This window comes from Micromonospora sp. NPDC049679 (assembly GCF_040659735.1).
Classification (GTDB): Bacteria; Actinomycetota; Actinomycetes; order Mycobacteriales; family Micromonosporaceae; genus Micromonospora_I.
In genome coordinates, this window is sequence record NZ_JBFANZ010000034.1 from 1 (window position 1) to 57,671 (window position 57,671).

Annotated in this window: 45 protein-coding genes (1 of these 45 running past the window's edge); 22 read left to right on the forward strand and 23 right to left on the reverse strand. The window is 70.2% G+C overall.

Features of this window, described 5'->3' with window-relative positions; genetic code table 11:
- Both AB0J06_RS20345 and AB0J06_RS20350 read left to right on the forward strand, forming a co-directional pair.
- A partial coding sequence (locus tag AB0J06_RS20345; protein ID WP_357430505.1) for a serine hydrolase domain-containing protein occupies positions 1-1,734 on the forward strand: 1,734 nt, incomplete at its 5' end.
- Positions 1,735-2,024: 290 nt separating this feature from the next.
- Positions 2,025-3,761 (forward strand): serine hydrolase domain-containing protein, encoded by a 1,737-nt coding sequence (locus tag AB0J06_RS20350; RefSeq protein ID WP_357430506.1) that lies wholly within the window; start codon positions 2,025-2,027, stop codon positions 3,759-3,761.
- 36 nt (positions 3,762-3,797) lie between these two features.
- On the opposite strand, the gene AB0J06_RS20355 is transcribed toward AB0J06_RS20350, so the two are convergent.
- The gene (locus AB0J06_RS20355) at positions 3,798-4,481 is read right to left on the reverse strand and encodes a Tat pathway signal sequence domain protein (protein ID WP_357430507.1); all 684 of its coding nucleotides are present in this window, start codon (positions 4,479-4,481) and stop codon (positions 3,798-3,800) included.
- Positions 4,482-5,021: 540 nt separating this feature from the next.
- Here AB0J06_RS20355 and AB0J06_RS20360 point away from each other — a divergent pair.
- The 7 genes from AB0J06_RS20360 (at position 5,022) to AB0J06_RS20390 (ending at position 9,670) form a co-directional block, all read left to right on the forward strand.
- Positions 5,022-5,765 carry a TetR/AcrR family transcriptional regulator gene (locus AB0J06_RS20360; protein WP_357430508.1) on the forward strand — a complete coding sequence of 248 codons (744 nt, stop codon included), beginning with the start codon at positions 5,022-5,024 and terminating at the stop codon, positions 5,763-5,765.
- Between the two features lie 186 nt (positions 5,766-5,951).
- Positions 5,952-6,590: a DUF6230 family protein gene (locus tag AB0J06_RS20365; RefSeq protein ID WP_357430509.1), complete on the forward strand. Its 639-nt coding sequence runs from the start codon at positions 5,952-5,954 to the stop codon at positions 6,588-6,590.
- 2 nt (positions 6,591-6,592) lie between these two features.
- Entirely contained in the window at positions 6,593-7,087 is a 495-nt protein-coding gene (locus AB0J06_RS20370; RefSeq protein ID WP_357430510.1) for a DUF6114 domain-containing protein, read from the forward strand.
- A gap of 79 nt (positions 7,088-7,166) precedes the next feature.
- Positions 7,167-7,736: a hypothetical protein gene (locus AB0J06_RS20375; RefSeq protein WP_357430511.1), complete on the forward strand. Its 570-nt coding sequence runs from the start codon at positions 7,167-7,169 to the stop codon at positions 7,734-7,736.
- A 38-nt stretch (positions 7,737-7,774) separates the two neighbouring features.
- Positions 7,775-8,119 carry a DJ-1/PfpI family protein gene (locus AB0J06_RS20380; protein WP_357430512.1) on the forward strand — a complete coding sequence of 115 codons (345 nt, stop codon included), beginning with the start codon at positions 7,775-7,777 and terminating at the stop codon, positions 8,117-8,119.
- 206 nt (positions 8,120-8,325) lie between these two features.
- A complete protein-coding gene (locus tag AB0J06_RS20385) occupies positions 8,326-8,928 on the forward strand; it encodes a helix-turn-helix domain-containing protein (protein ID WP_357430513.1) in 603 nt (200 codons plus the stop codon).
- Between the two features lies 1 nt (position 8,929).
- A complete protein-coding gene (locus AB0J06_RS20390) occupies positions 8,930-9,670 on the forward strand; it encodes an SRPBCC domain-containing protein (RefSeq protein ID WP_357430514.1) in 741 nt (246 codons plus the stop codon).
- A 69-nt stretch (positions 9,671-9,739) separates the two neighbouring features.
- Here the strand turns inward: AB0J06_RS20390 and AB0J06_RS20395 are convergent, their stop codons facing one another.
- Positions 9,740-10,264: a hypothetical protein gene (locus AB0J06_RS20395; RefSeq protein WP_357430515.1), complete on the reverse strand. Its 525-nt coding sequence runs from the start codon at positions 10,262-10,264 to the stop codon at positions 9,740-9,742.
- 286 nt (positions 10,265-10,550) lie between these two features.
- Here AB0J06_RS20395 and AB0J06_RS20400 point away from each other — a divergent pair, with 286 nt between their 5' ends.
- Complete coding sequence (locus AB0J06_RS20400) at positions 10,551-11,876, forward strand: solute carrier family 23 protein (RefSeq protein ID WP_357430516.1); 1,326 nt, start codon at positions 10,551-10,553, stop codon at positions 11,874-11,876.
- An 84-nt stretch (positions 11,877-11,960) separates the two neighbouring features.
- On the opposite strand, the gene AB0J06_RS20405 is transcribed toward AB0J06_RS20400, so the two are convergent.
- The 5 genes from AB0J06_RS20405 to AB0J06_RS20425 all read right to left on the reverse strand — a co-directional run bounded on the left by AB0J06_RS20405 (position 11,961) and on the right by AB0J06_RS20425 (position 17,661).
- Complete coding sequence (locus tag AB0J06_RS20405) at positions 11,961-13,010, reverse strand: zinc-dependent alcohol dehydrogenase family protein (RefSeq protein WP_357430517.1); 1,050 nt, start codon at positions 13,008-13,010, stop codon at positions 11,961-11,963.
- Between the two features lie 116 nt (positions 13,011-13,126).
- Positions 13,127-14,401, reverse strand: coding sequence for a D-alanyl-D-alanine carboxypeptidase (locus tag AB0J06_RS20410; protein WP_357430518.1), 1,275 nt, complete (start codon positions 14,399-14,401; stop codon positions 13,127-13,129).
- Positions 14,402-14,580: 179 nt separating this feature from the next.
- The gene (locus tag AB0J06_RS20415; protein ID WP_357430519.1) at positions 14,581-16,110 is read right to left on the reverse strand and encodes a catalase; all 1,530 of its coding nucleotides are present in this window, start codon (positions 16,108-16,110) and stop codon (positions 14,581-14,583) included.
- On the reverse strand, positions 16,103-16,573 hold the full coding sequence (locus AB0J06_RS20420; RefSeq protein ID WP_357430547.1) for a Fur family transcriptional regulator: 471 nt from the start codon (positions 16,571-16,573) through the stop codon (positions 16,103-16,105). The genes AB0J06_RS20415 and AB0J06_RS20420 overlap by 8 nt, the downstream gene beginning before the upstream one ends.
- A gap of 155 nt (positions 16,574-16,728) precedes the next feature.
- On the reverse strand, positions 16,729-17,661 hold the full coding sequence (locus AB0J06_RS20425; RefSeq protein ID WP_357430520.1) for a glycoside hydrolase family 19 protein: 933 nt from the start codon (positions 17,659-17,661) through the stop codon (positions 16,729-16,731).
- A 472-nt stretch (positions 17,662-18,133) separates the two neighbouring features.
- Here AB0J06_RS20425 and AB0J06_RS20430 point away from each other — a divergent pair, with 472 nt between their 5' ends.
- Positions 18,134-19,207, forward strand: a complete 1,074-nt coding sequence (locus AB0J06_RS20430; protein WP_357430521.1) for an amidase domain-containing protein — start codon at positions 18,134-18,136, stop codon at positions 19,205-19,207.
- 60 nt (positions 19,208-19,267) lie between these two features.
- On the opposite strand, the gene AB0J06_RS20435 is transcribed toward AB0J06_RS20430, so the two are convergent.
- The 5 genes from AB0J06_RS20435 to AB0J06_RS20455 all read right to left on the reverse strand — a co-directional run bounded on the left by AB0J06_RS20435 (position 19,268) and on the right by AB0J06_RS20455 (position 27,289).
- Positions 19,268-19,864, reverse strand: coding sequence for a hypothetical protein (locus tag AB0J06_RS20435; protein ID WP_357430522.1), 597 nt, complete (start codon positions 19,862-19,864; stop codon positions 19,268-19,270).
- 85 nt (positions 19,865-19,949) lie between these two features.
- Positions 19,950-21,209, reverse strand: coding sequence for a DUF1501 domain-containing protein (locus AB0J06_RS20440; protein ID WP_357430523.1), 1,260 nt, complete (start codon positions 21,207-21,209; stop codon positions 19,950-19,952).
- 38 nt (positions 21,210-21,247) lie between these two features.
- The gene (locus AB0J06_RS20445; protein ID WP_357430524.1) at positions 21,248-22,570 is read right to left on the reverse strand and encodes a DUF1800 domain-containing protein; all 1,323 of its coding nucleotides are present in this window, start codon (positions 22,568-22,570) and stop codon (positions 21,248-21,250) included.
- Positions 22,571-22,685: 115 nt separating this feature from the next.
- The gene (locus AB0J06_RS20450; protein ID WP_357430525.1) at positions 22,686-25,175 is read right to left on the reverse strand and encodes a DNA topoisomerase IV subunit A; all 2,490 of its coding nucleotides are present in this window, start codon (positions 25,173-25,175) and stop codon (positions 22,686-22,688) included.
- Positions 25,176-25,231: 56 nt separating this feature from the next.
- Positions 25,232-27,289: a DNA topoisomerase IV subunit B gene (locus tag AB0J06_RS20455; RefSeq protein WP_357430526.1), complete on the reverse strand. Its 2,058-nt coding sequence runs from the start codon at positions 27,287-27,289 to the stop codon at positions 25,232-25,234.
- A 562-nt stretch (positions 27,290-27,851) separates the two neighbouring features.
- Between AB0J06_RS20455 and fdhA the strand changes: the two genes are divergently transcribed.
- Entirely contained in the window at positions 27,852-29,075 is a 1,224-nt protein-coding gene (gene fdhA / locus AB0J06_RS20460) for a formaldehyde dehydrogenase, glutathione-independent (RefSeq protein WP_357430527.1), read from the forward strand.
- 139 nt (positions 29,076-29,214) lie between these two features.
- Here the strand turns inward: fdhA and AB0J06_RS20465 are convergent, their stop codons facing one another.
- The 3 genes from AB0J06_RS20465 to AB0J06_RS20475 all read right to left on the reverse strand — a co-directional run bounded on the left by AB0J06_RS20465 (position 29,215) and on the right by AB0J06_RS20475 (position 31,265).
- Positions 29,215-29,427, reverse strand: coding sequence for a LuxR C-terminal-related transcriptional regulator (locus AB0J06_RS20465; RefSeq protein ID WP_357430528.1), 213 nt, complete (start codon positions 29,425-29,427; stop codon positions 29,215-29,217).
- 648 nt (positions 29,428-30,075) lie between these two features.
- Positions 30,076-30,384, reverse strand: coding sequence for a GNAT family N-acetyltransferase (locus AB0J06_RS20470; protein ID WP_357430529.1), 309 nt, complete (start codon positions 30,382-30,384; stop codon positions 30,076-30,078).
- 71 nt (positions 30,385-30,455) lie between these two features.
- Entirely contained in the window at positions 30,456-31,265 is an 810-nt protein-coding gene (locus tag AB0J06_RS20475) for an SDR family oxidoreductase (protein ID WP_357430530.1), read from the reverse strand.
- A gap of 171 nt (positions 31,266-31,436) precedes the next feature.
- Here AB0J06_RS20475 and AB0J06_RS20480 point away from each other — a divergent pair, with 171 nt between their 5' ends.
- Positions 31,437-32,702, forward strand: coding sequence for an LLM class flavin-dependent oxidoreductase (locus tag AB0J06_RS20480; RefSeq protein WP_357430531.1), 1,266 nt, complete (start codon positions 31,437-31,439; stop codon positions 32,700-32,702).
- Positions 32,703-32,786: 84 nt separating this feature from the next.
- Here the strand turns inward: AB0J06_RS20480 and AB0J06_RS20485 are convergent, their stop codons facing one another.
- Together AB0J06_RS20485 and AB0J06_RS20490 are read right to left on the reverse strand one after the other, a co-directional pair.
- The gene (locus AB0J06_RS20485) at positions 32,787-37,253 is read right to left on the reverse strand and encodes a HAMP domain-containing protein (RefSeq protein ID WP_357430548.1); all 4,467 of its coding nucleotides are present in this window, start codon (positions 37,251-37,253) and stop codon (positions 32,787-32,789) included.
- 242 nt (positions 37,254-37,495) lie between these two features.
- The gene (locus tag AB0J06_RS20490; RefSeq protein ID WP_357430532.1) at positions 37,496-38,545 is read right to left on the reverse strand and encodes a lysylphosphatidylglycerol synthase transmembrane domain-containing protein; all 1,050 of its coding nucleotides are present in this window, start codon (positions 38,543-38,545) and stop codon (positions 37,496-37,498) included.
- Positions 38,546-39,088: 543 nt separating this feature from the next.
- Between AB0J06_RS20490 and AB0J06_RS20495 the strand changes: the two genes are divergently transcribed.
- The 4 genes from AB0J06_RS20495 to AB0J06_RS20510 all read left to right on the forward strand — a co-directional run bounded on the left by AB0J06_RS20495 (position 39,089) and on the right by AB0J06_RS20510 (position 42,904).
- Positions 39,089-39,373 carry a lipopolysaccharide assembly protein LapA domain-containing protein gene (locus tag AB0J06_RS20495; protein WP_357430533.1) on the forward strand — a complete coding sequence of 95 codons (285 nt, stop codon included), beginning with the start codon at positions 39,089-39,091 and terminating at the stop codon, positions 39,371-39,373.
- Between the two features lie 119 nt (positions 39,374-39,492).
- On the forward strand, positions 39,493-40,050 hold the full coding sequence (locus tag AB0J06_RS20500; RefSeq protein WP_357430534.1) for a DUF5994 family protein: 558 nt from the start codon (positions 39,493-39,495) through the stop codon (positions 40,048-40,050).
- An 11-nt stretch (positions 40,051-40,061) separates the two neighbouring features.
- Positions 40,062-40,901 (forward strand): SigB/SigF/SigG family RNA polymerase sigma factor, encoded by an 840-nt coding sequence (locus tag AB0J06_RS20505; RefSeq protein ID WP_357430535.1) that lies wholly within the window; start codon positions 40,062-40,064, stop codon positions 40,899-40,901.
- Between the two features lie 539 nt (positions 40,902-41,440).
- Complete coding sequence (locus tag AB0J06_RS20510; protein ID WP_357430536.1) at positions 41,441-42,904, forward strand: GGDEF domain-containing protein; 1,464 nt, start codon at positions 41,441-41,443, stop codon at positions 42,902-42,904.
- A gap of 205 nt (positions 42,905-43,109) precedes the next feature.
- Here the strand turns inward: AB0J06_RS20510 and AB0J06_RS20515 are convergent, their stop codons facing one another.
- Positions 43,110-44,720, reverse strand: coding sequence for a chitinase (locus tag AB0J06_RS20515; RefSeq protein WP_357430537.1), 1,611 nt, complete (start codon positions 44,718-44,720; stop codon positions 43,110-43,112).
- Positions 44,721-44,931: 211 nt separating this feature from the next.
- Between AB0J06_RS20515 and AB0J06_RS20520 the strand changes: the two genes are divergently transcribed.
- The gene (locus AB0J06_RS20520) at positions 44,932-47,979 is read left to right on the forward strand and encodes an EAL domain-containing protein (RefSeq protein ID WP_357430538.1); all 3,048 of its coding nucleotides are present in this window, start codon (positions 44,932-44,934) and stop codon (positions 47,977-47,979) included.
- Between the two features lie 74 nt (positions 47,980-48,053).
- Here AB0J06_RS20520 and AB0J06_RS20525 read toward each other — a convergent pair whose 3' ends face one another.
- On the reverse strand, positions 48,054-49,058 hold the full coding sequence (locus AB0J06_RS20525; RefSeq protein WP_357430549.1) for a zinc-binding dehydrogenase: 1,005 nt from the start codon (positions 49,056-49,058) through the stop codon (positions 48,054-48,056).
- 235 nt (positions 49,059-49,293) lie between these two features.
- On the opposite strand from AB0J06_RS20525, the gene AB0J06_RS20530 reads away from it, so the two are divergent.
- Positions 49,294-49,533 (forward strand): preprotein translocase YidC, encoded by a 240-nt coding sequence (locus AB0J06_RS20530; protein WP_357430539.1) that lies wholly within the window; start codon positions 49,294-49,296, stop codon positions 49,531-49,533.
- Between the two features lie 46 nt (positions 49,534-49,579).
- Here the strand turns inward: AB0J06_RS20530 and AB0J06_RS20535 are convergent, their stop codons facing one another.
- The 3 genes from AB0J06_RS20535 to AB0J06_RS20545 all read right to left on the reverse strand — a co-directional run bounded on the left by AB0J06_RS20535 (position 49,580) and on the right by AB0J06_RS20545 (position 53,865).
- Positions 49,580-50,431 carry an NAD(P)H-binding protein gene (locus AB0J06_RS20535; RefSeq protein ID WP_357430540.1) on the reverse strand — a complete coding sequence of 284 codons (852 nt, stop codon included), beginning with the start codon at positions 50,429-50,431 and terminating at the stop codon, positions 49,580-49,582.
- An 83-nt stretch (positions 50,432-50,514) separates the two neighbouring features.
- Positions 50,515-50,880, reverse strand: coding sequence for a hypothetical protein (locus AB0J06_RS20540; protein ID WP_357430541.1), 366 nt, complete (start codon positions 50,878-50,880; stop codon positions 50,515-50,517).
- A gap of 333 nt (positions 50,881-51,213) precedes the next feature.
- Positions 51,214-53,865 (reverse strand): penicillin acylase family protein, encoded by a 2,652-nt coding sequence (locus tag AB0J06_RS20545; protein WP_357430542.1) that lies wholly within the window; start codon positions 53,863-53,865, stop codon positions 51,214-51,216.
- 299 nt (positions 53,866-54,164) lie between these two features.
- Here AB0J06_RS20545 and AB0J06_RS20550 point away from each other — a divergent pair, with 299 nt between their 5' ends.
- A complete protein-coding gene (locus AB0J06_RS20550) occupies positions 54,165-54,746 on the forward strand; it encodes a GNAT family N-acetyltransferase (RefSeq protein ID WP_357430543.1) in 582 nt (193 codons plus the stop codon).
- 317 nt (positions 54,747-55,063) lie between these two features.
- Positions 55,064-55,537, forward strand: a complete 474-nt coding sequence (locus AB0J06_RS20555) for an ATP-binding protein (RefSeq protein ID WP_357430544.1) — start codon at positions 55,064-55,066, stop codon at positions 55,535-55,537.
- Between the two features lie 362 nt (positions 55,538-55,899).
- On the opposite strand, the gene AB0J06_RS20560 is transcribed toward AB0J06_RS20555, so the two are convergent.
- Positions 55,900-57,132, reverse strand: a complete 1,233-nt coding sequence (locus AB0J06_RS20560) for an MFS transporter (protein WP_357430545.1) — start codon at positions 57,130-57,132, stop codon at positions 55,900-55,902.
- Positions 57,133-57,198: 66 nt separating this feature from the next.
- On the opposite strand from AB0J06_RS20560, the gene AB0J06_RS20565 reads away from it, so the two are divergent.
- Positions 57,199-57,671 carry the 5' portion of a LysR family transcriptional regulator gene (locus AB0J06_RS20565; protein ID WP_357430546.1) on the forward strand. Its footprint extends 430 nt past the window's final position, so only the first 473 of its 903 coding nucleotides appear in the window; the start codon lies at positions 57,199-57,201; the stop codon falls past the right edge of the window.

A 57,671-nucleotide genomic window follows, 5' to 3' on the forward strand; every position in this document is an offset into this window, starting at 1 on the left:
GGCGCGGTAGTCGGCCCGCCAGGCGGGATCCTGTTGGCGGGTGCGGGCGGCGGTGAGTTGGGCTTCGTGCCGGCTGATGGTGATGCTGCGGCCCGCCAGGACACGCTGCGGCCCGGCAGCGCCCGCGAGGTGGGTCTGTTGCCGGAGCACCTGACCCGGATGCGCGCCGACGCGGCGGCGTACCTGGAACCCACGCCGGACCACCCGGGCTATCCGACGTATGCGGGGGCGGTGGTGCTGGCCGCGAAGGACGGCGTCATCGTCCAGCACGCCGCCGTCGGCACGGCGGTGCGGTACAGCGCGGTCGGGCCCGACGGCCAGGGGGTGGAGCTCCCCGCCGAGCAGCAGATCCCGGCCCGCCCGGACACCATCTACGACCTGGCCTCGGTGTCGAAGCTGTTCACCACCGTCGCGCTCCTGCAGCTCGTGGAGCGTGGCCGGGTCGAGCTGGACGCGCCCGTCGCGAGGTACGTGCCGGAGTTCGCGGCGGGCGGCAAGGAGAACGTGACCGCACGGATGCTGCTCACCCACACGTCCGGCCTGCCTGCGTTCACGCCGCTCTGGAGCCGCTATCCGACGCCGGAGGCGCGGTTCGCCGCCGCGCTCGCCACTCCCCTCACCGCCCCTCCCGGCACCCGGTACGTCTACTCCGATCTCGGGTTGATCGCGCTCGGCGTGCTCGTCGAGCGCATGACCGGGCAACCGCTCGACGAGGTGGTGCGCGACGAGGTCACCGGACCGCTGGGCATGCGCGAGACCGGCTACAACCCCGGACCGGAGAAGCGGCCACGCATCGCGGCCACGGAATACCAGCCGTACGCCGGTCGCGGCATGGTCTGGGGTGAGGTGCACGACGAGAACGCCTGGTCCCTCGGCGGCGTCGCCGGCCACGCCGGGGTCTTCTCCACCGCCGCCGACCTCGCCATCTTCTGCCAGATGCTGCTCAACGGCGGCAGCTACCGTGGCCAGCGCATCCTGCGCGAGGCGACGGTCCGCGCGATGCTGGTCAACTACAACGCGCACCTGGAAGCGACCTACCCGGAAAGCGACCGTGGGCTCGGGTTCGAGCTCCACAAGCACTGGTACATGATGGGCCTTTCCTCGCCCGTCGCTTTCGGACACACCGGCTTCACCGGCACGTCGGTCGTGATCGACCCGCTGGCGCGCACGTTCGTCATCCTGCTCACCAACCGGGTGCATCCCGACCGCGCGTGGGGCGGCAACAACCCAGCCCGGCGCGCGGTGGCGCGTGACCTCGCCGAGGCGATGCCGGTGCGTCCACTGTCGCGCCGCGCGTGGCGCGCGGAGCAGCGCGACTCGGCGACCGTGACGCTCACCGCGCCGCTGCGCCGCGCCGCTCAGGGCGGCCGACTGAACTTCGCCTTGTGGTACGACACCGAACCACGGGTCGACACCGTGCGCCTCGAAACCTCCCGCGACGGCGGGCTCACCTGGTCACCCTCGCGGATGACGCTGCGCGCCGCACGAGCGTCCTGGAGCGCGGACGGCACGGTCAGCGGATACGGCGGCCGGCAGTGGTGGCAGGTGTCGGCCGAACTCGCGGACGGCGCTACGCACGTCCGGTGGAGCAGCACCACCGACGGCTCCGGTCTGGGACGCGGGGTCTATGTGGACCGGGCGGTCGCGGTGGACCGGGCCGGAATCCTCTTCAGCGGCGCCGGCAGCGATGCCGGCCGGCTGGCCGCCGACGGATGGGCGCCGGCCCGTACCTGACCGGGGTGCGCCCGGCGCGCCGGGGCGGCGCGGTCCCGGTCGGGAGACGTACACGACGGGGTCGCCGCACGTGCCGAAAGCCCGCCAGCTCGACCGGAACGTGCCACACCCGGTGGAACGGAGCGGGCGGGCTGGCCGTACGGGCGCGCTTCGTCACCTGGGCTTCCCCCCTTTCGGGACAAGCGGACGGGACACGAGTCATTTTCGGCTGACTCGCCGTTTCGGTCGCCACCCCCACCGTGCCGCCCGGTTGAACCAGGTGTCGTGGGGGAAGGGGGCGAACACGTCAGATGGCGCCACCCGATCGCGAGCTCGGTCCGCCGACGGTCACCCCGGCCGATATCCGGTTCCGGCAGGACACGCTGCGGTCCGGCAGTGCGGCTGAGGTCGGCCTGCTGCCGGAGCAGGTCGCGCGGATACGCCCGGACGCGGAGGCGTACCTGCAACCCACCGCCGACCATCCGACGTATCCGACGTACCCCGGCGCGGTGGTGCTCGCCGCGAAGGACGGGGTGATCGTGGAGCACGCCGCCGTCGGCACGGCGGTGCGGTACAGCGCGGTCGGGCCCGACGGCCAGGGGGTGGAGCTCCCCGCCGAGCAGCAGATCCCGGCCCGCCCGGACACCATCTACGACCTGGCCTCGGTGTCGAAGCTGTTCACCACCGTCGCGCTCCTGCAGCAGGTGGAGCGCGGCCGGGTCGAGCTGGAGGCGCCCGTCGCGAGGTACGTGCCGGAGTTCGCGGCGGGCGGCAAGCAGGACGTCACCGTCCGGATGCTGCTCACCCACACGTCCGGACTGCCCGCCGACATCGCGCTGTGGCGCGACTACCCGACGCCGGAGGCGCGGTTCGCCGCCGCCCTGGCCGTTCCCCTCGACGCTCCGCCCCGCACCCGGTACCTCTACTCGGACCTGGGGTTGATCGCGCTCGGCGTGCTCGTCCGACGCGTCACCGGTCGACCGCTGGACGAGGTCGTCCGGGATGAGATCACCACACCGCTGGGCATGCGCGAGACCGGCTACAACCCCGGACCGGAGAAGCGGCCACGCATCGCGGCCACGGAATACCAGCCGTACGCCGGTCGCGGCATGGTCTGGGGCGAGGTGCACGACGAGAACGCCTGGTCCCTCGGCGGCGTCGCCGGCCACGCCGGGGTCTTCTCCACCGCCGCCGACCTCGCCATCTTCAGCCAGATGCTGCTCAACGGCGGCAGCTACGACGGCCACCGGGTCCTGCAGGAGAAGACGGTCCGCGCCGCGCTGGTCGACTACAACACGGATCTGGAGGCAGCCAACCCGGAGGCCACCCGCGGCCTCGGTTTCGAGCTCGACAAGCACTGGTACATGATGGGGCTAGCCACGCCGGTCACTTTTGGACACACCGGCTTCACCGGGACCTCGATCGTGATCGACCCGCTGGCGCGCACGTTCGTCATCCTGCTCACCAACCGGGTGCATCCCGACCGCGCGTGGGGCGGGAACAACCCGTCCCGCCAGGCCGTCGCGCGAGACCTCGCCGAGGCGACACCGGTGCATCCGTTGTCCGGCAGCGCATGGCGGGCGGAGCAGCGCGACATGGCCACGGTCACGCTGACCGCGCCGCTCCGCCATCCCGCGCAGGATGGGCGCCTCAGCTTCGGGCTCTGGTACGACATCGAACCCCTCGCGGATCTCGTGCGCGTCGAGATCTCCGCCGACGGCGGACAGACCTGGTCGCTGCTGCCCATCACGCTGCACGACAAGAGCGGTCGGTGGAGCGCGGACGGCGTCGTGCGCGGCTACGGGGGCCGCCACTGGTGGGAGGTGACGGCCCACCTTCCCGGCGGCACCACCGATGTGCGGTGGAGCAGCACCACCGGGGACCTGCGCGGGCCGGTCGACCTCGGTCATCTGGGCGGGGCCGTACACGGACGCGGGGTCTACGTGGACCGGATCCGCGCGAAGGACCAGAGCGGGACGCTCTTCGGGGAGAAGAACGGCGACGGTGACCGTCTGATCGCCGACGGGTGGGCGCCCGCCCGTACGTGACGGGGTGACGCCCACCCGCGGCGGCCCGGTCGTGGGTCAGTTGACGTACACGACCGGGTTGCCGCTCTGGCTGGTGTCGACCACCGGGGCGTACGTCGCGCTGAAGAATCCGTTGGCGAAGCAGGTGCCGGGCCCGGAGACCTTGTTGAACTGCTGGTCGGTGAAGGTGATGGAGTTGTCAGTGTTGCCGGTCGTCCCGGTGAGGGTGTTGCCGTCGGCCTGGTAGACGCAGGTCATCGTGCCGAGGATGCTGTTCAGCACGATCGTCGTGCGGATCGGCTTCTCCGCCGTGCCGCTGATCGTGACCGTGCCGGTCGCGCTGTCGACGGTCGTGGCGTACGACAGGTTGTTGACCGTCACGCTGCGCACTCCGGTCACGCCGAAGACGTTGGCGGTGCAACTGCCGAAGCTGTGGGCGGTGAGGGTCTCGCTCGCGACTCCGGGCGCGGCCGGGTTGGTGTCGACCGTCGCCGTGAAGCTCGATGCCGCGCACCGCACCCCGGTGGCACCCGTCGCGGTCGAGTAGAGGTTGGCGGTCGTGCCGGCCGGGAGGCCGGCGGTCAGGATGTCGCCGACGGCCACCCCGTCACCGCCGGGGCTGCCGTAGGTCAGCACTTCGCCGGTGGCGCCGGCCGGGGTCGCTGCGGCCGGGACCCCGGCCGGCGTGGCCGTCACGAGCGCTGCGATCGTCGCGACGGCGAGGTACGCGTACTTGCGCATGTTCGTCACTCTCCTTCGAGCACTGGCGGATCTGTCGGGAAGCTGGGGATCAACGAAGCTCGGGATCAACGGGGCGGGGCGATCGGCGGCTCCCTCCGGGTGGTCAGCCGGGGTCCTGAGGTGGCGGGGTCCCGACTTGTTGGGTCCTCACTACCGGGTCTCATCGAATTCGCATCGTCGGTGGACAGCGCGCATCGGCCGGCGGTGCGTGGCCGGCGAATAGCGCCTTTCCGGGTACGCGCCCCGGCGACCTCGCCGCGTTCGGGAGAATTCGCCCGGGTGTGGCGACGGTCAGATATTCGTCGCGATGCCCTTTTCGTGGCAGGAATGGAAACCGCGGCTGTGCCGCTGCACCCGCCGATCCGACTGCTTGGCGGCCCTGACGCCGTCGGCCATACTGGTGACCATCAGCCCTCCTCCACGGGCGATACCGCACGGGGCCGGGTTCGACGCGGTAACGACACGAAAACGAAACCTGTCGATGTTATAAACCTGCCGAGGTCGTGAAGTCAAGCGACGAAATCAAGGAGATCGATGCCCGTGGTCGCTCCTCACGCGTCCCACCTGGCCCTCAACCCACTGCCCGGCGCGCGGACAGGCCGCGATCCGGAGCGGGCGATCAAGCGCGGTCCGCGGCGCGTGCCGGCCGAGGTCGTCGCGGCCACCCAGCGGGACCGCCTGTTCGACGGCCTCGTGCACACGGTCGCCGACAAGGGGTACGCGAACGCTCGGGTCAGCGACATCTGTCAGGCCGCGGGGGTGACCCGCCCGGCTTTCTACACCCTGTTCGCCGGAAAGGACGACGCGTTCCTCGCGGCCTACCGGCATGGCACGGACGTGGTCCTGCGGATGATGGAGGAGGCCTACCGGGAGGCCGCGGCGTGGCCGGCCGGATGCCGGGCGGCCCTGCGGGTGCTGCTCGAGGTGCTCGCCAGCGTGCCCGCCTTCGCGACCATGGCGATCGTCGAGATCGACTCCGTCGGCGCGACGGCGCGGCACGAGCGCGATGAGCTGCTGCGCCGCTTCGATCAGTTCTTCCTCGACGCACCGCATGGGCCGGAGGTGGCCGCGCCGGATGATCTGATCGGATCGGTGGTCGGCGGGCTCTACACCACGATCCACCGTTACGTGGCGACCGGCCGGGTCGCGCAGCTTCCCACCCTGCTGCCCGGGCTGACGTACTTCATGGTGGCGCCGTTCCTCGGCCGGCAACAGGCAGCCAGCGAGTCCGAAGCGGCCGCCCGCGGCGACGACCCGGCGATCCAGGCGCCCTGCGCTTCGTAATCCCGACCAATATCGGATCAAAAATCGCCGAGGTTTTTGATCCTTTCGCATGCCCCTACATACATCGCGTCGAGCCCTTGACCCGACGTGTACCCAGCGGTAACTTCCCGTGCGTCAACACCCATCGCATTGATGGTTGACAAAGCGTTGCACGCATCCACTACCGCACGGATCAAGGGGGCAGCGATGTCTTTCCGCGACACCGCGAAGAACTCGACCACATCCCCGCCGGACGAGGGACGCGTACGCTGGCGCCGCTTCTCCGCGATGATCCTCGGCGCCGGGGCGATCAGCGCGGCGCTGGTGGCGCTCACCGCCGAGGGCGTCCTGGCCGCGCAGTTCTCCATCTCCGGCATGCCCTTCACGGTCACCGCCGACAAGCTCAGCGGCACCGGGTTCGAGCAGTTCGCCACCCTCGACCAGATGGCCGAGAACAGCCCCAACCAAGGTGACACCGGTGGACAACTGGTGCTGATCGTCTCTGCGATCGACAAGGCCGAACTGAGCAACCTCTGCCAGAGCATCGACCTCGGCGGCATGCACATGAAGATCACCGCAGGCAACGCGGGCAAGCCGGTGGCGGCGAAGACGTTGGTCGTCGACTCGGACGAGATCGCCGGTGACGCCTCCTTCAACAACATCAACATCGGGCAGGACGCCAGCACGATGGACGCCGTCCCCGGCGTACGCGGCAACCTCGGAGTCTTCGGCCAACAGGCCGACACCGTCACCATCACCAAGCTGCGGCAGACCAACTACGCCACCACGGCGGCCACGTTCAGCCTGCCGCACCTGCGGATGAGCTTCGCCTCCGACGGCTGCTAGTCGTGACCGTCGACAGTGGAAGCTCCGTCGGCTCCACTCCGGCGGAGCACTCCCGCCCCGAACGCGCCGAGGACACCCTCGCCGCCACCAGCGAGGGCGCGCGGTCCGGTCGGTGGCGCAGAGCGCGGCTGCGGTGGCGACGGTGGCGCCGCAGCCGCCCCTTCTGGGGAGCGCTGTTCGTGATCCTCGGCGCCGCCGAGATCCTCGGCTCCGTACGCGCGCCTCTCCCCGTCGTCCTGCACGTTGGCCCGCAGGGGATGGCCGGCTATCTCCTCCCCCTCGTGATGCTCCTCTGCGGTCTGCTGCTGTTGTTCCACCCCGAGCAGCGGATGTTCTACTCCATCGTGTCTATCGTGCTGGCGCTGGCGTCGTGGCTCACGTCGAACCTGGGCGGGTTCTTCATCGGCCTGCTCCTCGGCGTGCTCGGCGGATCGCTCGCGTTCGCCTGGACCAGGGCCGGCCCCGTCTCCTCCACCTCCGGACCGTCCGGTCGCTGATCCCGGCCGGCCCTCGGCGGCATATCCGCGCGCGGAACGGGTAGCCCGCAGGTCGTCACGGGAGCGGAAGGGGACGTCCATGGCCGGTCAGCACACGGCTCTACGGTCCATGCACGATGTCGGGCTGGCCGCATGGTTCGGCGGCTCGTTGATGGGTGCGGTGGGACTCAACGCGGCGGCGAGTCAGGCGAGGGATCCGGCGGAGCGCACCAGCGTCGCCTCCGCCGGCTGGGCGCATTGGACGCCGGTGAACGCCACCGCTATCGGCGCCCACCTGATCGGATCCACGGGCGAGCTCATCACCGAACGCGGGCGGGTCGTCACCCAGTCCGGGGTCGGCACAATGAGCGCGACGAAGGCAGCGCTCACGCTCGCCGCCCTGGCTGTGACCGGATACAGCCGGGCCCTCGGGAAGAGAATCGAGCAGGCCGCCGGCACGCCGGTACAGGGCACCACCGAGCCGAGCGGAGAAACACGGCACGACATCGCGGTCGCGCAGCGGCAACTCCGTGCGCTGCAGTGGGCGATCCCCGCGTTGACCGGCGCCCTCGTCGTCATCACCGCCCTCGCCGGCGAGCAGCAGAAACCGGGGCAGGTCGCCAAGGGCATGTGGGGTCGCGTCACCGGGCTGCTCGGCGCCTCGAAATAGCCCCGACGGCCCGCCCTCCATGGCGCTCGCGATGCCGCGTGCGCAGGTGCCGTGCGACCGCCGTTCCGCCCCCGCGGACCCGCCCCGGCGGTGACCCCACCGCCCTGCTGGACGACTCCGCTCTGGCCGACCTCATCCGTGCCTTCGATGCACGGGGCGTGCTGATCGCGGCGATCTGTGCCGGCCCGTCGCTGCCGGCTGCGGCCGGGGTGCTCGACGAGGCGCGGTACACCTGCTCGCTCACGCCGGAAGACGCGGGGACGCCGCTGTGGAGCCGCTCGTCGCCGACGGGCCTATCGTCACCGCCACCGGGTCGAACTATCTGGCGTTCGCCGAAGAAGTCCTGCGGCATCTCGACGGCGGGTCCGAACGGACGCCACTGACGTACTTTCGCGCGCCCTCTCTCGCCTGACGCAGGGTGCGTGAGCACCGCTGCGCCGCGGGTTCACAACGGTCCGGGGCTTCCTCTGCCATGACCGCTCCCTCACGGGCGCCCGACCACCCGCGGAACGGGACGCAAGCCCGGCGACGAGCACGGACAAGTTCACCGATTGTTGACAACAAATATTGTCGGTGTAAGGATTGCGGCATGTTCGACGTCGCCGTGATCGAGGACGCCGCTGCTGCCGCGGTGTCGCTGGACCCAGTGCGGGCCCGGCTACTGGCCGCGCTGGCGGAGCCGGGTTCGGCGACGGCACTGGCGGCCACGATCGGTCTGCCCCGGCAGAAGGTGAACTACCACCTGAAGACGCTTGAGCGGCACGGCCTTATCGAACTTGTCGAAGAACGCCGCAAGGGCAACTGCACGGAACGGGTGCTGCGCGCGACTGCCGCGTCCTACGTGATCTCACCGACGGCACTGGGCACCGCTCAGCCCGACCCGGGCCGGTCGCCGGACCAGTTGTCCGCCCGCTGGCTGCTCGCCCTCGCGGCCCGTCTGGTGGGGGACGTCGGACAGCTCCTCACCGGTGCGACCCGCGCCCGCAAGCAGGTGGCCACCTTCGCCATCGACGGCGAGGTGCGGTTCGCCTCCGCGGCCGACCGCGCGGCGTTCGCGCGCGAACTCGCCGACGCGGTCACCGGTCTCGTCGGCAGGTACCACGACGAGAGCGCGGAAGGCGGGCGCGCGCACCGCGTCGTTGTCGCCGTCCACCCCAGCGTCACGAAGAGCCAGACAGAAGAGGAGTCCTGACATGGGGCGAGAATTCGAGGTGCGCAAGGAAGTCGCGTTGGACGCGACCCCGGAGCAGGTGTGGGACGCGATCGCCACCGGTCCGGGGATCACCTCGTGGTTCATGACGCACGAGGTCGAGCCGCGCGAGGGCGGCACGGTCCGGTTATGCGTCGGTGACTTCACGGCGGAGTCGACGGTGACCGCCTGGGAACCGCCGCGCCGCTTCGCCGTCCGCGGCGAGGAGGCGCCCGACGGCACGGTGCACGCGTTCGAGTATCTGATCGAGGGGCGCGAGGGCGGCAGCACGGTGCTCCGGTTCGTGCACCACGGTTTCCTCAGCGACGACTGGGGTGCGGAGTACGAGGGGCAGACGAGCCAGGGTTGGGACATGTACCTGCACACGCTCGGGCAGTACGTCACCCACTTCACCGGCCGCGCCGCGACGTACGTCAACGCGGAGGGGCCGCAGGTCGCACCCGGGAAGAACGCATGGGACACGGCGACCCGCGGACTGGGGCTGCCCGGCGAGGTCGCGCAGGGGAAGCGGGTACGACTCACTCCGCAGGGACTCGCCCCGATCGAGGGCGTCGTGGACTACGTCGGCCCCACCTTCCTGGGCGTACGCACCAACGACGCGCTCTACCGCTTCCACGGCAGGCCGGACTCCGTCGGCGTCGGCCACCACCTGTTCGACGCCGGCGTGGAGCAGAAGGAGGCCGACCTGGCCTGGCAGTCCTGGCTCAACCGGGTGTTCGCTTGAGCCGATGGGCGACGGCGGCGGGTGTGGGGACGCCCGGATCCCGCCGCCGTCGACCGGCATTGCCGCGCCTTACTCGGGCAGCGTGAAGCCGTACCGCGCCGCGTGCTCGGGATCGGTCGGGTCGATCTGCCGCATCCCCTCAGCGGCGAGCCGCTTGTTGATCTCGTCGAGCTGCTCGCGGACGAGTTGGCACTCCTCCTCGGTGGCCTTGCCGCGGTGCGGCTTGCCGGCGTGCTCCAGCGTCGCGTAGTCGATCTTCTCCACGGCCGACTTCCGCGGCGGCTTCGCCGGCTTCACCCGCTCCGCCGTCCTCAGCAACTGGGCCATCGGCACGTCGGTGGCCAACTCGTCGAACTCGCTCGCGGTCAGCACCACCCGCCGCGGCTCGCCACCGGCATGGTTGTCGTAGATCTCCACGACCGCCACGTCGAGCGTCGCGTCGTCGATGCTCTCGATCTCCTCAGGCGTGGCTTCCAGCTGCACGGGCCCGGCCACCAGGTCGGGGTGCTCCAACACGACGACGCGGACGATCTCGTCACCAGGCTGCAGAACCCGGCCGCTGAAGTCGGAGACGTGAACAGTCTTCTTACCCATGCGTGGAACTTCTCCTGTGTCGGCGGTGCGATGGCCAGCAGACGAAGTTACCCGACATGTGTGCGAACAAGACGTAGGCCGCGTGTGTCGCGCCAGCCACGAACGTCACACCCCACGGACGCGGGACGGCGGCGGTGCGGCGCGACGCCGGACCCGCCCGGCCAGGGCGCCGACACGCCGGAGCAGGCCGGCCGGCCACGGCCGCCACGGACGCGTCTGTTAGAAACGACAAGGGTCACTGACGCCCCCGCTCCAGCAAGACGCGAAGGGTGCGTGTCCGCAACACATGAGTCTCTCCCCCAATCCGACCCCGGCCCGCCGGTCCCCCTGGGCCGTACACGGCGACGGCAAGACCATCCAGCCCGGCGAGGTCGTCCACCCGGACGAACGCCTGTCCTGGCCCCGCACCCTCGGCGTCGGCGTGCAGCACGTCGTCGCGATGTTCGGCGCCACCTTCACCGTTCCGTTGATCACCGGGTTCCCCCCGGCCACCACGCTCTTCTTCTCCGGCCTCGGCACGCTGCTGTTCCTGCTCATCACCCGCAACCGTGTGCCGTCGTACCTCGGGTCATCCTTCGCGTTCATCGCGCCGGTCATCGCCGCCAGGTCGGGCGGCGACATCGGCCCGGCGCTCGGCGGGATCGTCGTCGCCGGCGCGCTGCTCGCCCTGGTCGGGCTGATCGTGCAGTGGATCGGGGCGCGCTGGATCGACGTGCTGATGCCGCCCGTCGTGACCGGCGCGATCGTCGCGCTGATCGGACTCAACCTCGCCCCCGTGGCCTGGGACGGCGGCGGCAGCGGCGGTGGCGTGAAGGCGCAGCCGGTGATCGCGGTGGTGACGCTGGCCGCGATCCTGCTCGCCACGGTCGCGTTCCGTGGGTTCCTCGCCCGGCTGTCGATCCTGCTCGGCGTCGCGTGTGGCTGGCTCTTCGCAGCCGCCCTGGGCGACCTGGACCCGAAGGCCACCAAGGATCTGCGGGAGGCCGCCTGGATCGGCCTGCCGGACTTCCACGCCCCGACATTCACGTGGCACGCCATCCTCCTCGTCGCGCCGGTCATCCTGGTGCTCATCGCCGAGAACGCCGGGCACGTCAAGGCCGTCGCCGCGATGACCGAACGCAACCTCGACAAGGAGATGGGCCGCGCGTTCCTGGGCGACGGGTTGGCCACGATGCTCGCCGGATCCGGCGGCGGGTCGGGCACCACCACGTACGCGGAGAACATCGGCGTCATGGCGGCGACGCGCGTCTACTCCACCGCCGCCTACTGGGTGGCGGGCGTCGCGGCGGTGCTGCTCGGCCTGAGCCCGAAGTTCGGGGCGCTCATCCTCACTGTGCCCGCCGGCGTCCTCGGCGGCGCCACCACCGCGTTGTACGGGCTGATCGCGGTCCTCGGCGCCCGCATCTGGATCGAGAGCAGGGTCAACTTCCAGGACCCGACCAACCTGATGACCGCCGCCGTCGCGGTGATCATCGGTGCGGCCAACTACACCCTCACCTACGGCGACCTGTCGTTCAACGGCATCGCCCTCGGCACCGCCGCCGCCATCGTCATCTACCACCTGATGCGGCTGATCACCCGGGTGCGCGGCACCGCGAGCACCCCCACCTGATCGCACGACCCGCCATTCCGGCGACCCGCCATTCCGGCGAACCACGACGCGACGCCCACCCACGCGGTGGGCGTCGCGTCGTCGTCAGGGCCGCAGCAGCACCTTGATCGCACGTCGCTCGTCCATCGCCGCGTACGCCTCGGCGACCTGATCCAGCGGCAGCTCCAGGTCGAAGACGCGTCCCGGGTCGATCGCGCCGCTCCACACGTCGGTCAGCAGCTCGGGCAGGTAGGTGCGGACCGGAGCGACACCGCCGGCGACGTTGACGTTGGCGCCGAACATCTTGTCGATCGGCAGCTCGGGCCCGCCCGCGGGTACGCCGACATAGCCGACGTAGCCACCCGGCCGGGTCGAGTTGAGCGCCTGGTCCATCGACTCCTTGGTACCGACGCACTCCAGCACCGCGTCGGCGCCGAGCCCGCCCAGCAGCTCCTTGACCGCCGCCACGCCCTCCTCGCCTCGCTCGGCGACCACATCCGTCGCGCCGAACGTCCGCGCCAGCTTCTGCCGGTCGGCGTGCCGCGACATGGCGATGATGCGTTCGGCGCCGAGCCGGCGCGCGGCCAGCACGGCGCAGAGACCGACGGCACCGTCACCCACGACCGCGACCGTGCTGCCGGCCCGCACGCCCGCCGATACCGCGGCGTGGTGTCCGGTGCCCATCACGTCGGAGAGCGTCAGCAGGCTGGGCACCAGCGCCGGATCCGGCTGCTCCGGGGTGGCCACCAGCGTTCCGTCGGCGAGCGGAACGCGCACCCGCTCGCCCTGGCCGGCGTCCCCGGACGCCCCGGGCGCGTCCTCCGAGCCCCACCATCCCCCGTTCTGGCATGAGGTGGTGATGCCGTGCCGGCAGTGCGGGCAGGTTCCGTCGCTGATCGCGAACGGCGCGATGACGAAGTCGCCGGGCGCGACGGTCCGCACCGCGGCACCGACCTCCTCGACGATCCCCACGAACTCGTGCCCGATCCGGTGCGGCTCCGTGGTGGGGCGCACGCCGCGGTACGGCCACAGATCCGAGCCACACACGCAGGAGGCGACGACCCGCACGACCGCGTCGGTCGGGAACCGCACGGTCGGATCGGGGACCTCCTCGAGGCGGATGTCGCGGGTTCCGTGAATCAGAGTTGCGCGCATTCCGTACTGCTCCTGTCCGCTCCGGCGTGGCGTCGACGACCCCGTCCGCCATGATTCGTCGCGATGATCATCGCACCGGGCGATGGAGGACGCTCACCGCTGCCTGCAAGGTCGGGTCACTGCCGGCTGCCGGCCCGCCACCACGTCGTGGCCAGCAGTCCCAGCATCAGCACGGCGGCGACGGAGACGGCGATGCCGATCTGCACCACGTCCGCCTGTCCGCCCGCGCCGCGCGCGGCCGGTGCGCGCACGGAGGCGCTCGCGCTCGGGGTCGGCGCCGCCGGCATGACGTCCTCCGGCGTGACGAGGCGACCGACCGCCGCGTCATGCGGGAGCCGGAATCCCCAGTCGAGCAGGGCCGCCCCCTGCTGCCAGCCGCGCACCGGCAGCGCCTCGGCGCCCAGCACCGTCACCACGAGCCGCCGCCCACCGCGCTCGGCCGCCCCGACGAAGGTGTGCCGCGCCAGGTCGGTGAACCCGGTCTTGCCGCCGAGCGCGCCGCGGTACTGGAACAGAAGCTGATTGTCGTTCTGGATGCTGAATCCGGCCGGGCCCTTCGGCCGCTGGCTCGGTACCTCGGCCTGCCGGGTTGACACGTACCGGCGGAAGTCGTCGCGGGAGAAGCACGCGCGGGCGATGAGCGCCAGGTCGTACGCGCTGGTGAACTGCCCCGGGCCGTCCAACCCCGACGGCGTCGCGGCGTGCGTCTCGTACGCGCCGAGCCGGCGCGCCTCGGTGTTCATCGCCTCGACCCCGCCGCGCGCGCCCGCGCTGCCGCCGCCGAGCCGGGCCAGCACGTTGGCAGCGTCGTTGCCGGAGTTGAGCATCAGCCCGAGCCACAGCGTCTCGACCCGGTACCGGCCGCCGAGCACCAGGCCCATCGCCGAACTGCCCGGCTCGAAGTCCATGTCGTCGCCGGTCACCTCGACCACCTGGGCGGGGTCCAGCTTCGGCAGCATCGTCGCGGCCAGCAGCAGCTTCTGCACGCTGGCCGGTGTCCCGTACTCATGTGGGCCGCACGCGCCGAGCACCGCGCCGGTGTCGAGGTCGGCGACGACCCAGGAGGTCGCGGTCAGCGCCGGTGGCGCCGGCGCGCGGAGCGGCACCGCGAGTCCGGTCGTCTTCAGTCCCTGGCCGCCGATCACCGGCCGGGCCGGATCGGGTTTCGGCGGTTTGGCACGCGGCGAGCGGGCAACCTTGACGGTCGGGCATGGCGCGTAGGTCGGGGCGGCGGTCGGCGTGGCCGGCTCCGCGGCCACCGGGGCCGGTGTGCCGAGCAGCGCACCGAGCACGACGAGAGCGAGCGCGGGTACGCGACGGTGCGCGGGCGACGGGCGCAGCACTGCCCGCGGGCAGTCGCCCCGATAGCGCCTTTTGATCATCATGGGCACCTACACGATCGTCACTGGTGCTGCCCTCGAACCGCGGCCCACGTGCGCGTTCAGTACCGCGAGGGGCCTGCGTCGCGAGACTACCGCCGGAGCGGGTGACCCGTCCTCACGTTGGAGATCCGACACGGCCCTGTGACGCCGGAGCGTCACAGGGCCGTGGTGTGCGGTATCGAACGCGATCAGATCTTCGCGGCCTCGGAGCCGGGGGCCACCGGGGACGGGCCGGCGGCCGGCTCCGTCTCGGCGAGGTTGGCGAGCACGCCTTCCTTGACCTTCTTGCCGAGCTCGGCGTCGACGTTGGTCCAGTAGTCGAAGACGCGGGAGAGGATCGGCTCGACCACGCCGTTGGAGACGTGTCCGATGATGTTGGCCGCCAGCCGCTCCTTGGCGTCCTCGGTCATCACCTCGCGGTAGAGGATGCCGGGCTGGACGAAGTCGCCGTCCTCGGCGTGCTTGACGTACGGCGCCCGGATCTGGTCACCGGCGGTGTCCCAGCCGGCCGGGTTGCCGTGCCGATCCTCGTCGGCGTGCGGGCCGCCGAAGGAGTTGGGCGCGTAGACCGGGGTGCCCGGAGAGTTGAAGTGGTGCCGCATCGCCCCCTCCTTGGAGTAGGAGCTCAGCTGGCTCTTCGGGGCGTTCACCGGCAGCTCGGCGTAGTTCGTGCCGATCCGGTAGCGCTGGGCGTCGGCGTAGCTGAAGACCCGGCCCAGCAGCATCTTGTCCGGGGAAGCCTCGATGCCCGGAACGAGGTTCGACGGCGCGAACGCGGCGAGCTCGATCTGGGAGTGGAAGTTCTCCGGGTTGCGGTTGAGGGTCATCGTGCCGACCTTGATCCGCGGGTAGTCCTTCTGCGACCACACCTTGGTCAGGTCGAACGGGTTGAACCGGTAGTTCTCCGCCTCCGCGTAGGGCATGATCTGCACCTCGAGCGACCAGGACGGGAAGTCGCCCTTGGCGATCGCGCCGAAGAGGTCCTGCCGGTGGTGGTCCGGCGCCGAACCGGCCAGCTCGTCGGCCTCGGCCTGGGTCAGGAACTCGATGCCCTGGTTGGTCTTGAAGTGGTACTTGACGAAGAACCGCTCGCCGGCGGCGTTGACCCACAGGTACGTGTGCGAGCCGAAGCCGTCCATGTGACGGAACGACTTCGGGATGCCCCGGTCGCCCATCAGCCAGGTCACCTGGTGCGCGCTCTCCGAACGCAGCGTCCAGAAGTCCCACTGCATGTTGTGGTCACGCAGACCCGAGTCCGGCAGCCGCTTCTGTGAGCGGATGAAGTCGGGGAACTTGATCGGGTCCTGGATGAAGAAGACCGGCGTGTTGTTACCGACGAGGTCGTAGTTGCCGTCCTCGGTGTAGAACTTCAGCGCGAAGCCGCGCGGGTCGCGCCACGTGTCGGGGCTGCCCTGCTCGCCGGCGACGGTCGAGAAGCGGGCGAGCATCTCGGTCCGCTTCCCCTTCTGGAGGAACTTGGCGTGGCTGTACCGGCTGATGTCCTCGGTGATCTCCAGGACGCCGAACGCACCCGAGCCCTTGGCGTGCACGACCCGCTCCGGGACACGCTCGCGGTTGAACTGCGCGAGCTTCTCGATGAGGTAGTGGTCGTGCAGCAGGATCGGACCCTGCGCGCCCTGGGTCAGCGAATTGTTGTCGCTGCCGGCCGGGATGCCATGGTTGTTGGTCGTGATGGCGCCCGGTGTCAATTCAGTCATCCGTGTTCTCCATAGCTTCGTCATTGCTTTCCCGGCCGATTCGGCAGGCAGGGCAGACTCCCCAGAACACGATCTCGGCTTCGTCGACGACGAACCCGTGACCATCGGCCGGGGTCAAACAGGGGGCGGCACCGACCGCACAGTCGACATCGACGATGACGCCACACGACCGACACACCAGGTGGTGGTGGTTGTCGCCGGCGCGGCTCTCGAACACCGCCGGTGAGCCGGCCGGTTCGATCCGCCGCACCAGCCCAGCCCCGGTCAGCGCCGACAACACGTCGTAGATCGCCTGCTTCGAGACCGAGCCGAGCGCAGCGCGCACCCGCGCGGTGAGGGCGTCCGCCGTCGAATGCGGGTGAGCGGCCACCTGGTCCAGCACGGTGATCCGCTGGGTGGTCACCCGCATTCCGGCAGCGCGCAGCAACGCTCGCGCGTCCCTCTGCTGCGTCACCCCGGTCATGATCTCAAGGGTCACGCCTTTTCTGGAAAGAGTCAAGTTTCCGTGCTGTGAGATCCCGAACTCCCACGGGCGGCCCCCCGCAACTCCAGCCATGAACCGACGGAAGGGTGCGACCCGACGGTCGCACCCTTCCCACCACGGCTCGCGGGCGCCGTTCAGCAGCTCAAGTTGCCGCCGGCGGTGGTCCCCAGGATCTGGACAAACCTCTGGTACGCGTCGATCCGGCTCTGCACCTGCGCCGGGTTCCGACCCCCGCACTCCAGGCTGCCGTTGATACTGCGGATCGTCTCACCGAAGCCGCGGCCGTTGACCATCGCGTTGTGCGGCGTCATCGTGCCCGGCCCGCTCTGGGTGTTCCAGTACCAGAGGCCGGTCTTCCAGGCCACCGCCGCGTCGTTCTGCACCAGGGACGGATTGGTGAGCAGAGGCAGTCCCAGTGCGTCGCCGGCGGCCTTGTAGTTGAAGTTCCAGCTCAGCTGGATCGGACCGCGGCCGTAGTACGCGGCCTGCCCGGCCGGGCAACCGTACGGCTGACCAGCGTCGCAGTAGTGCGGGTAGTTCGCGGTGTTCTGCTCCACGACGTGGACCAGGCCACCCGTCTCATGGTTGACATTCGCCAGGAAGGCCGCGGCCTCCTGCTTCCTGACGGTGTCACCGCCCGTGGTCGCGAAACCGGGGTAGGCCGACAGCGCCGCCGTCAGACCGTTGTAGGTGTAGAAGGAGTTGCGGCGCGGGAACATCTGGTTGAACTGCGCCTCGCTCACCACGAAGCCCGCCTGGTTCGGCGGGTTCGGCACCGACGGGCTGCATGCGTACGGCTCCCAGAACCACGTGCTGATCACCGGGTCATAGCCGGGGTTGTCATGCTCGGCCCGGTAGAGGCTGCCGTCGGTGTACCGGACGATGTCGCCGGCGACGTACGCCCTGCCGGCCGCCCAGTCGGGATAGCTGCAGCCGACCGCGGCGGTGGCCGCCCGCGTCGGCGGGGGTTCCGCGGTCTCCGACGCGAAGGCCATCGGCACGACCGCCACCAGCGCGCCCGCGAGCGCTACGGCGGCCAACGAACCCACGATGCGCAGTCTCGACACTTGCTCACTCCTTCGTACGGCGACAGGCCGCACCCGATCAACGACAGAACCGGCCCGCACAGGGCTCCCGCGCCACGCCAGCGACCCGTCGCGACGTCGACGCCAGACCCAGAGCACTCAACCGGATCGCCGAAGCGCGATCAAGGCATGGAGGGTTATCTTTTTCTTAACTTTCCTTACTGTTACTCGACGAAGCCCCGCCGTCGACCGGGCGGAGCGAACACCTCCCCCCGCCGGACGGCCCGATCGCCCCGGCGGTTCCCGTCCCACCCTGTCGGAAATTGGCAATCGAGAAACTTGCATGTTCCGACGATGGCGTCCGTCGCCGACGCGCCGTTACGGTGATGCCTGTCGATGGATTGATCGTGGGCCCACGGTACGGACACATCGGCATCCCTCTGTCACAACCACCTCTCGGGGGAGGAACCCGGTGACATTCCACAGCGCCGTCCGGCGGGCTCTGGTGCCTGCCGTGTCCGTCACACTCGCCGTCCTACTGCTCGGCGCGCCGCCCGCACAGGCCGCGCCCGACGATGCCGCATTGCTCGCATCCGCCGAGGCCTATCTGCTCAACGAGAACTCGCTGCTCGTCGACGGGAAGGTGGCCAAGGGCGTCGCCGCGCTTCCGGTCGCCGCGTCGTTCCGGGCCGCGACCGGCGACCGACTGGTCGCCCGCACCCAGCAGCGCGACCTCGACACCCTCGCCGACGTCCACTTCTCCGCGGTGTCCACAAAGGTCAGTGCCGCTGGCCCGGCCCGGCTCGACGGCGACAGGGCCTATCTGGAGGTCAACGAGAACACCGACTACACCTTCACGACGCCCGGCGTGGATCCGTACGGGTACACCGTCGGGCACCAACTGACGTTCACCCGGTCCGCGGGGGTCTGGGGGCTCGCCGACATCAAGACGGTGGACACGAGCGGCCTGACCGCACCGAAGCGGCTGACCGACGCGGAGTACCGGGAAGCCCAGCGGGTGACTCTCGAACTGAAGGCGGGGTTGCAGAAGGCCGCGCCCACACGTGCCGCCGTCAACGCCGCCAAGACCAGCGGCAACGGCGTCTTCTACGACTACAACGCCATGGTGAGCTGGGCGCTCTACTACGCGAAGGACAACCCGGTCGACTACACCCGCGACACCAATGACTGCACGACGTTCGTGTCGTTCGCGCTGTCGAAGGGCGGCTGGCAGGAGGTGACCGGCTTCTATCAGAACGATTCCGCCTGGTGGTACAACTGCGACTGGTGCGCTCCCCGGCACAGTTACACGTGGGGCGGAGCGGTCAACTGGCAGCGATTCGCGTACAACGAATCGCGGCGGGTGACCGCATTGTCGAACGTCTGGTACCTGGCACTGGCCGACGTCCTGCAGTACGACGTCGCGGGCTACGGCGGCGTCGGGATCCCCGACCACACGATGATCACGACAGCCTTCAGCGGGTCGACGCCGCTGTTGAGCTATCACACGACCGACACCCGCAACAAGCCGCTCAACCAGATCCTGGCCGGCGCCGTCGGCCAGTCCTTCTGGGCGTTGCGCACCTGATCGACTGACGCGGATGCGCCGGGGGCTCGACGTCTCGACCACCCCCGGCGCATCCGCCGGTCAGCCCGCCCGTTGCACGGCGGCCCGCAACGCCGGCAGGTCGGCCCGGTGCGGATCTCCGTCACACGGCACCCGCACCTCCCCGTTCCTGATCGGATAGGCGGCGGAGGTGGAGAACTCGTAGAGCGGGCCACCATCGCGCCGCGGCCGCTCGGCGGGCCTCAACAGCAGGAGGTGTTCCCCCTGCTGGGGCAGTTGCGCAGCCGCGACCGGATACCAGACGGTCCAGGGGCCGGGCGGCAACGGCTGCGTCGTCAACGGATCACCCGGCTCGACGACGAATCCCGAGCTCTGGGTGACCCCGTCGTCGAGGTCGACGCGTGCACCGCCGACCGTGCCGTGCACCGGTAGGTAACCCGCTGCCCGCGCCTGCGAGATCCCCCGGGCGACGGCTGCCACGCACTCGGCCGGGGCAGCCGGAAGTTCGGGCTCCCGGAGCACCCGGGTGGCGACAACCGCGCCGCCCGCGAGGATGACGGCGGCGCCGCCGGCGACCGCGAGCCGCTGACCGGTTCCCCACCCCCGGCGGCCCGACGGTGCCACGCCTCCCGACCGGGCCGGCGGTACGTCTCCCGAATGGTCCTGGTCTACAGGCATGAGCGATTCCTTCCCGGAACCGGCGACCGTCCGACATTCATCGTAGGCGATGCCTGCGTCGCGGAGGCCACTTTCGCCCAGCAGCTCAATCGGCGGAGAGCGGACCGGTGAGCCGGCCGGACCAGCCATCCAGCAGACCTTCCGGTTCGGCCTCCAGCACCCGATCGAGCAGCGTCGCGTAGACGTCACGGAAATCGGTCGTGAACTTCAGATCGCCGTTGTCCAGGTCCGTCAGGCTCGGTTGCTCACCGTAGAGGCCGCCGCGCACACCGGCGCCGAGCAGGAAGACGTTCGAGGCGGTGCCGTGGTCGGTGCCGTCGGAGGCGTTGGCGCGGGCGCGCCGGCCGAACTCGGAGTAGACAGCCACGACCACCTTGCGTCCGGCCGCCGACTTCGCCATCCGGTCGACGAACACGCCCACCGCCTTGTCGACGATGCCGAGCAGCTGCTCCTGGAGCTGCTTCTCGTCCGCGTGGGTGTCAAAGCCCCCGAGCGACACCGAGAAGGCCCGGGTGGCCACCCCGGCCTCGACGCACCGGGCGACCATGTCGAGCTGGACGTCGAGGGGCGCCCGACCGCCACCGGTGCCCGTGGCCTGCGGCACCGCATCGTCGGAATCCGTCTCGGCCGCCTCGTCCGCGACGTCGTTGACCGCGGTGACCATCTTGTCGATCTCGATCAGATCGGCGAAGCAGGCGGCGGCGCGGGCCTGCAGCGCCGGCTCGCCCGCCTGCGGTGCGCCGAACCCGGCGAGCGACTGCGTCCCGACCCCGCCCGGCAGGCTCAGCCTGCCGGCCGGCACGGCCGCCCCGGCCGTGGTCCGCCCCGCCAGCAGCGGCGGCAGCACCGGCTCGAACGACACGGCGAGCCGCGGGTCTCCCCCGACCGTGTCCAACCAGCGGCCGAGCCAGCCGGTCGCGCCCGGGCGGTCCGGTTGCGCGGTCTGCCAAATGTCCATCGACCGGAAGTGGCTACGATCCGCCTTCGGGTAGCCCACGCCGCGCACGATCGCGAGCCGCTTCTCACCGAAGAGCCGGTGCATCCCGGTGAGCGCGGGATTCAGGCCGAGCGCGTCGTCGAGGCGGAGCACCTGCCCGGCGTCGTAGGCCAACTCCGGCCGGGCGTCGTGATACGCCGCGTCGGCGTAGGGGATCACCGTGTTGAGTCCGTCGTTGCCGCCGTACAGGGTGATCAGCACGAGGGTCCGCGCGTCGGGGTCCCGGTCGTCACGGTCGGCGGTGGCGAGGATGTCGGCCAGGCTGTACGCCGTGGCGCCGGCCGCAAGCGCACCGCCTGCCACCACACCGCTGGCGATCAGGAACTTGCGGCGGGTCAGGGTGTCCATGTCACGACCTCCGGGGTTCGCGGGCCGGACGGCCCGCGTCAGTGGACGGCATACTCGGGGCTGACCAGGCCGAAGGTCAGCAGCTGCCGGATGTTGCCGACGGCCGGGGTCAGCACCGCGCGGGAGCGGTCGGTCCACCGATCGACGACGAGCAACCGGGCCAGCGCGTCGACGCGGCCCGCTGCGGGGGCGGCGGCGAGCCGGTCCAGCACGGTCGTGCTGGCCAGGCCGGCCAGCACCGCGGCCGCCCGCAGCCGCGCCTGCGTCGAGGAGGTGGTCAGCCATGCGGTTCCGGCGGGCCAGCCACCGACGCTCGGCGGCCGGAAGAGCACCTGGTCGAGCCCGTTGGCGACGTTGGTCAACTGCTTGCGCGACTGTCCATCGAGGGCGGTCACGGTGATGCCGAGTTGCCGCATGGCGCCGACGGCCCACTCGACCGGCTGCTTGACGAGCCCGCCGGCGGTGCCGGCGAAGGCGGGGTCGCGAAACAGCGCGCGCAACAGGGCCGTCACGTCACGGCCCGCCCCGTACGCGCTGGTCAGCCGTTGCTCGGTGGCCGCCGTCATGGGTTCGCCGGAGCCGAAGCGGAACCACAGCCGGCGGGCGAGGAAGGTCGCGCTCGCCGGCTGGCGGACCAGCAGGTCGGCGTACGAGTCTGCGTCGAACGCAGCGGTCCGCCCGAATATCGTCTTGGGTTCGCTGTCGTGCCGGCGCTGGTTGAACCGCGCCTCGCCGCTCGTCCGCTCGACCACCCATCCGGTCAGGGCGCGGGCACCGGCCTTCACGTCGTCTTCGGTGTAGTTGCCGATGCCGAGGGTGAACAACTCCATCAGCTCGCGTGCGAGGTTCTCGTTCGGCGCCTGCCGGGTACTGCGCTGCCCGTCGAGCCAGAAGATCAGGGCCGGGTCATGAACCATCGCCGTGACCAGCACGCCGAAATCGCCCCGCCCGTACCGTCGGAACGTCTCCTGCTGGCGCAGCATCAGCGCGGCCGACTTCACCTTCTGCACGCTGGTGGCCCAGTGGCCGTGCCAGAAGAAGACCAGCTTCTCGCTGAGCTGATGGTCGGCCGCGACCAGTCGGCTGATCCACCACTGGGTGATCGTCTGGACCTGCTGGCGTCGCTGCTGCTGAGCCTGCTGCCGCTGCTCCCGGGTCGACTTCCCGGACAGCGCGGCGTACGGGTCCGGGCCGAGCGCGGGGATCGGGGTGGCGGCCGCGCCCAGGTCCGGGCCGGTGGGCGCGAGCAGAGCCGCCAACGTCGCGTCGACGCCGGCGCGTTCGGCCGCGTCGACCTGCGCGGCCGTCGGCCCGAAGGTCGTGCGGCGCAGCAGATGGGCAGCCGCCTCTCGATTTCCCATGGCGCAGACGCTAACGCCCACACGTAAGCGCGAGGTAAGGGCACCGTCCGGGCAACGTTCACGACGGCCAGCACACACCGATGGTGGGTGCTGGCCTCTCGCGGTTGCGGCGGGGTCAGTCCCGTTCGATCAGGTGACCCACGACGCCGGGGGCGAGCATGACGGCGAAGCCGGATCCGTCGCGGCGCTTGTCGATCGACGGCAACTCCACCGGATCGCCGGTCCCGGTCGCGCCGGCCGGACGCGGTCCGATCCACGCCAGAACAAGCTCGCTCTCGCCCTTGAGGAACCGCTGCGCGCGCACACCGCCGGTGGCCCGCCCTTTCGCGGGGTATTCCGCGAACGGGGTGACCTTGACCGTGCTGGCGGTCGAGGTGACGACCATCGGGGCACCGTGCGCGGTGTCGTCGGTCCGGATCGCACCGAAGAAGACGACGTGCGAGCCGGCCGTGACGTTGATGCCGGCCATACCGCCACCCTTGAGACCCTGGGGACGCACGAGCTTCGCGTCGAACCGCAGCAGTGACGCGTCGGAGGTCACGAACACCAGTGTCTCGGTGCCGTCGGTGAGCCAGGTGGCACCGATCACCTCGTCGCCGTCCTTGAGCCCGATGACCTCGAACTCGTCGGAGCGCACCGGCCATTCCGGCGCGGTCACCTTCACCACGCCCTGCCGCGTGCCCAGCGCGAGCCCCGGCGAACCGGCGCCCTGCTCCCCGAGCGGCGCCAGCCCGACGACCTTCTCCCCCGGCTGCAACGGCACGAGCTCGCTGGCCGACATGCCGCCGCGCAGCGAGACCGTACCCGCCTGCTCCGGCAGCACCGGCAGCGGCAGCACATCCGTCTTGAACGCCCGTCCCAGGTTGGTCACCAACAGGACCTGACCGCGAGCGGTGGAGTGCACGACGGCGCGTACCGCGTCGTGCTTGACCCGGCCGTTGCGGCGACGTCCCTCGGACGCCTCCTCCGACTCGGCGGCGGTCCGGGCGACCAGGCCGGTCGCGGAGAGGATCACCTGGCACGGGTCGTCGGCCACCTCGAGCGGCCCGGCCGGCACGGAGGCGGCGAGCACCTCCTTGAGGTCGCCGTCGATCAGCGTGGTGCGCCGCTCGGTCGCGAAGTCCTTCACGACCGCGGCCAACTCGGTGGAGACGAGCTTCTTCAGCACGGCCTCGTCGTCGAGGATCAGCGACAACTCCGCGATCTCACCGCGCAGCTTCTCCTGCTCGGTCTCCAACTCGATCCGGTCGAACTTGGTGAGCCGGCGCAGCGGCGTGTCGAGGATGTAGGTGGCCTGGATCTCGGAGAGCTTGAACTGCCGCATCAGACCATCCTTGGCGGCCTGCGCGTTGTCACTGCCCCGGATCAGCCGGACCACCTTGTCGATGTCCAGCAGCGCGATCAGCAGGCCGTCCACCAGGTGCAGCCGCTCCTGGCGCTTACGGCGCCGGTACGTCGTGCGCCGGGTCACCACCTCGTAACGGTGGGCCAGGAAGACCTCGAGCAGGGCCTTGAGGCCGAGGGTCCGCGGCTGCCCGTCGACCAGGACCAGGTTGTTGATGCCGAACGACTGCTCCAACGGCGTGAGCCGGTAGAGGTCGGCGAGCAGCGCCTGCGGATTGACGCCGACCTTGCACTCGATGACCAGGCGGGTGCCGTTCTCCCGGTCGGTGAGGTCCTTGACGTCGGCGATGCCCTGCAGCCGCTTGGTCTTGTTGACCTCGTCGGTGATCTTCTCGATGATCTTCTCGGCGCCGACGCCGTACGGCAGGTCGGTCACCGTGATCGCCTGACGCCCCCGGCTGCCCTCCAGCGGGCCGATCTCGACCTTGCCGCGCATCCGCACGACACCACGCCCGGTCTCGTACGCCTTGCGCACCTCGTCCAGGCCGAGCAGCAGACCACCGGTCGGCAGGTCCGGGCCGGGCACGAACTCCATCAGCTTTTCCAGCGGCGCCGTGGGGTGCGTGATCAGCCAACGCGCCGCCGCCACCACCTCGCCGAGGTTGTGCGGGATCATGTTCGTCGCCATGCCGACGGCGATGCCGGAGGTGCCGTTGACGAGCAGGTTCGGGAACGCCGCGGGCAGCACCGCCGGCTCTTCCAACGACCCGTCGTAGTTGGGCCTGAACTCGACGGTCTCCTCGCCGAGCTCGCCGACGAGGAGCATCGCCTCGCGCGACATGCGCGCCTCGGTGTATCGCGCCGCGGCCGGGCCGTCGTCCGGCGAGCCGAAGTTTCCGTGCCCGTCGATCAGCGGGACGTTGAGCGAGAAGTCCTGCGCGAGGCGGACCATCGCGTCGTAGATGGCGGTGTCGCCGTGCGGGTGGTACTTACCCATCACGTCACCGACGACGCGCGCGGACTTCACGTGGCCGCGGTCCGGCCGGTAGCCCTGCTCACTCATCGAGAACAGGATGCGGCGGTGGACCGGCTTGAGGCCGTCGCGCGCGTCGGGCAGTGCACGGGAGTGGATGACGCTGTACGCGTACTCCAGATATGAGTCTTCGACCTCGGTGGTCAGCGGGTTGTCGAGGACGTGCGCCCCCGCCTGGTCGAAGGCGGACAGGTCAACCTGCGACTGCGTCCCCTTGCGGCGTGCCATTGGTGAGTGCTCTCCTCGAAGAACCTACGAATACAGCGAGTTGGCGACGTGCGCGATCAGGCGTCGATCGTTTCCTGGTCGACGCGGCTGGCGGAGTCGATGAGCCAGTTCTTGCGCGGCTCGACCTTCTCGCCCATCAGCAGCTCGAGAACCCTCTCCGCCGCGTCGACGTCGTCCAGCGTGATCCGGCGGACGGCGCGGCTGGCCGGGTTCATCGTGGTCTCCCACAACTCGTCCGCGTCCATCTCGCCGAGGCCCTTGAACCGGGGAATCGGGGTGACGATCTGCTTTCCGGCCTTCTCCAGCCGACCGACCGTGTTCGACATCTCGAGCTGCGTGTACGTGTAGATGGTCTCGGTGTTGCGGCCCTTGGTAGTGATCTTGTGTAGCGGCGGCATCGCCGCGTACAGCCGACCGGCCTCGATCACCGGGCGCATGTACTTCGCGAAGAGCGTGATCAGCAGGGTTCGGATGTGCGAACCGTCGACGTCGGCGTCGGCCATGATCAGGATGCGTCCGTAGCGGAGCGCGTCGAGGTCGAACGTGCGCCCCGATCCCGCACCGAGGACCTGCACGATCGCCGAACACTCCGCGTTGTCCAGAACCTGCTGCAGGCTCGCCTTCTGCACGTTGAGGATCTTGCCGCGGATCGGCAGCAGCGCCTGGTACTCCGACGAGCGGGCCATCCGCGCCGTGCCCAGAGCGCTGTCTCCCTCGACGATGAACAACTCGCTGCGGTCGACGCCGGTCGACCGGCAGTCCACCAGCTTCGCCGGCATCGACGCGCCCTCCAGGGCCGTCTTGCGGCGCGCGGCGTCCTTCTGCTGCTTCTGCGTCAACCGGACCCGCGCGGCGTCGACGATCTTCTGCAGCACCGTCCGCGCCTCGGTCTTGGTCTTGCGGTCGTCGACCCACGCCTTGAGGTGCTGTTCGACGATCGTCTGGATCACCTTGGTGATCCCGGCGGTGGAGAGCTCGTCCTTGGTCTGCGAGGTGAACTGCGGCTCGGGGATGCGCACGTGGATGACGGCGGTCATGCCCTCGAGGACGTCATCGAGGGTGGGCGCGTCCTCCTTCGGCTTGAGCAGACCCCGGGTGTTCTTGATCGCGTCGCCCAGCGCGCGTACGGCCGCCCGCTCGAAACCCTTGCGGTGCGTGCCACCGTGAACGTTACGGATCGTGTTGGTGAAGCATTCGACGGTCCGCTCGTAGCCCGTCCCCCACCGGAACGCGACCTCGACCTCGGCGCGCCGCTGCACGTTCGACTGCATGACGCCGTTCTCGTCGGCGGCGTTCTCCTTGTAGGTGCCCTCACCGTTGACGAGCAGCGTGCCGGAAACCGCCTTGTCCCCGGCCGGGGCCAGGAACTCCACCATGTCGGCGAGGCCGTTGGGGAACTGGAAGGTCTCCTCGCGCACCTCGTCCTGCGTGCCGTCGCGCAGCACGTAGGTGACACCGGGAACGAGGAACGCGGTGTTGCGAAGCTTCGTCCGGACGGCGTCGACGTCCAGCGCCGCACCGGTCTCGAAATAGCGGGAGTCATACCAGTAGCGGATCGACGTGCCGGTGGGCTCGCCGCGCTTCATCTTCCGCACCACGTGCAGCCCGGATTCGCGGGTGAACGCCGCCGTCGGGCCGGCGCCGGCGAAGACGCCCGGCACACCGCGCTGGAACGACATCTGGTGGACCTTGCCGTCCCGCTTCACCGTCACGTCGAACCGGTGGGACAGGGCGTTGACGGCGGACGCGCCGACGCCGTGCAGGCCGCCGGAGGTCTTGTAACCCGAGCCGCCGAACTTGCCACCCGCGTGCAGGCGGGTCAGCACCAGCTCGACACCGGAGATGCCGGACTTGGCGTGGATGTCGGTCGGGATGCCGCGACCGTTGTCGTCGACCTGCACCGACCCGTCGGGGTGCAGGATGACCTCGACGCGGGTGGCGTGACCGGCGACACCCTCGTCGGTGGAGTTGTCGAGGATCTCGTTGACGAGGTGACCCACGCCACGGCTGTCGGTCGACCCGATGTACATGCCGGGCCGCTTCCGGACGGCGTCGAGGCCCTCAAGGTGCGTGAGGTCGTCGGCCCCGTAGAGGGTCTCGGGCTGTGCAGTCACCTGGTCGTACTCCCAGAGTCGTGTCGGGGTGGGCGCCTGTCAGGATGAGCCGTGGCACGGCGAATCCGCAGGACAACGCAGCGAGCCTAGTCCCCGGGTGGGACATGGGGCCGCAACCGGGGCCGAAGGCCGCGGTGGCGTGTACAACAGGCCACCGGTCGCAACTCCGGCAGCGGTCGGATACGTCAACGCCGTGGACGCCCGAGATACTCCCTGGCATGACCGCGCGCGAGCTCCCGACCTTCGTCAGGTCAGTCATCCGAGCAGCTCACCCCCGGGCTGGCCCGGGACCTCGTCCACTCCTACCTCACCGCTGCATCGGCACTGATCCGCGCCACCGTACGCGCCGTCACCCTCCCACCACGTACGGCCCGGCCCGGCTTTTCCGGGTGGTGGCGAAGGTCGATCGTCGGTGTTTGCCGCACGACGCGGATGGATAGCCGTCATGGATGTGACGCGTTTGCCTCGCCGATCGGGCTGAGGTAACGCAGACGCGAGGAGGTGAGGCGCAGGACCGAACCGCACTCCCCACATCCGCAGCGAATCTGGACGGAGCGCAAGCATGGTGGGAAACAGAGCGGTCGCCTACATGGGACCGGGCAAGGTCGAGATCCAGGACACCGACTACCCGACGCTGGAACTGCGCGACGGGCCGGGCGTGAACCCGGCCAACGTCGGTCGCAAGACGCCCCACGGGGTCATCCTCAAATGCGTCGCGACGAACATCTGCGGCAGCGATCAGCACATGGTCCGCGGCCGCACGACCGCCCCCGAGGGACTCGTGCTCGGCCACGAAATCACCGGCGAGGTCGTCGAGAAGGGACCCGACGTCGAGTTCATCCAGGTCGGTGACGTGTGCTCGGTGCCGTTCAACATCTCCTGCGGGAGGTGCCGCAACTGCAAGGAGGGCCGAACCGGCATCTGCCTGAACGTCAACCCGGACCGACCGGGCTCCGCGTACGGATATGTGGACATGGGCGGCTGGATCGGCGGTCAGGCGCAGTACGTGATGGTGCCGTACGCCGACTGGAACCTGTTGAAGTTCCCCGACCGTGACCAGGCCATGGAGAAGATCCTCGACCTGGCGATGCTGTCGGACATCTTCCCGACCGGTTATCACGGATGCGTCACCGCGGGTGTGACGACCGGTTCCACGGTCTACATCGCGGGCGCCGGCCCGGTCGGGCTCGCCGCGGCGACCTCCGCGTTCCTGCTCGGCGCGGCCGTGGTCATCATCGGCGACCTCAACGAGGAGCGGCTGGCCAAGGCACGCAGCTTCGGATGCGAGACCGTGAACATCAGCGAGGGCGAACCGCAGGACCAGATCGAGCAGATCCTCGGGGTCCCGGAGGTCGACTGCGCCGTCGACGCGGTCGGGTTCGAGGCGCGCGGGCATGGGCGGGAAGCGGACGTGGAGAGGCCCGCGACCGTGCTCAACTCGCTGATGACCATCGCCCGTGCCGGCGGCGCGATCGGCATCCCCGGGCTCTACGTCACCGGCGACCCGGGCGCGCAGGACGAGGCGGCCAAGGAAGGGTCGCTCTCGCTACGGCTGGGCCTCGGCTGGGCCAAGTCGCACGCCTTCTACACCGGCCAGTGTCCGGTCATGCGATACAACCGGCAGCTCATGATGGCGATCCTGCACGACCGGGTGTCGATCGCCAAGAACGTCGACGCGACCCCGATTCCGCTTGAACGGGCCCCGCAGGGCTACGCGGAGTTCGACCAGGGAGCCGCACGGAAGTATGTGCTCGACCCGCACGGCCTGATCAGCAGTCCCCGCTGATCGGTGAGCGGTTGATCGAAAGGCCGGGCCGCGACCGTCGCGGAACCCGGCCTTTCGACGGCTCCCACTACGCAGGCCTACAGGTACTCCACCCCGGCGCGGCGCCGCTTCTCCGCAGCGCTCGCCGACCGGCGTCGCGCTACAGCGCGCCGCCCTGAGCGTGATGCCACCCGAGGCGTTCCGCCATCGCCCCAAGCACGTAGAGGCTCGGCGCCTCGACCCGCATGCGGAGGGCGGCCAGGGTCGCTTCGGCCGTGCGGCTGCTGATGTCGAGGTCTCGCGCGGCGGTGAGCACGGTGTGCCCCCGCGCAAGCAGTTGCAGCAGCTGTTGCTCGCGCGCGGAGAGTCCCATGTGGCGACTCTCCGATTCCGGGGTCGGGGGGACGGTGGCGGCGCTGTGGGGGCCAGGCGCCGGGACCAGGAAAAGTCCCCTGGTACGCCCGGCTGCCGTCGCCGTGCGTCTGGATCGACTCCACGTGGACACGCCCACCCCTCCCCCCGTATCGCCTGCTCAGGTGCATCGAGGCTACGCACGACAGGCCAACGGAAAAAGGATCTTGACAGCACCGCACCGGCGTGCAGCACGACGCACAGTTCCGCCCCGCGCCCCGCGCACGCGCCGTGGAGCTCAGACGATCATCCGATCAGGCACCAGAACTCGGACTCAACGTACGAGTCGAAAGAGCTCTTGCGGTGACGTCGCGCGCCGGGCTGCGGCGGCCGAGGCCGCTCGCGGCGGACGGATTCCCGACTGTGGCGCAACCCGTGCAGGACAGCAGGTGGGCACGGGTAGCGCGCCTGCCGGTGCGGGACGGTCCACGATCGGGACGTGATCGCGGCGATCAACGTGTTGGCCTGGGGACGCCGGGCAAAACCCAAACGCCTGTGGAGCGCAGGTAAGACCGGCACCCGTGCCGGCACCGCGCAGGAATCCCCCCGAACGCTGCGTGTTCCGCGCACAGCGCGGAGGGAATCGACGTCCTTTAGGACGGCGGGAACGTCACTTCATCTTTTTCGTGGAGGGGGCGACGAGGTTCGTGTACTCACGGTGCCGGGTGGCCCACTCGGCGAGGAAGGGACAGATGGGGACCACGGTGCGGGTCCGGCTCCTGGCGTCATCCATGACCGCCCGCGCCAGCAGGTCGCCCACATCACGGTCCTCGTAACCGGGCGAGATGTTCAGATGGGTGACGGCGATGATCCTGCCGGTCACCTGGTAGGTCATGAAGCCGGCCAGGGCCTGGTCAGCGTCGCCGTCCCGGGCCTCGAAGCGTTCCCGCTCCGGCACATCTGTCACATCGATGGGCACCCGCCCATTCTATGGGCCGCGTCGGAGCGGGCCGACCGGACACCGTTGAACAGGCACCTACCGTGGCCGCGTCAGCCGTTGCGCCAGTCACCGGATTTCAGGTGCGATCCGGCCTGCGGACCCATCAGCAGCATGCCGCCGTCGACCGGCCATGACGCGCCGGTCACGTAGGCGGCGCGCGGCTCGGCGAGCAACGCCACGACGGCGGCCACTTCGTTGGCGTCTCCGGGCCGGCCGACGGGGACACCCGGGCGCTCCACGCCGTGCGGGTCCACGTCCTCGTTATCGGTCATCGGCGTGGCGATCTCCCCCGGCGCGACCGCGTTCACCGTGATGCCGTGCTCCGCCAACTCCTGCGCCATCACCTTGGTCAGCAGCCCCAGCCCACCCTTCGCCGCGCAGTACGCGCCGGCGCCGATCCGGGGCGCGTGTTCGTGCACGCTCGTGATGTTGATGATCCGACCACCACGGCCGCTGGTGATCATCCGCCGGGCGGCCCGCTGGGCGCACAGGAACGGCCCGTCGAGATCGACGGAGAGCACCTGACGCCACTGCTCGAAGCCGGTGTCCACGACGGGCGTCCGGATGCCCGTACCCGCGTTGTTGACCAGCACGCCCAGCCCGCCCAGCGCGTCGGCGAGTTCGTCGATGACCGCCGCGGCGCCCGGCAGGTCGGTGAGGTCGAGATGGCGGACCTCGCACCGGCGACCCGCGGCGCGTACCTTCTCCGCGGTCGACTCGGCGCCGGTCTTGTCGGAGCGGTAGGTGACGCCGATGTCGAATCCGCTGACGGCCAGTGCCACGGCGGTCGCCTCCCCGATCCCGGAATCGGACCCCGTGATCACCGCTACCCGGTCGTAGTTCTCGAATCGCTTCGGCATGCGCACGCCGTTACCCCGGCCGCCCCGCGGTCACACCCGCCCCACCCGCGGATCCTCGGCGTCTCCCCCGCGCCGGCGGGTGCTTGCGGCTCGCTGTCGGGCATTGACCCGACCGTCAAACTGGTCAATGAACGATCAGCAGCGCGGTGTTCCGCACGGAGAGGAGCCCTCGTGAAGCTCGACATCTTCTGCAGCATCACGCCCGCGCCCGCGCAGGGCCGGCAACCGAGCGAAAGTCAGGTGCTGCGCAACTTCCTGAGCCAGTGCGAGGTCGCCGACGAGCTGGGCTACGGCACCGTGTGGGTAGCGGAGAGCCACTACAGCAACGAGTCGCAGAAGCGACATCCCCAACCCGTGCTGCCGCACTGGGACGGTGAGGTCGGTCTGAACACCGACGTCTGCCTGCTCGCGCAGCAGGTCTTCGCCCGCACCACCCGGCTCGACGTCGGATCCGCGATCACGAACATCGTCTGCAACGGCGGGCCGATCCCCGCCGCCGAGCGGGTCGTCAGCACCCTCGCGTGGCACGGCCTGGACCCGGCGGAGCGGCGGCGGCTGCGCATCGGCTTCGCCAGCGGCCGGTTCGACTTCGTCAACCGACTCACCGGGGTGCGTCCGCGCAGCGACTGGGAGGAGCTGGCCTGGAACCAGGTGAAGCGGGCGATTCTCTGGGAGGCGGCGGAGATCTTCACGCGGCTGGTCACCGGCGCGGAGCTGAGCAGCGACGAGGTCGCGCCGTTCGTCCTGCGCCGGGAGCACTTCCCCGATGACGAGCGGTGGCAGGAGGTACTTCGTGCCGCCGACCACCGCGGCGATGAGCTACCGGTGCCCCGGCGATGGCCGTTTCCGGTGACGAAGATCGTGCCGGAGCGGCCGCGACGCGAGCTGTTGCGTCTGCTCCTCGGTTCGGCGGACCCGCTCCTGCAGGCCCACCTCAACCGGATCGCTCCGGTGCGGGTGTTCAACCTCAGCATCACGCCGCCGCACGTCATCGAGCAGACGCACGAGCGGATGCGCGCGGTGTACCACCCGGCCGGAGGCGGGTGGCGCCGTGACTACATGCCGCGGACCACGTTCGTCTTCCTCAACGCACGTCCCGGCCTGTCGCCGGAGCAGCGTCGCGCCGCCGCGCGGGACGAGGCGCGCAGCACGCTGAGCGCGTACTGGCGCGCGATGGACGGAACGGTGGACCCGGCGAGAATCACCACCGCCGCGGAGAACGCGCTGGTCGGCGACGCCGACGAGGTCGCGGAGCAGATGATCGCCCGGTTCCACCCCCGGGACCGCCTGATGCTGTGGTTCGACTTCTTCAACCACGACAACGACCGGGTCATCGAGAACATGACCGCGATGATGACCGGCGTCGTCCCGCGGCTGGTGGCGCGCGGCATTCCCGTCGAGCTCCCCGACACCACGCCGGCCGGCTCCGCACGGTGACCGCGGCTGCCGCGGTCACCCCCCTTCACGGTTGACCCGACCCCGCCGCCCGGATACGGGCGGCGGGGCGGGCAGGGGCCGCGGTCAGCCGTTCAACCAGCGATGGATGCACTCCAGCAGATCGGCGGCGTCCACCGGCTTGGTGACGTAGTCGCTGGCGCCGGAGGAGATGCTCTTCTCCCGGTCGCCGTGCATGGCCTTGGCGGTGACCGTGATGATCGGCAGATCCGCGTAGCGGGGCATGGCGCGGATGGCCGCCGTGGCCGCGTAACCGTCCATCTCCGGCATCATCACGTCCATCAGGACGAGGTCGATGTCGTCGTGGCGCATCAGCATCTCGATGCCCTTGCGGCCGTTCTCGGCGTAGACGACATCGAGCCCGTGCAGTTCCAGGATGTTGGTGAGAGCGAAGACGTTGCGGGCGTCGTCGTCGACGACCAGGACCTTGCGTCCGACCAGCTCACCCGAGAGCGAGTCCACGGCGGGCCGGACGTCCGGCGTGGCAGGGGCGAACGGCAGGACCCGCTCCGGAGTGACCGCCGTGAGGTGCAGGGCGATGCGCTCGCGCAGCTCGTCGAGGCTGCGCAGGATCTCCAACGGCCGTTCGTGGGCGAGCGCCTGCAACAGGGCGTCCTGGCCGGGAGTCAGCGGGTGCCCGCGGTACGCCAGCACGGGCACACCGCGCAGCGCCGGGTCGTCGTGCAACGCCTTGAACACCGCGGTCCCGCTGTCGTCGGGCAGGTCGAGGTGCAGCACCAGGCAGTGGTGCCGCCGGCCGCTCATCGCCTCGACGGCCGACGCCGCGTCCACCGCGGTGACGACCTCCACCGGCGGGTTCCCCTCGCTCAGGTCGGCCGCGACCCCCTGGGTCAGCATCGTCAGCAGTCCCTTGTCGTGGCGTTCCAGCACCAGCACCCGGCGACCCTCACCCGGGGCGAGAGGAACGGCCGGCGGCAGCGCCGACGGGAGCGTCCACGGGAGCGCGACGTCGGGCGTGGCCTCGCCGGCGGTGGCGGACGGTACGGCGCCGAGCGGCATGTACAGGGTGAACGTGCTGCCCTGTCCCAGCACACTGTGCGCCTGGATCTGGCCACCCAGCAGCTGGGCTATCTCCCGGCTGATGGACAACCCGAGCCCGGTGCCGCCGTAGCGTCGGCTGGTGGTGCCGTCGGCCTGTTGGAAGGCGTCGAAGATGGCCGTCAGGTGCTGCTCGGCGATACCGATGCCGGTGTCGGTGACCCGGAACGCGATGACCGTGTCGGAGGGATCGAAGGTGTCCGGCAGCTCGGCGGCCTGCGCCCGCTCGATACGCAGCTCCACCCGCCCCTTCTCGGTGAACTTCACGGCGTTGGAGACCAGGTTGCGCAGCACCTGCCGCAGCCGCTGCTCGTCGGTGTGCAGCACGGTCGGCACGTCCGGACCGGTGGCGATCTCCAGCTCCAGGCCGCGCGGGGTGGTCAACGGCCGGAAGGTGGCGTCGACGTAGTCGCGCAGCGTGGCCAGCTCGAACGTCTCCGGGTTGATGTCCATCTTCCCGGCCTCGACCTTCGACAGGTCGAGGATGTCGTTGATGAGCTGCAACAGGTCCGTGCCGGCCGAGTGGATGACGGTCGCGTACTCGACCTGCTTGCCGGTCAGGTTGCGCCCCGGGTTCTGCGCCAGCAGTTGCGCGAGGATGAGCAGCGAGTTCAACGGAGTACGCAGCTCGTGGCTCATGTTGGCCAGGAACTCCGACTTGTACTTCGAGGCGAGCGCCAGCTGCTGGGCGCGGGTCTCCAGCTCCTGGCGGGCGTGCTCGATCTCGGAGTTCTTCGTCTCGATGTCGTGGTTCTGCCGGGCCAGCAGCGCCGCCTTGTCCTCGAGCTCGGCGTTGGAGCGCTGGAGCTCCTCGGAGCGGGCCTGCAGCTCCTCCGAGCGGGCCTGCAGCTCGGCGGCGAGGCGCTGCGACTCGGTGAGCAGCACGTCGGTACGGGCGTTGGCGACGATGGTGTTGACGTTGACGCCGATGGTCTCCGTGAGCTGGTCGAGGAAGTCGCGCTGGACCTCGGTGAAGCGGCTCATGCTGGCCAGCTCGATGACCCCGAGCACCTGGTCCTCGAAGAGGATGGGGAGCACCACCAGGTGCAGCGGGGCGGCCGCACCGAGGCTGGACGAGACGGTGACGTAGTCGGCCGGGACCGCGTCCACCACGATCGCCCGCTTGCTCACCGCGGCCTGCCCGACCAGAGACTCGCCGAGGGCGTACCGGCGGCCTGAGGCGTCGTGCCCGTAGCCGCCGACGACCCGCAGTACGGTCCCGCCGGCGGTCTCGTCGACGAGCAGGAACGTGCCGAGCTGCGCGGATACCAGGGGCGCGAGCTCGTTCATCACCAGGCCGGCGACCACGTCGAGGTCGCGGTGCCCCTGCATCAGCCCCGCGATGCGGGCCAGGTTGGTCTTGAGCCAGTCCTGTTCCTGGTTGGTCCGGGTGGTCTCGCGCAGCGACTCCACCATCGAGTTGATGTTGTCCTTGAGCTCGCCCACCTCGCCCGGGGCGTCCACCGTGATGGAGCGGGTCAGGTCGCCGGTGGCCACCGCGCTGGTCACCTCGGCGATGGCGCGCACCTGGCGGGTCAGGTTGCCGGCCAGCTCGTTGACGTTCTCGGTGAGCCGCTTCCAGGTGCCGGAGACGCCCTCGACCTCGGCCTGCCCGCCGAGGCGGCCCTCGCTGCCCACCTCGCGGGCCACCCGGGTGACCTCGGCGGCGAAGCTGGAGAGTTGGTCGACCATGGTGTTGATGGTGGTCTTGAGCTCCAGGATCTCGCCGCGGGCGTCCACGTCGATCTTCTTGGTCAGGTCGCCCTGCGCCACGGCGGTCGTGACCTGGGCGATGTTGCGCACCTGGCCGGTCAGGTTGTTCGCCATCGAGTTGACGTTGTCGGTGAGGTCCTTCCAGGTGCCGGCGACGTTGGGCACCCGCGCCTGACCGCCGAGGCGGCCCTCCGTGCCCACCTCGCGGGCCACCCGGGTCACCTCGTCGGCGAACGCGCCGAGGGTGTCGACCATGGTGTTGATGGTCTGGGCGAGCACGGCGACCTCGCCCTTCGCCTCCACCGTGATCTTCCGGCTCAGGTCACCCTGGGCAACCGCCGTGGCGACCAGCGCGATCGAGCGCACCTGGTTGGTGAGGTTGTTCGCCATCTCGTCGACGTTGTCGGTGAGGTCCTTCCAGGTCCCGCCGACGTTGAGCACCCGCGCCTGACCCCCGAGGCGGCCCTCCGTGCCCACCTCGCGGGCCACCCGGGTCACCTCGTCGGCGAACGCGGAGAGCTGGTCGACCATCGTGTTGATGGTCTCCTTGAGCGCCAGGATCTCGCCGCGGGCGTCGACCCGGATCTTCTGGGTCAGGTCGCCCTTCGCCACCGCGGTGGTCACCTCGGCGATGCTGCGCACCTGCGCGGTGAGGTTGTCCGCCATGACGTTGACCGACTCGGTGAGGTCCTTCCATGTGCCGGAGACGCCCTTGACGTCCGCCTGCCCGCCGAGACGGCCCTCCGTGCCGACCTCCCGGGCCACCCGGGTCACCTCGTCGGCGAACGACGAGAGCTGGTCCACCATCGTGTTGATGGTGTTCTTGAGCTCCAGGATCTCGCCGTGCGCGGTGACGGTGATCTTCTGCGACAGGTCGCCCCGGGCCACCGCCGTGGCCACCTGGGCGATGCTGCGCACCTGGTCGGTCAGGTTTCCGGCCATCGAGTTCACCGAGTCGGTGAGGTCGCGCCAGGTGCCGGCGACGCCGCTGACCTGGGCCTGGCCGCCGAGCCGCCCGTCGGTGCCCACCTCCCGGGCCACCCGGGTCACCTCGTCGGCGAACGACGAGAGCTGGTCCACCATCGTGTTGATGGTGCTCTTGAGCTCGAGGATCTCGCCCCGGGCGTCGACGGTGATCTTCTGCGACAGGTCACCCCGCGCCACCGCGGTGGTCACCTGGGCGATGTTGCGAACCTGACTGGTCAGGTTTCCGGCCATGAAGTTCACGGAGTCGGTCAGGTCGCGCCAGGTGCCGGCGACGCCCGGCACCTCGGCCTGGCCGCCGAGCCGCCCCTCGCTGCCCACCTCGCGGGCCACCCGCGTCACCTCGTCCGCGAACGACGAGAGCTCGTCCACCATCGTGTTGATGGTGATCTTCAGCTCGAGGATCTCGCCCCGCACGTCGACGGTGATCTTCTGCGACAGGTCGCCCCGCGCCACCGCGGTGGCGACCTCCGCGATGTCGCGGACCTGGTCGGTGAGGTTGCCGGCCATCGCGTTGACCGAGTCGGTGAGGTCCTTCCAGGTGCCCGACACCCCGGGGACCTCGGCCTGGCCGCCCAACTGCCCCTCGGTGCCCACCTCCCGGGCCACCCGGGTCACCTCCGAGGTGAACAGCGACAGCTGGTCCACCATGCCGTTGAAGACGGTCGCGATCTCGCCCAGCAGGCCGTCGGCGTCCTCCGGCAACCGGGTGCCGAAGTCACCGTCGCGCACCGCGGTCAGACCCGCCAGCAGCTGTCGCAGCCCGGGATCGGTCATCGCCGCCGTCGTGCTGGAAACCCCGCCCCCGCGGGACGCCGTCTTCTCGACCACCACAACCACCTCGCGTAGCAGCCGGACGACCACGTCTTCCGGCACAACATCAACCGCGCAAGTATGCACACGCGAGAATGCCGAACGCCGAGTACGAGGGCCGCCGCGCGACGCGAGTCACCGAGATGACCAACCGGGTTCACGAGATCGCCGCACTGCGGGACCCCCGGCGAGTTCCCCGCGCCCGCTCACACCGTGGCGCCGGTATCGGCCCTCTGGAGGTGTCGGACCAGCAGCCACACGATCCATCCGGCCGTGATGATGAAGCCGAAGCTGATCAGTCGGTACAGCACGACGCCGGCGATGGCGTCGCTGGTGGCGATCCCGCCGGTCACCAGGCCGAGGATCAGCGCGCCGTCGACGACGCCGAGACCGCCGGGCACGATGGGAATGCTGGCGGCGGCCATCCCCGCGCAGTAGGCGATGACGAGTTCGGTGAGGGTGATCCCCTCGGCGCCCACGGCCCGGCAGCACATCCACAAACACAGCGCGTCCAGCAGCCAGTTGAGCACGGCGAGGACGGCCGCCACACCGAAGTCGGCCGGTCGGATCCGTACCGCGGAGATCTGGTCGACGAGGGCGGTGATCCGCTCGCGGAGCTGCGCGGCGCGTCGCCCACGGACGCGGTTGAGCCTGGTCAGCACCCGTTCGACCGGCCGAATGAGCCACTGCGGGTGCTGGGCGACCACCCGTACGCCGACCGCGACCGCCACCGCGGCGGCGAGATACGCGACCAGCCTCGCCCAACTACCGCCGCCGCCGGCGACGATCCCGCCGACGATGCCGATCAGGACCAGCGCCGCGCTGGACAGAATGCCGCTGAGCGCGATGCACCAGGAGGCGACGGCGGCCGACGCCCCGTACCGCCGCATCTGCTGGAAGTTGTAGCGGGTGGAGAAGAGCGGACCGCCGGGCAGGGTGACACTCAACGAGTGCGCCGCGTATGCGAGGGCGACATGCCGCCGGACGGAGAGGCGGGTGCCGGCGGCGCGCAGCAGGCGGCGCTGCATCCGGGCGTACCCACCCATGGAGACGACCTCCGCCACGACCGCGGCGACCACCCAGCCCCAGTGCGGCGTGCGGAGCTGGTTCAGGGCATCGGCCAGGGACGGAGCGCCGAGGACGACCTCGACGGCGAGGATGGTGAGCACCACGGCGGTGACCACGACGCGCCGGCGGCGGGTGACCGGACGCGGCGCGGCGTGCTGCGGCACGGGGTCAGTCGTGTACGCGCTCATCACGTCCTATCATGCGGTTTCCCCGGTCGGCCGGGGGCAGGCACGGTAGCCGCGCCGCCCTGGACCCCGGGCCGTCGGCTTGCCCGATGTCAGCGACGGCGCACGCTGGGGCGAGACAGGCGGGGACATGCAGCACCACCGTCACCCCTCGACGCATCCACGGCCATCGCCACGGAGGTCGGAAGAGCGTAGGGTGAAGATGCGCTCGGGACCCCGGTGCTGATGGTCCACCGCTGGCGGACGGCCCACCGGTCGAGGTCAATATGACGGGCCATTGCGGTACGAGAGATCACCCGCCGGCGGGCCTCGCCAAAGCCGGCTCTGCTCGTTCACCGTCGAGTCATCGCCAATGCCTGCGCTGGCCTGACCCGGCGGATCCAGGCACAGCGATTGTTGATCGGAAAGGCGGCGGTTGTGATGACCGCAGCTCAGAATCGTCCAGACCTACCCACGCCGCACGCCGGGCACGAGGACCATTCCGGCCCGAGGCCGCCCCGGTCGGCCGTGCCGCGCACGCGGCTGGGCGGCCTGTGGGTGGCCGCCGTGGCATTCGCCCTCGTACTCCTGATGCTCTTGATCTTCGTACTGCAGAACGGTCAACGCACCGAGGTGTCGTTCTTCGGCGCCCACGGGCATCTGCCCCTGGGAGTGGCGCTGCTGCTGGCCGCGGTCTTCGGCGTCCTGCTCGTGGCCGTTCCCGGCACGGCCCGCATCGCGCAGCTACGGATGCTCGGCCACCGACGCCGCCCTCACGTCGCGACCGGGCCGTTGACGGCCCCGCTTCCCCCGGCGCCGCGTGACGCGACGGGCCAGCAGACGCACCGGTAGCCGGCCCGCCCACCCCGCGGAGAGGCGCAGCCCGCCGAGCGCGGCACGCGCCCCCGTTCTGCCGTCACTTCACCCGCGTGGCGTCCGCGCCTCGCCCTTCACACCAGGACGGTTCAGCCATGCTCACCACCGCCCAACGCGCCACGATCGTGCCGTCCACACCGCCGTCGTTACCGCGGTTGTTCCTCTCTCCCACCCGATCCGGCCGGGCGGTCCTCGACGGCGGGTGGTGGGCGCGGTCCTGGGACCCGGTGGCCGAACTTCCCGGACTCCTCCTCGCCCTCGTCGCCCGCTACGGCCCGATCCGGCAGGTGATGCTCAACAGCGTCACCTGGAACAGCCGGTTCCGGCGGCTCGCAGTCGGCGCGGGTGTGGTCCGGATGGGATGGTTCGCCAGCCTCGACCCCGCCCTCTTGATCGCCATCACCGATCGAGGCGACCAGCTCGACGTGCTCGTGGTGCCGCCCGACACGGGGGCCGCGACAGCCAGGCGGGCGATGACCATGGCGGCCGATCCGATGAACACGATGCGAGCACCCGACATTCTCGCGGCCATGCCCGCGGCTCCCCGCAACGGGCCCGATCCGCACGCGGTATGGGATAACGAGGGCGGCCACACCGTTGCCGGCGTCGCACGCGCGCACCCCAGCGAACTCTCCGTCGTCCGGCCGGGCTGAGAAGCCCTGCGATGGCTCTACTGACCGCTCGCCCGCCCGACGGGCCGACCACGTCAGCGACGAATACCGTTCGCACCGTCACCACGTCCCGTCGCAATTGGCCGGCCGAAGCAGCGATCACCGATCAGCTGCTGCGCGAACGCGACCAACTGCCCGCCGGCCACCCCGACCGCGTCACACTGCGGGCCCGGGTCATCGAGAGAAACCTGCCGCTGGCCCACCGGCTGGCGCGCCGGTACGTCGGACGCGGCGAACTCTTCGACGACCTCGCCCAGGTCGCCGCCCTCGCCTTGATCAAGGCCGTCGACGGTTACGACCACAGCCGCCGCAACCCGTTCGCCGGATACGCGGTCCCGAGCATCCTGGGTGCTCTCAAGCGCCACTTCCGTGACACCGCCTGGGCGATGCGGGTGCCGCGCTCGTCGCAGGAACTGGCCCATGACGTGGCCGCCGCCACCGGCGAGCTGAGTCAGCAGCGGGGCCGGTCCCCGACCCCGGCCGAGCTCGCCGAGCACCTGCAGGTGAGCGCCGCCGACGTGCTGGTCGCCATCCGCGCGTCGTGGGCCTACCACCTGGCGTCCGTGAACGCGCAGCACCCGACGGTCGACGGCGCCGACGTCATCGACCTCATCGGCGGGGCCGACCCGCACTACGCCGAAGTCGACGACCGCCTGTCACTCCGGCCACTGGTCGAGGCATTGCCCTTGCGGGAGCGCCGCATCCTCACCATGCGGTTCTTCGACGATATGACCCAGACGCAGATCGCCGCGGCGGTCGGCCTATCCCAGATGCACGTTTCCCGGCTGTTGAAGCAGTCCCTTGGCCAGCTCCGGACCCGGCTGCGAAGTTGACCTGGCTGGCGCCGCAGGTCATCGATACGCTTCTTCGCATGGTGTACCGCGACCACGCAGCTCACGGCGGGTTTCCCTGCACGTCATCGGTGTCGCGACCGGCCCCACCGACGGCCACCAGGATGGTCGGGGGGTCCGCGGTGACGGATGCTCGCCTAAGCACGGCCGCCGGCGCGAGACCGGTCGCGCCCGGGGCAGGGCGATATCGGTGAGTGAGAGATCCGGTCGATCCTCTCCTGCGTGCGGAACGGCGGATCTGCCGTCCGGCGATGGGATGGCGTCATGGCCGGCGCGGCTGGGAAGGCGCCGGTACGACATGCCGCCAGCCGGGCCGGCAGCGATCAGCACACGTCACATGCGGGTTCGCGGGTCGATGGGCTGATCGGGGCGTGGCAGCCGAAGAATGGGACACCAGTTCGCGTCCCGTGCGACGGCGCACGCGCGTGCGCGCCAGCCCGCCCTCCGTTCGCACCGGAAGGTCGCGACGTCCGCGTGTCTCAGGTGCCCGGGATCAGCGACACGGTGGAGCGTGGGAAGAGGTGGTGCGGCACCGCCGCGCGATCGCGACGCGGTGGATCCATGTCGGCTGGCCGGTCGGGGTCGTCGCCTTCACCGCGGTGTACGTGGGCATGCCCGGTCTCGTCGGAGATTCGTTCTTCCTGGTCGGCAGCCTGCTGCCCATCGGCGCGATCGCCATCGGCATGCGCATCTACCCGGTGCCCTACAAGCTGCCCTGGCAGTTGGCCGCCGCGGCGATCGCCCTCATGAGCGTGCCCAACCTTGCGTGGATCATTCAGGTGGACATTCAGGGCCAGCAGAGCCCGCACCCGCTGGCGTACCTCGCGCTGGCGTGCGGGCATCTGACGATGCTCGCGGCCAGCATCACCATCGTCGTCCGCCACGCCCCGACCGATCCCGGCGGGGTGCTGCACGCCGCTCTGCTCGGTCTCGGCCTGTCCGCGCCTGTCTGGCAGGCCATTCTCCGGCCGACGCTGCTGGCCAACGGCGTTCCGGCACTGCGTCAGGCCGCCCTCCTGATCATGGTCCTGGCGCTCATGACGCTCCTGGGCACGCTGCTGCGGGTGATGGCGACGACGGTCCGGGCGAGGCCGACCTTCTACTACCTCCTGGTCGGGATGAGCGGCGGTATGGCGGCGGTCATCCTGACCACGCTCGCGTCCGGTCCGGAGCGGACCACGATGACGCTGCTGGCCGAGGCGGTGTGGTTCATCGGCTACTTCAGCTGCGCGGCGGCCGTCCTCCACCCGTCGGTGGTCCACCTGACCGCACCCGAGGGCGACTATCCCGACGACCTGTCCACGCGCCGCCTGGCGAGCACCGCAGTGGTGCTCAGCATGCCGGCGTCGACCGCGGGAGCCACGCTCGCCGTCGGCGGCACTCCGGACGTCCTGCTACTGATCGTCAGTACGCTGATCTCGATTCCCCTCATGCTCATCCGCTTCTGGCAACTGGCGCTGCGGCGGCTGCGGGCGGAACAGGCGCTGGCCCACCAGGCCAGCCACGACGAGCTGACCGGCCTTCCGAACCGCAGGACGCTGTTGGAGAAGGTGGACGAGGCGCTGCGACAACTGCGCTCCGGCTCGGTGAAGGCGGTAGCGGTCCTCTTCTGCGACCTCGACGGCTTCAAACCGATCAACGACACTCTCGGTCACCAGGCCGGCGACGAGGTGCTCCGGGTGGTCGCGCAACGCCTGCGAGGCTGCGCGGCGAGCAGCGACGTGGTGGGGCGGTTCGGCGGCGACGAGTTCCTGATCGTCTGTCGCGACGATGGCGGGGGGTCTGTCGATGCCCTTGTCGAGCGGATACGGCGGGCCCTGGCCGAGCCCATCCAGGTGCGGGAGAAGACGTGCACGGTGGGAGCGAGCATCGGGGTGGCGGTCACCACCGATGGATCGGCCTCCAGCGACTCGCTGATCTCGGAGGCCGACCAGGCGATGTACGCGCTCAAACAGTCGACGCGGGCGACCCGCAGCCGGAAGTGATCGCGGTAGGAACGGGACCGGCACGCAGCTGGACTACCGCTGGTCACCCACCATCTGCGCTGGTCAAACTGGCGCCGCCGCCATCAAGCCCGAGCCCGAAAAGCCCACTAGACCCGACGCCTCAACCTCGAACTCCAGCCATGATTCCCAACGGCGGCTGCCGTACTAGGACGAAGGGGCCGGACCCACCCAACGCAGCTCAGCCTCAGCTGGTCACCGGCTGACCCGGTACGGTGAAGAGCGGTTGCCACGGCTCGTCCGGGTTGATCGGATACTCGGTGGAGGGAACGTCGCCCTTCGTCGACCACCGAGCCTGGTACGGCAGCCCGTCGAACAGCACGCGGTCGCCACGGGTGTATACGGTCGCCGGGTTCCATTCCGCAGTCACCCCGGTCACCGTCGGGCTTGGCCGGGGAGCGGTGTCGGTCGGGCTCACCGGGCCGATCACCGACCACGGCGTGGGGTTGGAGGCGTCACCCGTTGCGGAGGGATCGACGCCCTGGTTCGCCCACTTCGCCTCGTAGACGACACCGCGCCAGACAACCTTGTACCCGCTCACGTACTGCGCGGTGCGACGCCACACCGGGTACGGGCTCTTCCCGGGATCGTCGACGATCGGCTCCTGGTTCGGGATCGCGACGGGCTCCCTGCCGGACGCGCCCACCGCGCTTCCGGGCAGCCCCGCGAAGACCGACGAGAAGGCCAGCGCCTCCTGGGCCACTCCGCTGCACGTGTTGGAATGAACAACCACGTTGGTGAAGGTCCCACGGCACCGGGCGTCCCGGTTCAGGGACCACATCGACACCCTGCCGAGCCCCTTCTCGACGGCGAACGACGCGAGCCCGCGCGCGTCGTCGAGGGTGAACCGCTCGGCATCCACGTCGTTCTGACCGATCATCGGCGTGGCCCCGAGCCTGGACCACATCTGCGGTGACGTGAGCTGCACCCCGAGCCGCAGGTAAAGGGAGGACAGCTGCTGGTGGGTCGACTCCAGCGCCCGGGTGGTCAACTCGAGCATGTCGGGGTCCGAGCCCTGCTCCGACCCGAAGTCCATCGTCATCACGTTGACACCGCGCAGTGAGACACCACCCTCCAGCGTCATCCGCACCGCGCCGAGCCCGTCGGCGGTCAGGCCGTCCGGCGCCACCGGCAGGGTCAGCCACACGGCCAGCGGCTGCCCCGCCGACTCCCGCTCGGCCTGCAGCGCCGCCAGGGCGAGTGCGCGCCGCCGCAACGACACCTGGTCCGCAACGGCCGTGCCCTCGATGTCCAGATCCAGGGTGTCCACGTCGTAACGCCGCACCAGCTGCCGGTAGGCGTCCGTCAGCCGCGCCTGGTCGGTACAGGCCACGGCGAGCTCGTTGTTACTCTGCCCGCCCACGCTGAGCATGATGTTCCCACCGGCGGAACGCAGCTGGTTGATCCGGCGGTCCAGCTCCAGGGACGCTGCCGCCTCGTCGGGGCTGTACGCGCCGCCCCAACTGGGCGAGCACCCGTCCTTGGGATCGGCGACCACGAAGGCGAGGGCGACGTCGTTCGCCGGGTTCGCCTCCGGGTCCTGGAACTGGAACGTCGGGGTCAGCGTGACATCCACGTACGGCACGGCCCATGACTTCGCGGTGGGGCCGGCCGTGTCCCGCAGGTGCAGCACCACGGCGGCGCTGCCGGCACCGAGCCCGACCAGCACCAGGACCAGGATGCCGAGCCTGAGCCACGACAGCCGCTCGACCGGGGCCTCTGGCTCCTGCCAGTCCGGGTCGGCAAGGGGGTGGTGCTCATGCCGCACGGACTGCGGGTTGGCGCGGTCGGTCAGCATGGCAGCCCTCTCCCTGGTGGGTCGTCGGTGTGGCTCGACCCTCTGCTCTCGGATCGGCAGGTTCGACGACATCTGAAGGGCGGCGGCAGCAAAACCTTCAAGGTACGTCGTGAAGCCGCCGATGGGGAGTCGAACGGGCGCGGGCGAGCCGCGCCGGGCTCGATGGCCGCGCAGGTGCGGCCGGTGTCGCACAACACTGAAGGGCAACCCCATGCAGCGCAACTCGGTGGACCAGCGCAGGCCGGACGCCCCGCGCCAGTGGGGTGCCGACCGCCGGTCGGCACCCCACCCTCTCGTGCCGCGACCCGTCTCCGAGGGCCGCATCGCCCGGGGGCGTCTCGCGATCGTGCTGACCATCACCGTCTGGGCCAGCTACATCGTCCGCACGGTGATCGAGCAGTTCATCGCCGGCCAGGCCAGCACCGCACGGCTGGCCGTCGAGGCGATCGTCTACATGATGGTTGTTACCGGGCTCGCGGCCTCCGCGACGGCCTACCTGATCACCCGGATCGGCTTCTTCTACCGCAGCCGGGCGCATCACCGGGCGCCGCGGATCGTGCTGGACAAGTTTCTGCAGGAGCCGACGCCGTCGGTGACGGTCCTCGTGCCGTCGTACCAGGAGGACGAGCGGGTCATCCGCACGACCCTGCTCTCGGCGGCACTGCAGGAGTACCCCGGCCTGCGGGTCGTGCTGCTCATCGACGATCCGCAGCAGCCGCGGACCCGGGCTGCCCGTGACCTGCTGCTCGCTGCCCGGGCGCTGCCGGCCGCGATCGAGGCCGAGCTCGCGGGTCCCTACACGCGGGTGCAGGCGTCGTACGAGCGGTTCGAGCACACCCTCGGCGAGCGCGACGAGCGCGCCACCACTGCGGACGACATGCGCGACCTCGCCGCCGAGTACCGGTTCGCCGCCGGCTGGCTCTACGGCCTGGGCCGGCGGCAGGAGATGGTGGACCACACCGACGTCTTCTTCGTCGAGCACATCCTGCACCCGCTCGCCGAGGAGCTCGGCACGATTGCCGAGGCGCTGGAGCATGGCGCCGGCGAGGGAGCCGACCTGCCGGTGCAGCGGCTCATCGAGCTGTACCACCGGCTGCTCGCCATCTTCGACGTATCCGTGACGAGTTTCGAGCGCAAGCGGTACGTCTCGTTGTCGAGCGAACCGAACAAGGCGATGAACCTCAACAGCTACATCGGCCTGATGGGCGGCAGTTACCAGGAGGTCAGCACTCCGCTGGGGGTCGCGCTCGTGCCGGCCGGGCCGGGGCGGGGCGAGCTGACCGTCCCCGACCCGGACTACGTACTTACCCTGGATGCCGACAGCGTGCTGCTTCCGGAGTACTGCCTGCGGCTGGTGCACCTGCTCGAGCAGAGCGCCCACGAGAGGGACGCGGTGGCGCAGACGCCGTACAGCGCGTTCCCTGGCTCGGCGACCCGGATCGAGCGCATCTCCGGTGCCACGACCGACATTCAGCACATCGTCCACCAGGGGATGACGCACTACGACGCGACGTTCTGGGTCGGCGCCAACGCCGTGCTGCGCAAAAAGGCGCTGGACGAGATCCGCGAGGTCGGCTACGAGGGCGACTGGGAGATACGCCGCTATATCCAGGACCGGACCGTCATCGAGGACACCGAGTCGACGATCGACCTCGGGGTCCACGGCTGGACGCTCTACAACTACCCGGAGCGCCTGGCGTACAGCGCCACGCCGCCCGACTTCGGCTCGCTGTGCATCCAGCGGCAGCGGTGGGCGAACGGCGGCCTGCTGATCCTGCCCCGGTTGAAGGATCAGTTTCGGGCCCGGGCAGCGCGGGGGCACAAGAATCGGTTCGGTGAGCTGTTCCTGCGGGTGAACTACATGGCCTCCATCTTCTGGAGCTCCGTGTGCCTGGTGATCATGCTCGCGTACCCGTTCAACGCCGACCTGCTCAACCCGATCCTGCTGCTCGTGTCGGTGCCGTACTTCCTCATGATGAGCGCGGACCTGAAGGACTGCGGCTACAAGCGGCTGGACGTGCTGCGCGTCTACGGCTTCAACCTGATCCTGCTGCCGGTCAACCTCTCCGGCAGCTTCGCCTCGATCCTGCAGCTACTGACCGGGGAGAAGAGCGCGTTCAAGCGAACGCCGAAAGTACGCAACCGGACCACCTCGGCCACCACGTATCTGGTCGCACCGCTCGCCTTGATCGCCCTCTGCGCCTGGACGGTGGTCCGCGACGTGCAGCTGCACCAGTGGGACAACCTGGTTTTCGCCGGGATGAACCTGGTGCTGTCGACGTACGCGATGGTGGCGTTCGTCGGGGTGGGCAACACCGTAGTCGACCTCTTCACCCACCTGCGGAACTGGCTGTACCGGCCGGTGCACCCGAAGAATCGCTCCCGCGGTGGGGAGAGCGCGACGCAGCCGAGCTCGGCCGCCGCTCCCGAACGGCCCGCGGTGGCACCGACCGGCGCGATCGGCGACTGGGCGTCGGTGCTGCACTACCGTTCCGGGCGGGGGGCTTCCGGCCTGGTCGCGGTCCGGTCGACGCAGATGGCGGCCGCGGGGCGACCCAGGCGCGGACCGCAGACCCCGCTGTCCCGGTCGAGCTCCTTCGAGGAGTTCACCTTCTTCACCGTCTTCCAGCCGATCTTCGAGCTGGAGTCCGGGAAGGTCGTGGGGTACGAGGCCCTCACGCGGTTTGCCGACGGCAGCAGCCCGCAGCGTGGACTGGAGGCCGCGCAGGCACAGGGCCTGCATATCGACCTCGACGCCGCGCTTATCCGCGCCGCCATGGCCTCCGCGAATGCGCTGCCGCACGGCACGTGGCTGGCGGTCAACGTCTCCAGCGAGCTGCTGCGGCGGCCTCGCGAGCTGGAACCGCTGCTGGCGGAGAGCTCCCGGCCCCTGGTGCTGGAGATCGCCGAAGCCGATCGGGCGGATCTCGACCACCTGCCGTCCGGGGTGCGGATCGCGGTCGACGACGCCGGTGCGGGGTACGACTCCCTGGCTCGGATGGAGTCGCTGAAGCCGGGCTTCCTCAAGCTGGGGCCGGCGACGCTGGCCGGTGTCGAGGCCGAGGACGCACGCCGCGCCTCGATCCGCTCACTGGTCGAGTTCGCACGAAAGCACGGCTGCACCATCATCGCCGAGGGGATCGAGTCGGCGCAGCAGCGCGACGCGCTCGTCGCGTGCGGCGTCCCCCTCGGGCAGGGGTTCTACCTGGGGCGGCCGGTTCCGGTGGAGCGGGCCCTCGCCGACGCGGCCAGCCGCTGAGCACCGGGCACGACCCCCCGCCCCCCAGCGGCATCTCAAGCGGCGGCTGCCGCACCAGGGCCCGCGTCCGGGCGTCAGGGCCGCAGGATCAGCCGGATCGGGTTGCCCTGCTTGGTCTGCACGCGCTCTACGGCCTGCTCCGCCTGGGACAGCGGCAACACGTCGCTGACGGAACCGGCCAGGTCGATCCGGCGTTGCCGGGCGAGCGCGACGAGCTGCTCGACGTGCTCGGGATCGGAACCGTAGTGGCCGAGCACGAACTGCTGCAGGTAGTTGAACGGCGCGTCCGAGCCGATGGTGACCGGTTTGTTGGCGATGCCGGCGAGCACGAGTCGCCCCTTGCGGCCCAGCAGGGTCAGCGCCTGCTCCCGCACCGCCGGGACGCCGGCGAAGTCGAACGCGATGTTGAGGCCCCGCCCACCGGTAAGCCCCATGAGTGTGTCGCGGAAGGCCGGGTCGGCCGGGTCGAGCGCGGCGTCGGCACCGAGCGTCAGCGCCCGCTCCCGCGCCGGGGGCAGCGGGTCGACCGCGACGACCGGAGCCGCGCCGACCAGGCGCAGCAGCTGCACGGCGTGCGCGCCGAGGCCACCGACGCCCCAGACCGCGACGGCCTCCGCCGGCCGGGTCTGAGCGGTCGAGGTGACCGCCGCCCACGGGGTGGACACGGCGTCCGGAATGATGCACGCCTGCTCGAAGGGGAGGTCGTCGGGGATCGCGACGAGAGTCTGCTCGGTCGCCAGCGCGTACTCCGCCCAGCCGCCGTCGTAGTCGACGCCGCGCGTGAATATCGTGCCCCGCCGGTCCTTCTCGCCGGCCTGGAGCAGCACCCGCTGTCCCGGCTTCCAGTCCTCGACGCCATCGCCGAGCACATCGATCGTGCCGGCCACCTCATGCCCCAGCGTCACGACGTCGCCCTGCAGGAGCCGTGGCGTGAGCGTGCCGTCGATGAGGTGCACGTCCGACAGGCATACCCCGGCGGCCTCCACCTTGATCCGCACCTCACCCCGGCTCGGCTCGGGCACGGGTACGCGCTCCAGCCGGAACTGCCGATCCTTGACGTGCAGCCGGCCGGCCAGCATCTCCGTCACAGCGTGTCCTTCCTCGATGGTCGACCCGGGCCACCGCGGCACGCGGTCCGCTCCCCGACAGAACGGTACGGCGCGGCGCTGCGTCCGAGGCTAAACGGCCGGCATCACCCCGGCGACCCTCGTGCCGGCTCGCCGCACCGCACGTTTACCGACGACGGGGGCGGGTAGGCGCGCAGTCGACGCGTCGGATCCGGCTGTCGACGTCACGGCGGAAAGGAGGGCCACCATGGGACGCGACACCGGACCCGGCGAGCGGAATCCGGATCGGGGAGCCTCCGAGCAGATGGGGGGTGTGCCGCTGGACCATCAGGAAACGTACGCGGTCCCGCGGGAGGGCGGCGACCGGGACGACGAGAGCACGCCGGACCTGATCACCAAGGACGACGGGTCGGGGATGGCCGGCGGCAGCTCGGGGGGCAGCGGCGGAGGCTCTAACACGCCCGGCCATCCGGACGCCGCGAAATGAGCCGGGGAATCGGGCTGGCCGCAGGGCGCCGGACCACAGCCGCCGGTCAGCGGAAGTCGTCGGCGTGGTCGAACGCCCACTGCGCCAACGTCCGACCCGGCCGGCCGGTGACCCGCTCGACGTCGGGTGAGACCCAGGCGTTGCCGTTGGGGTGGTTGCCCATCTCCAAAAACCACTCGATGACGTACTCGGGATAGATGTCCTTCCAGTGCTCGCGGGCCTGCTCCGGGGTCAGCTCGATGAACCGGATGTCACGGCCCAGGGCGTCGCCGATCATCCGTACGGCGTCGACGCGTTGCACGGGCTCAGGCCCGGTCGGGGTGTACGTCCTGCCGGCGTGGCCGTCGTCGAGGAGCGCCGCCATCGCGAGGGCGGCAATGTCGGCCTCGTGCACCATCGCGCTGCTCCAGTTGCCGAAGGGCGCGCGAACGACGCCCTCGGCCTTGATGGACGGCGCCCACTCCCGGGTGTTGGCCATGAACTCGCCGGGAAACAGGTACGTCCACTCCAGGCCGGAGCCCTCGACGGCCTTGTGCAGCGCGCGGTGGCTGGCCTCGATGGGGTCGTCGTCGTCCCTGCTCGGGTCATTGTGGCCGAGGTGCGTGATCCGGCGGACGCCGGCCTGCTTCGCCAGTTCGAGGATCTGCGGGCCGGTCGTCAGCGGGCCGTACCCGTCGATCGCGACCAGGTGCATCCGGTCGACCCCGCGCAGAGCGGGGATCAGGCTCTCGGGCTTCGCGAAGTCTCCTTCGACGACCTCCACCTGCTTCGGCAGCCTGGTGGCGGCGGGCGATGCGGGGTTGCGGCTGAGCGCCCTTACCTCATGACCCGCATCAACAAGCTGGTGGACCAGGCTCGATCCGACTGTTCCGGTCGCTCCGGTGACCAGGATCGGCATTGTTCCTCCTCAGGACTCGGGAGATGACGGCACGCACCGCAAATCAGCCCCGATCGGGGCGGTGAGCCGCAGATGACACATCTTCACCCGGTCAAGCGCGCCGAGCAAACGCGAATGTCGCATTCATGTTCCTCCTGACCTGCGCAAACGCGTCCTGCTTGATCGTCGCGAAAGCCTCCTTTTTCGCGGTCGAAGGCCTTGTTGACCTGCGCATTCCCGGAATGCCGTTCAGGAAAAAGGAGAATCCCGGAATTGATGAGGGAAACCGCGGGTCCCCGTTGGCCCTCCCATCCCGCTCCTTCGGCACGCCAGCCCTCCGGCAGCGTGACGGTGATCCGTCCGGTCGGGTCGGCTGCCGTGCCGCGTTCGCCCCGCGACCGCACGACCACCGTGTCCGACGCCATCGCCGTGACGAGCGCTGTCGCCGCGAGCACAACTTCGACGGCCACCGCGCCGCGACGCCGGGAGCCGGCGGCGACCGGGAGCCCGGCTCTCTCGAGCGCGGCGCGGAACGCCGCCGCATCCGGGGTAACGGTCCGTGGGCCGGTGCGCCGTCGCCCTCTTAGATGGGTTTGCATGAGACCCGACCGTCCGCATCACCGCGTGGGCTTCGGCGAAACCGATCGTGCCGTCCACCGCTCACGGACGATGAACCCCGCCCCGCGAGCCGTGGCCGCGCCGCATTGGGCGCTTTTCCTATCAGTCTTGCCCACCGTGCGCCGGTGCGGGGCCGGCGGTTCTTCTTGCCCACGTGCCCCGCCTCTCCCGAGTTACGACGCCGATCACGGCTTCAGCGTCAGCGTCGCCGCGGCCTCCTTCTCGATGGAGGATCGGGCGAAGTGGAACGGCAGGGTCTGCCCGGTACGCCACAGCTCGGCCTGGTCGGCGTAGTTGTCGTGGAAGGCGTGCCCCGAGTTGCCGGTGAGCTGGATCCACCGGGACGTGTCCAGGTCGGCCAGGCTCACGATCATTCGCATCGACGGCACCGCGTCGACCTGGTAACCCGCGCCCGCACTCCAGCCGGTGGCGTTGACGATGGCGTTGCCGCCGGACACTCCGACGGTGTCGGCGTTGAAGAGCCATTCGACCGGGGCGATGCCGGACTCGCCGAAGGTGGCGTTGCGTGGGGTGAGCGTGTGCATGACACCCCAGCGCCAGGCGGCCGGTTTGTCGCCCTGGGCCTTCGACAGTTCCCGTACCGCCTCGGTCTGCGCCAGCGCGAGGATGTCGTCGCGCTCTTCGACCTCCGGAGTGGACTTCACGTCCCAGTACGGGTCCGACGGTTTGTCCAGCAGCGCGCGTACCGTCTCGTACCACCGGTCGCCACCGTCGGCGGGATGCTCCTCCCCCACTTCGTCGAAGGCGAGCCGGAGCAGGTTGGACCAGATCGCGTTGTAGTACGCGGCGGCGGCGGAGCTGCGTTCCTCGCCGTCGCGGTCGCCCGCCGGCTGCTGGAAGTCCCAGCCGGTCAGCAGCGCGTCGGCGTCGGACTCCTGCTGGGACAGGTCGCCGCGCGGCGCCTTCCGCAACGCCGGCACCAGCGTCGGGGCGAACCCGTTGCGATTGTCGAACTGCATCCGCTGGACGTCGTCCATGCTGATCTTGCCGGCGGTGATCCGCTCGTCGAGCAGGTCGTAGATGCGCTGGCTGCGGTAGCCGTAGCTCCAGTCGTCGGTCAGGTGCCGCTGATACTGGTCCCCGATGACGGCCTGGTTGGCGGTGACGACGTAGCCGCGGTCGGGGTTGCGGACGCTGGGCAGCTCGTTGAACGGAATGTAGCCGGTCCAGTCGTAGGCGGTGTCCCAGCCGGGGGCGAACCACTTGCCGTCGCCCTTGCCGCGGACGGGGATCCGGCCGGGAGACTGGTAGCCGATGTTGCCGTCCACGTCGGCGTAGACGATGTTCTGCGCGGGCACCTCGAACAGCGCCGCGGCCGCCCGGAACTCGTCCCAGTTACCTGCCCGGTTCAGGGCGAACAGCGCGTCCGCGGTACGGCCCGGGTCCAACGCGGTCCAGCGCAGCGCCACTCCGTACGACTCTCCGCCGACCTCCGGTGCGGTGACGACCTTCCTCAGCTCCTCGCTGGCGTCGGAGAGCAGCGGTCCGTGCCGCGTGCTGCGCACCGTGATCGTCACGTCGTCGCCGCCGGCCACCTTGATGACCTCCGTGCGGGTGGCCATCGGCTCCCAGCCGTCGCCGACCTTGACCCGGTCGCCGTCCACCTGCTCCAGGTACATGTCGATCACGTCCGGGTCCAGGTTCGTGAACCCCCAGCTGATCTTCGCGTTGTGCCCGATGACCACGCCGGGCACGCCGGAGAAGGTGAACCCGGCCGTCTCGACCCCGCACGCGCAGTGCAGGCCCATCTGGTACCAGATGCCCGGCTGACTCGGGCTCAGGTGCGGGTCGTTGGCGAGGATCGGCTTGCCGGTGTCGGTCAGCTTGCCGCTGATCACCCAGGAGTTCGAGCCGATGCCGTCGCCGTCGGCGGTGCCCATCAGGCCCGGCAGCGCGGCCAGGCCGTCGGCCATCGCGCTCAGTCCGGTGCTGAAATCGGCGGTACCGGCGGCGGTCGGCAATCCGTACCCGACCGGCGTGGTCGGCGTCCCGTTCGGAGCGCCCGGCGACGGGGCCCCGGTGGCGCGCTGGTCGAACGCGCCGTTGAGGATCGCGCCGGCGGTGACGATCGGCAGATTGCGCTCGACCGGATAGGTCGGGTAGAGCTGCTCGATCTGCTCACGGGTCAGGCCGCGGGCCAGCAGGGCGGCACGCCGGATCTCCGCCTCCATGTTGCCCTTCAGGTCCCAGGCCATCGCCTTGAGCCACGCCAAGCTGTCGACCGGCGTCCAGCGCTCCACGACGTAGTCGGAGTTCTGCAGGCCGAGGACCGTGTACTCCAGACTGAGCCCACCGCTGGCCGCGAAGTGCCCACCCTGGGCGTCGGTGGTGGCGCCCAGCCACGCGTTGACCCCGTCCGCGTACGCGGTGAGCGCCTGCTTCGACTCCGGCGTCAGCAGCGACCATTCCTGCTCGGCGACCCGCCGCCAGCCCATGGTGCGCAGGTACCTGTCGGTGTCGAGCTGGCTCGCGCCGAACATCTCCGACACACGGCCCGCGGTGACGTGCCGGCGGAAGTCCATCTCCCAGAAGCGGTCCTGGGCGTGCACGTAACCCTGCGCCCGGTAGAGATCATCGCTGGTCTCCGCGTAGATGTTCGGGATGCCGTGCTCGTCGCGCACCACCGTGACGGGGCCGCTCAGGCCCGACAGGGTGAGCGAGTCGGCGTGCTCGGGGAAGGCGCGCCGGACGGACCAGACGCCGAGCCCGGACGCGGTCAGGACCAGCACGAGCAGCACGCCGAGCGTCCAGAGGCCGATTTTGCGCAGCCTGCGCGGCCAGCGGCGCTGCTGCGGAGATTCATGGGACGGGTTCACGTTTTCGGAGTGTACGCATTTTTGTGGCGCAGGTTACCCCGGCGTAACCAGCTGTTTGGCGCTTGACCAGGTGATTTGCCCGGGTAGTCGGGCGCCGCCGGGCCATCGGAGAGCCGGTCACCGAGCAACTTCGACGATCACGCCCGGCGGCCATTCGATGGCGGAGTGTCCGATAACGAACGGTCCGATGGCACAGTTCCCATGGCTCGGGTGGGCAGCGCTGTCGCTGCGCGGCCCAGCGATCGGCTCGCGCCGCGGACACGCGCTACCACCGCGTGATCGCCTGCGATCATGGACGGGTGAGTACGACTACCCGACTTGTGAACCTCGAAGACGTCCCGGTCCTGACCGAGCTGGTCACCGCGAACCGCGAGTTCCTCGCCCCCTGGGAGCCGATCCGCGACGAGGGCTATTTCACCGTCGAGGGGCAACACGCGCTCATCCACGCCGCCATCGAGCGGCACGAGGAAGGAACCACTGTTCCGCACGTCATCCTCGACGCCGGCCGCGTGGTCGGCCGCATCAATCTCAGCAACATCGTGCGTGGCCCGTTCCAGTCGTGCAGCCTCGGCTACTGGGTGGGTTCGGCCGACAACCGTCGGGGCGTCGCGACGGCGGCTGTACGCGGCATCGCGCGGGTGGCCTTCGAGGACCTGGGGCTACACCGGATCGAGGCAGGAACCCTGCTGCACAATGTGGCTTCGCAGCGGGTCCTGGAGCGCAACGGCTTCGTTCGCTTCGGCGTCGCGCCGAAGTACCTCAACATCGCCGGTGAGTGGCAGGACCATGCCATGCACCAGTTGTTGACGCCGTCGCCGTCACGGCACGGTCAGGATTCGGATGTCGCGGCGGGTGGCGTCGGGGTGGGTGAAGGCGAGTAGCCGGTCGGCCCGGACTCGACGCGGAGCGATCCCCCGGTGACAGCGGGCTGGTCAGCACAGCGCCGTCGTCCGCGCCGTGCAGCGACCATCTCGCGGCGACCGTGCCATCGACGAGGACGGTGGCCGCGACGCCGGAGCCGACGCAGACCTGGCGGCGCACCTGATCGGTCATCATTCCCGTTCGGTCGCCGCGTTCCGCTGCGTCGGTCGCCTCGGCGAGTGCCGGCTCAAGACCGCGTCGGGCAACGTCCAGCTCGACCACACGGGCGCGCTCGTTGTAAACACCGGTGGTGGCGGTGCGGTAGCGGAGGCGGGCGGTGGTGGAAAAGCTGGAACTGGCCGTCCTGATCGGTCTGCAGGCGTCCGGCAAGACGACGTTCTGCCAGGGCGTGTTGGCGGTCGATCATGTGGTGGTTAGTAAGGACGCGTTCCCGAACGCGCGCGATCGCCAGCGCCGGCAGATGCAACTGGTCAAGGCGGCCCTGGAGGCCGGGGCCTGCGTCGTGGTGGACAACACCAATCCCTCACCGCAGGAATGGCAACCGCTGATCGAGATGGCCCGAGCGAGCGACGCGGCGACGGTCGGGTACTGCTTCCCGCCCGATCTGCGCGCGGCTCTCGGGCGCAACGCCGCGCGCGAGGGTCGAGCCCGCGTCCCGGACGTTGGGCTGTTCGCGACGGTCAAACGGCTGCAACGTCCTCAGCCCGCGGACGGGTTCGACCGGCTGTACGAAGTCCGGTTCGACGGCAAGGGCGGCTTCCATGTCGAGCCGATGCCGCAGGACGGCTGACGGCGGCCCCCCTTACGGTGAGGGTGTCATGATCTGCCGTACCCCGACCGACACAATCACGGCAAGGCTGGGGGGGGGAGCGCGAGCTCGGGCACTGTCCCTGCTCGGATACCAGGTCGGGGACCGTCACCCGGGCGGCCCGTCAGGGACCGGCAGGTCGCATGCCTGTGGAGGGCGGGTGCCAGCCGCGACAACACTGGTCGCGTCGGGGCCGCCCAGCGAAGCAGGAACCAGCCGGCCACGCGGCAGCGTAGCGTAAGCACTGGACGCCCACCCAGGCGGGCGTCCCAGGCGGCGGCGCGTGCCGCGAGCCACCGTGCCGACCACATGTGCAACCCGTTAGTTGCACATGTGGGCCAACATCACGCGCGGGGTATCCGCGGCGTCGCCGGGGCCACCGAGCGCAGGCCGAGCGCCAGCAGCAGCACCCCGACCACCAAAGCGCCGATGTAGCCGGTGACGCCGCCCCAGCCCGCGCCGCCGTACGCGAAGCCGCCGAGCCATCCGCCGAGGCTGGAGCCCACGTAGTAGCAACAAAGGTAGATCGCGGGTCCCTGCACCCCGAGCGTCGCGGCGCGGGCCCCGACCCAACTGCTGGCGGTGCTGTGCGCGGCGAAGAAGCCGACGGTGGTCACCACCAGTCCGGCGACGATCGCGGCGAGGTTCGACGCGGCCATCAGCAGCACACCGGCGAGCGTCACCAGCGCGCTCGCCCACAGCATCCGCGGCCGGCCGAAAGCGTCGGCCATCCGCCCTGCGAGCGCCGACGAGACCGCGCCGGCGAGGTAGACCACGGAGATCAGCCCGACGATCACGTGGGAGAGCCGGAACGGCGCCGCCAGCAGCCGGAAGCTCAGGTAGTTGTAGACGGTGACGAAGCAGCCCATCAGCAGCAGGCCACAGCCGAACAGCCGCAGCAGTCCGGGGTCCGTCACCGAGCGCCCGACCGTCCCGGCCATCTCGCGGAGCCGGGCGGGTGCCGGCCGGAAGTACGCCGAGGGCAGGATCAGCGCGCGGTAGAGCACCGCGCAGCCGAGCGCGAGTACGCCGACCACGCCGAGCGCCCACCGCCAGTTCGACACGTCCAGCACGAGACTGGCGATCAGCCGCCCAGCCATGCCGCCGATGCTGTTGCCGGCGACGTAGAGGCCGATCGCGAAGCCGAGCGAGCCCCGGTCGATCTCCTCGGCCAGGTAGGACATCGCGGTCGCGGTCAGCCCCGCCAGCACCAGCCCCTGCGCCCCGCGCAGCACGAGCAGCGCCGTGAAGCTCGGGCTGAACGCCTGCGCGAGGCAGAGCACAGCGGCGGCGAAGAGCGAGGCCGTCATCATCCGGGTACGACCCCAGACCGCCGACAACGCCGTGAGCGGGATGATCCCGACGGCCAGGCCGGCGGTGCCCAGCGACACGGCGAGGCTGGCGGTGGCCGGTGATATTTCGAACTCCCCGGTCAACGCGGGCAGCAGCGACTGCACGCCGTAGAGGGTGGTGAAGGTAGCCAGGCCGGCGGCGAACAGCGCCAGCGTGATGCGCCGGAACCCCGGTGTTCCCCTGCGGTGGGCCGTCACGGCCAGGTCTTCGCGTTCCAGCAGCACGAATACGACGCTAGGTTCGGGACATTGATTCGTCCAATACGCGTGCATTGCGCTATACATTCAATAATGAATGACGAGGTGGAGGCGATGGCGGCGGCGCTCGCGCCACGGCTGGCACTGCTGGCCGCGCTGGGCGAGGAGCGCAACCTGACCCGCGCCGCGCAGCGGCTCGGCGTCCCGCAGCCCACGGCCAGCCGCTGGCTCGTCGCGCTCGGCGAGGAGCTCGGAACGCCGGTGACGGTGCGCTCCGGGCGCGGCCTGCAGCTCACCCGGGCCGGCGAGCGCCTGGCCGAGTCCGCGGCGGACGCGCTCGCCGCGCTACGCGCCGGCTGCCGGCAGGTGATCGAGGAAGCCGACCCCGAGCGCGGGCACGTGGAGCTGGCCTTCCTGCACACCATGGGCGAACGACGGGTGCCCGAGCTGCTGCGGACTTTCCGGCAGGAGCACCCGACGGTCCGCTTCACCTTGTCGCAGGGCGCCCACGAAGAGCTGTTGCGGCGGCTGCGCAGCGGTCAGACGGATCTTCTGCTCACCTCGCC

Bases quoted from the DNA above. Each gene is read 5' to 3' on its own strand.
- AB0J06_RS20350 (WP_357430506.1), top strand. From the start codon at position 2,025: ATGGCGCCACCCGATCGCGAGCTCGGTCCGCCGACGGTCACCCCGGCC.
- AB0J06_RS20355 (WP_357430507.1), bottom strand. From the start codon at position 4,481: ATGCGCAAGTACGCGTACCTCGCCGTCGCGACGATCGCAGCGCTCGTG.
- AB0J06_RS20365 (WP_357430509.1), top strand. From the start codon at position 5,952: ATGTCTTTCCGCGACACCGCGAAGAACTCGACCACATCCCCGCCGGAC.
- AB0J06_RS20375 (WP_357430511.1), top strand. From the start codon at position 7,167: ATGGCCGGTCAGCACACGGCTCTACGGTCCATGCACGATGTCGGGCTG.
- AB0J06_RS20385 (WP_357430513.1), top strand. From the start codon at position 8,326: ATGTTCGACGTCGCCGTGATCGAGGACGCCGCTGCTGCCGCGGTGTCG.
- AB0J06_RS20390 (WP_357430514.1), top strand. From the start codon at position 8,930: ATGGGGCGAGAATTCGAGGTGCGCAAGGAAGTCGCGTTGGACGCGACC.
- AB0J06_RS20395 (WP_357430515.1), bottom strand. From the start codon at position 10,264: ATGGGTAAGAAGACTGTTCACGTCTCCGACTTCAGCGGCCGGGTTCTG.
- AB0J06_RS20400 (WP_357430516.1), top strand. From the start codon at position 10,551: ATGAGTCTCTCCCCCAATCCGACCCCGGCCCGCCGGTCCCCCTGGGCC.
- AB0J06_RS20405 (WP_357430517.1), bottom strand. From the start codon at position 13,010: ATGCGCGCAACTCTGATTCACGGAACCCGCGACATCCGCCTCGAGGAG.
- AB0J06_RS20415 (WP_357430519.1), bottom strand. From the start codon at position 16,110: ATGACTGAATTGACACCGGGCGCCATCACGACCAACAACCATGGCATC.
- AB0J06_RS20420 (WP_357430547.1), bottom strand. From the start codon at position 16,573: ATGACCGGGGTGACGCAGCAGAGGGACGCGCGAGCGTTGCTGCGCGCT.
- AB0J06_RS20435 (WP_357430522.1), bottom strand. From the start codon at position 19,864: ATGCCTGTAGACCAGGACCATTCGGGAGACGTACCGCCGGCCCGGTCG.
- AB0J06_RS20440 (WP_357430523.1), bottom strand. From the start codon at position 21,209: ATGGACACCCTGACCCGCCGCAAGTTCCTGATCGCCAGCGGTGTGGTG.
- AB0J06_RS20445 (WP_357430524.1), bottom strand. From the start codon at position 22,570: ATGGGAAATCGAGAGGCGGCTGCCCATCTGCTGCGCCGCACGACCTTC.
- AB0J06_RS20450 (WP_357430525.1), bottom strand. From the start codon at position 25,175: ATGGCACGCCGCAAGGGGACGCAGTCGCAGGTTGACCTGTCCGCCTTC.
- fdhA (WP_357430527.1), top strand. From the start codon at position 27,852: ATGGTGGGAAACAGAGCGGTCGCCTACATGGGACCGGGCAAGGTCGAG.
- AB0J06_RS20465 (WP_357430528.1), bottom strand. From the start codon at position 29,427: ATGGGACTCTCCGCGCGCGAGCAACAGCTGCTGCAACTGCTTGCGCGG.
- AB0J06_RS20475 (WP_357430530.1), bottom strand. From the start codon at position 31,265: ATGCCGAAGCGATTCGAGAACTACGACCGGGTAGCGGTGATCACGGGG.
- AB0J06_RS20485 (WP_357430548.1), bottom strand. From the start codon at position 37,253: ATGACCGATCCCGGGCTGCGACAGCTGCTGGCGGGTCTGACCGCGGTG.
- AB0J06_RS20490 (WP_357430532.1), bottom strand. From the start codon at position 38,545: ATGAGCGCGTACACGACTGACCCCGTGCCGCAGCACGCCGCGCCGCGT.
- AB0J06_RS20500 (WP_357430534.1), top strand. From the start codon at position 39,493: ATGCTCACCACCGCCCAACGCGCCACGATCGTGCCGTCCACACCGCCG.
- AB0J06_RS20505 (WP_357430535.1), top strand. From the start codon at position 40,062: ATGGCTCTACTGACCGCTCGCCCGCCCGACGGGCCGACCACGTCAGCG.
- AB0J06_RS20515 (WP_357430537.1), bottom strand. From the start codon at position 44,720: ATGCTGACCGACCGCGCCAACCCGCAGTCCGTGCGGCATGAGCACCAC.
- AB0J06_RS20520 (WP_357430538.1), top strand. From the start codon at position 44,932: ATGCAGCGCAACTCGGTGGACCAGCGCAGGCCGGACGCCCCGCGCCAG.
- AB0J06_RS20525 (WP_357430549.1), bottom strand. From the start codon at position 49,058: ATGCTGGCCGGCCGGCTGCACGTCAAGGATCGGCAGTTCCGGCTGGAG.
- AB0J06_RS20530 (WP_357430539.1), top strand. From the start codon at position 49,294: ATGGGACGCGACACCGGACCCGGCGAGCGGAATCCGGATCGGGGAGCC.
- AB0J06_RS20535 (WP_357430540.1), bottom strand. From the start codon at position 50,431: ATGCCGATCCTGGTCACCGGAGCGACCGGAACAGTCGGATCGAGCCTG.